Below are 57,671 nucleotides of genomic sequence, written 5' to 3'. Positions count from 1 at the left end.
TTCGATTCGCAGTTGTTCCCAAACTCGATCGCCCATCGGTACGGCCCCAGCTTTGACTAATTCATGCCACAACTTGGCTGCATCGCTTGCTGGCGCAATTAACGTGTATCCGGGAGTTGCTAAACCGCTACCAACCGCCACTCGGACTTCCATACCTGCAAAATTTATCAATTTGTGAGTAGCGTAAGGTCGATTTTCTAGTTCGGTAACTCCGATTTTTTCTAGTAGTTGAGTGCTTTCGGGCCCGATGAAACTGAAAGCAATAGTTGTATCAGTTAAATCTGTTAACTCAACGCGATCCATTGGGAAAATATAGCGATCGAGCAATTCCAACAGTTGGTGGCGGCGGTTGGCTGATACTAGCAGCAGTACGGCATCTTCTGTAGCGTAAGCGGTGGCGAGGTCGATCGTCCGGGCGGTGGATGTGACGAAAACGGTATCGCAACCTTGACCGGGTTTGAGTATATTGAAGTTATTGGTACTTTGATTGTGCAAGAACCGCAGTCGATCGCTATCTGCGATTTGAATGCGTCCCCAGTGAGTGCGATCGTACAAAGCCACACCTTTTTTAGTTGCTGCGATCGCTTCTGCGTCGTTACCAAAACTCACTGGCACAATTTCTTTGGTTGCTAACTCTGCAAAAGTAGCACCGGCCGCTGCTTGAATGTCGTGCAATTCTTGAATCAGCATAAAATTTTGTTGACTGTTGAGTGTTGACTGTTGACTGATGACTGTTGACTGTTAACTACTGCTTTCCTGTCAACTGACAACTGACTATTTGCCCAAATTGGCGAATATTTCTTGTATTAATTGACTGGCTTTGGCATCAAGACGATTCCAATCTACATCGCCAGTGTCATCGTCAATCAAGCTAGTGTCAATTACGACTTCCTGGCTTTGCAGTTGAGAGTGAGCGGGCTGGTAGTTGACAAAGCAGACTCGATAGCAAAGTTCCCAAATATCGACGCATCTTTGCTCGCCTTGAAGCTCTAAAATTAGTTGATAGCCAGGAATGGGAATCTGCACTTCTTGATAAGTACCCGTCCAAACTGACTCCTCTAATTGTTTGCGGATGTTGTCGATCACTCGGATCATCGCTGGCTGCATGAGCAGTTCAGCTTGCTGCCACGCGATCGGGCTAGTTATCTTAGGCTTCATATACACGGTTCTAAAAAAGAAAATCAATAAATTAATTTTCTAGCATTGGGTGGCAACTTTTGAGACATCCGCCACAGAATGTTAAATTTAGTCGTCACCCAATTCAACAGTCAACCCTCAACAGCCACAGTTAAAGCACAGTTAAAGCCGTTCTCGGCTTGACGGCTAAAAACGGCTGAAACTGTTGATATTGAGTTATGGGATGGGTAATGTAGGATTTGAACCTACGGCATCCTGCGTGTAAAGCAGGCGCTCTACCACTGAGCTAATCACCCAATTGCACTCACACCGATTTATCATATCACAGTAACTCAGAAAGATCAAGTAAAAAAAATCATAAACTTTAAATGCCCTCTGGCCGCACCCACGATCAAATAACCATGTGGAGTTTGCCCTTCGTGGCAGCCCTCACCTTTGGCCAGACTCAGAGCAGCAACCTGACTTTGCTCGTTTCCGGCAGCTTCTTATTCGGCGGGCTGATGTTTGGCCCCGACTTGGATATCTACTCCTGCCAGTATCAGCGCTGGGGATGGTTCAAACCGATTTGGCTCCCGTACCAAAAAAGCCTGCGCCACCGCTCTTTTTTGTCCCACGGCCCTCTCATCGGCACTGCTTTGCGAATCTTGTACCTCGCTATCTGGATCGCGGTTCTCGGAATGTTGGGATTGGCAATTGCCGAAAAAGTCGGGAACTTAGGCGGGAATTGGCAGGATGTGGTTTTGAGTTACGGGCGATCGATCTGGGAACACCACATCGAAATTTTAGCCGTTTACATCGGTCTAGAATTGGGCGCTATGAGCCACTATCTGAGCGATTGGGGCGGCTCGGCTTACAAAAGATTGAAAAAAAAAGGATTGAGCGGGTTGCGTCCTCCTGGCACAATTAAGAGGCGCAAACGCCAACCAACCCGTCGCACTTCCAGCAAATCTAAAAGGTAAATTCCGATGTCTAATTCTGAAAGTCGATCGCTCACAGCACTCGAAGAACTTATAGAAGTTGTGGCTAAATTGCGATCGCCAGACGGCGGATGTCCCTGGGATTTAGCCCAAACTCCCCAAACTCTAGTTCCTCACATCATCGAAGAAGCTTATGAAACCGCCGACGCGATTCGCAAAGGAGATAAAGATGCGATCGTCGAAGAATTGGGCGACTTACTGTTACAGGTAATTCTGCAAGCTCAAATTGCCAGCGAATCCCATCAATTTACCTTCGCCGAAATCGCTGCGGGCATTACAGAAAAACTAATTCGGCGACATCCCCACGTTTTCGGCGATGTCGAACTCAACAGCGTGGATGAAGTCAACGAAAACTGGGAAAAAATCAAAGCAGCAGAAAAAGGCACAACTTCGGAAAAGCCGGCAACTTTAGCCTCGAAAATGAGCCGTTATGCCAGCACTTTGCCACCGATCACCGCCGGGATGAAAATCTCCCAAAAAGCTGCGGAAGTGAGTTTTGATTGGGACAGTGTAGACGGCGTTTGGGATAAATTCCACGAAGAAATGGCCGAATTTGAACACGCTCTCAAACACGAGGATAAGGCAGCGCAGCAGTCTGAATTGGGAGATATTATGTTTGTGTTGATTCAATTAGCTCGCTGGTACGATTTAGATCCGTCGGCTGCTTTGCAAGGAACAAACGATCGTTTCGTGCAGCGGTTTGCGAAGGTGGAGGCTGCGTGCGATCGACCTTTGTCAGATTATGCCCCAGAAGAGTTAGAATCTCTGTGGCAGCAAGCTAAAGCTTTAATTGCTAAACAAAAGGGCGCTCGGTAATAACTCACTCCCGATCACTATTGTTAAGAACAGGCAAGATGCCTGTTCCATAACAACTCAATATTTTGCTTGTGGGGTGGGCTTTTAGCGCGCACTTATTGTTAAGAACAGGCAAGATGCCTGTTCCACAACAACTCAATGTTTTGCTTGTGGGGTGGGCTTCTAGCCCGCCCTGAAAAGCTGATTAACCATACTGCCAGATGTCAGCAATCAACTATTCGTAAAGCTTCGCGTCATTGTACGGCGGATGTTCGCACGCGATATATAAAGCATTTGTCGGTTCCAGGGCTTCCCCAGTCACCGGATCGATCGGCTTGAGGACAAAGCATAACAGAGAGAGCGATCGCCAATCCAAATTATCCAGCTTCCCGCGTTCGTAACGGTTGACTGTTGCGGCACTGATACCCACATCTTTGGGTACGGGTTGATTTGTAGCTGTGAACAGCGCCTCTTCATATCCCTTTGTTTTGAACTCTGTTTCGCTGACAGACCAACCTGTTGTCTGTCTTGCTGCTTTTAAAATCTTCCCCAAACGCATCCGCCCCGTTTCCGTGAAGCGAACGGGACGCAATTCCTGCTCTTTGTCTACCACAGCCTTGTTAGAGAGTCCTGACATTTTTCCCACCTACGTTAACTCTCAAACTAGCACAGCATCAATGATTGAGGGTTCACTAGCAACATCTGAGCTTAAGAAGTTTAAATTAAGTTTTCTTGCACTTGTGCAATAAGAGTCTGATATAGTAATATGTAATTGACTCTAAACAGAACTTGCCTCTCAAGCCCTGAGTATACAGCCATGACAGCACTGTTTCGCCGCATCCAACCCTCGAAAAAGCTCCGCATCACCGTCAGGTCGATCCCCCAACTGCTCAAAATCAGCCAAAATCAAATTAAGCGAATCGAATCCTGGGCTTTCGTGGTTTTCGTGCATCGGCGGGACAGAGGCGGACAATTTCTCAGCTACCGGAAGCTGGAAGAATGGCAAAATGCGATCGCCCATCCTATCCAAACCTGCCCCAGCCTTTCCGAACTCTCGCAGCTCAAAACATCCATTCACTACGACAGCCGGAAATTCAAAAAACAATCCCTCCCAAAAACACTTGACTTTTTAAATCAAATGTGTATAGAAAGACAAGACGAACTCAACATCTGGGAAAGCTTAAACTGCATTGCTTCCTAGCAGAAATGAGGCAGATTTCCTTGCCAAAAAACAGAAGCGAAACATTTGCGAGCAATTGCGAGATAAAATCACCCCAAAAATCACCCGCGAATGCTCCGCCACATTGATGAAAGCAATCACCAAAGCAATTAAGACATTGCCTGAGCGATATAATCAAAATAAGGAGCTGCTTCCTTAGCATCCTCCTGATTGAGCAAAGCCAAAGAAGCTTCCTTCAAACAGCGGATAGCTTCGACCATGCCAGGAACAGGAACGCCGAGAGAATTATACATTTCCCGAACGCCAATCAAACCGATGCTTTCGATCGGCTCCTTGTCACCCGCCAAGATACCGTAGGTAATCAGGCGCAAGTACCAGCCGTAGTCGCGCAGACACAAAGCCCGTTCGCGCTGGCCGTAAGCATTACCTCCGGGGGAGATAAAGTCAGGTCGTTTTTTCCAGAGTTTTTTGCTAGCTTCTTCAACAATTTTTTTCTCACTGTCAGACAGCGCAGTAGCAATACGCACCCGCTGTTCTCCGGTTTTAAAAAAATCTTTGATGCTTTGAAGTTCGCCGGTACTGGGATAGCGAAGTTCGTCGTCGGCTTGGAGAATTAGTTGGCTAACTACGCTCATTGTTATTCAAAAGAATTGAGGATATTTGAGAGTAAGATTAATTGACATTCTCATCCGTTAAAGATGAGATTCTTGGTTGGGCGATTTACTTTGCTTCTAACATTTATCAACATTAGAAGTAGCGGGTAAATCTCCGCAAACGTTATGCTTGATATTCAAGCCAGTTTCCCTGTGTTCCAGGGTACTGCGGGAAAAACTCAAAAACTGCGAGTGAGAGTTTTGATGTCGGCAGACACTTTGACTGTTTAACGAGTTTTTTCTACCTCGCCCCAACAGCATATCGCACAGGATCGATCGAGACAACTCACGGCAGGCTTGACTTGCAGGTTGAAGCTTGGCTTTAGCAGCAAGACGTTCAGCAGCAGGAATACAGCCTGCTATTGAGCTTGAGTGCGATGGATGGAGCCGAGCTTCGCTACGACTTATCTCAGGAAAGAGAGAGCGATATTGCATTACCATATTAAATCCTACCACGACTACTTGTGACCAAATCTAAATTCCCGACCCCAAACTCGACGAAATTGGCAAACCCTTGCCAGCAAGGTCAACTGATTGAGATAGAGATTACCGACTTGACAGACACCGGCGACGGAGTTGGTCGTTTTGGTGAGTTAGTAGTGTTTGTGCCCGATACCGTGACGGGCGATCGAGTCCTTGTCCGCCTGGTGCAAGTCAAATCCACCTATGCTACAGGCAAGCTGGACACACTTCTCGAAGCATCCGAACACCGCATTCGAGCTAACTGCATTGTCGCCGACAAGTGCGGCGGCTGTCAGTGGCAGCACGTAGATTATCAATATCAGCTTGCCGCCAAGCAAAATCAAATCATTCAAGCCTTAGAACGGATTGGCGGATTTAGCAATCCCCAAGTTGATGAAATTTTAACGGGAAAAATCGAGGGATTTTCCCAATTTTTGGGATACCGCAACAAAGCGACTTATCCCGTGGCAATATCTGCAACAGGTCAAGTCCAAGCAGGTTACTATCAAAAAAGCACCCACAAATTAGTCAATCTCAATCAGTGTCCGGTGCAAGACCCGCGCCTCAATCCTTTGTTAAAAGAAGTCAAAGAAGACATCCACTGGCGGGATTGGCAAGTCTACGATGAAAAGAAACATACAGGAGAATTGCGTCATTTGTCCTTGCGGATCGGACGGCGCACCGGGGAGATGCTGCTAACTTTAATAGTTCGCACTGGAGAGTTGCCGGGACTCGAAGAGCAAGCATCAGAGTGGCTGAAACAATATCCTCAACTGGCCGGGGTTTGTTTGAATATAAATCCAGCTCAAACTAATGTGATTTTTGGTGCCGAAACTCGCTGCATTGCTGGTCGTTCTTATCTGCGAGAAAGCTTTGCGGGTTTGAAATTTCAGTTAAGAGCAGATACTTTTTTTCAGGTAAATACAGAGGCGGCTGAAGCGCTGTTAGAGGTGATGGTAGGGGAATTGAATTTGCAGGGGAACGAGATTTTGGTTGACGCTTTCTGCGGAATTGGTACTTTTACTTTACCCCTGGCAAAACAAGTAAAAATAGCGATAGGTTTAGAAGTGCAACCGGCGGCGATCGAACAAGCCCAATTAAATGCTGAGTTAAATGACGTGAGAAATGTCGAGTTTCAGGCGGGAACTGTAGAGAGTTTGCTGCCTTCCTTGGGTTTGACACCGGATATTCTGCTGCTAGACCCGCCGAGGAAAGGGTGCGATCGCGCGGTTTTGGAAGCTATCAAGGAAATCAAACCAAATCGCATTGTTTATGTTAGCTGCAAGCCTGCTACTTTGGCTCGCGACCTGAAGATTTTGTGCGAAAATGGGGATTATAAGTTAGCGCGAGTGCAGCCGGCGGATTTCTTTCCTCAGACTTCTCATGTTGAGTGTGCGGCTTTTTTGGTGCGGTGAATCAAAAGGGCGATCGAGCTTATTTGATTAAGTGTGAGATAGCATTTATTGCAGGTTAAATCTTTTGATGAGGTTCCTGATGCTTTTTGCCTGATTAACTCGACAGAGAATGAAGATTAGGTATTTGTGGTTTGGGTTAGCGGCTATCGCGTGCTTCAGGAGATTTTGATCGGTTCACAGCTTTTACTCAAAGAGTGTTCCTTGAATACCCACGGGTAACTGTACAACAGATGTTTTCTCTTTCTTGCGGTGTTCTTGTGTGATTAGGTCAACCCCTTGTAATGTTGGGGGTCGCCAAAGTATTGAATCATCTGCGTCGTGGTCGCGCATCCGTTTCAATGCGGTGTCGCGACTATTCGTGGCATAGCAATAGCTACATCCAAAAACGCAGGTTTCATAAGCACCGATATCCACTGACTCAACACAACCACAATCCTGTCGAGTAGGAGCAGCCTTGAGACGACTTTCTCTATCAGGTCGCAGCATCCTAACTATATCAATATCAATGCAGTGGGCTTTTTCAATACTTTCTCCTGCCAGATTATCCTCACAGCACGAATACAACTTAATTCCCCGTGCAGCGGCAATATCATGTAATTGCTGAAGCAGTTGGCCTTTCTCCTCTAGACAGGGGCGATCGAACTTTACGTTGTACTTTTGTGCCACTTTCCCTAAGTTGCGCTCTGTTTTGCCGTAGAAATCGACAAAAGAAAAGTAACAGCGCCGAGTGTAGCCTTCGAGGTGGCGACTGAGGAAGTCAAACTGCTCTAGATGGAAAGAAGGTGGAGTCAAATCGCTAAGTACGATGGGGTCATATCGCCACTGGACTCGATCGGCAGAAAGACGCTGTGAAAGTTGCTTAAAAGTATCGATCGATACCGAAAGAGGCGGATTGCTGCTCTCTATTGCTTTTGGATAACCAATCATGGTGAAATGAAAATAGAAGCAGTAACCGCGATCGGTCAGAAAATCTAGGTGTGGCAGCAAAGGCTGGGGATTGCGAGTCCAAAACACAATAGCTAAGCAGTCTTCCGGTTGAAGTGAGACGCGGTATACTTGCTTGCTAAATGGGTTTACCCAATGGCAAAAACCTGCTCGAATGCGGTTGAGAAACCACTTCGAGTAGAAGGCTGGAATATCAGTTCGACGACTGGCACTGATAATTTTCATTGGACTTATGCGCTTGACACCTACAAGTATTATATCGCAGATTTGACAAAAAAATCAACAAATGCAAAACCATCGTTCTTTTCATCCTTATATTGCAGATGCCTATACCGCTGTACATAAATGGCTTGCAACTAACCCAGAAGTCAATGGATATCAAAATATAAGCTCTTACAAGCAGTGTGATGATAATAAAGAACCTTTGAAAAGTGCGGCAGCTCAATATAGCCTTTATTTTCCCACACACTATTTTAAAGTCATCCATACTCTAGAAAATATTATTACTCCCGAAAACTTGCTGACTTGGCTTGACCAGAATCGAAATATTTGTTTTGTGGATGTTGGATGTGGTGCGGGAGCGGCTTCTATTGCTTTTGTAGAGATAATTTTACGTTTAAAAGAACAAGGAAAAATCCCACATCCACTCAACATTTATTGTCTGGGTATAGACGTTAACAAATGGACGTTGGCAATCTACAACCAATTGATTAAACAAGTAAAAAATCAAGTTATTAGCTCAAATATTAACTTGGAATTTAGTATATCACCCACAAGTATTAGAGAGGCATTTATTTCAGTAATACGTGATTTATCACAAAAGCGGCAACAATGGCAGCAACCGTTTTTGTGTCACGTTTTAATGATTCATTCTACAGTTGTCGATTTGCTTAGCACTCAGCACAAACGTCAACAACAACAATATGAGGAATTAAAAAAATTAGGCATAGACTCAGATTTAATTGTTAGTAATTATGCTCAGTACAGCAAAGAATATGCACTCGCCTATAAACAGTTATTTGAAGAAGTTCCAATAGATCGTTTATCGGTAGTTACGATTGGCACCGATCGAGACAGATCGACTGTTCAAAAAATGTCAGATGCACTTGCTCAAGGATTTAAGAGCAGTCATCATAATGTTGAGTCCAATTCACTTAGTAAAGAGATTCATCGAGTTTACTATGAAAACCCTATTGGCAGTTATTGGAGAAATATGAAAAATATTATAAAAGTGTCTAAGCCTTCAGAGTTTTATGTCGATATCAGTACGATCGTCAGTGCCAAGTTGCAGAAAGATAACGACTGGCATCAAGTTATAAGTACAGAAAATATTGAACGGGCTTGGGTTCGCACCCGCAAATATCTTTTTGAAGAATCACTTTTTGATGAAGTGGAGATCCGCCTATTTGAAATAAATCTTGAAGGCAACATCAATCGACTACAAAAACAACTAATTGCTTACGTACAAGAAGAAGCACATAAAGAGGACTATATTTCCTATAATTTTGTAAAAAATTCCTCAGATACCCGTCCTAAAGGTTTATCAAGAATGGAAGCTGAAATTCTGTCAACAGCCATTATTCAAAAATTAGGAAAAGAAGCATCGCGATTACAAGGAAATAGCTATGCTTATCGTTTAGCAGCCCAAGGAAAACGTGAAACTGAATATCTATATGCAAATTGGTTTACTGCATATAGCCGTTTTCTTTCAAACCTGCGAAGGAACGCACAAAAATACGAAAATGGTGTAGTAATGCGTGTTGACATTGAATCTTACTATACAAGAATTGTACAAGACAGTTTACTTGAGTTAACAAAAGATTTAACTGAAAGCGAGCGTATCCGTTGGTTACTTAAAATATTACTTTCAAAGCAATTGGAGGAGCATCAATTGGGTTACGGTATTACTCAGGGAAGTATTGGTTCTGCATTTTACGCTAACCTCTATTTAAAACCACTCGATCTAAGATTTGGTACTCAACCTAATGATAATGAGTGGAAGGTGATGTTTTCTAGATACCTTGATGACATGACCCTATTTGTACCAGATCCAGATGATGTCACCGCTGTTTTAGAAACACTTAATGAAGAATTAGAAAAGCTAGGTTTGAATCTCAATAAGGAGAAGACAGAAATATACGATCGAGTTTCAGATTTTGTGGAAAGCATTAAAGAAGATGATTTGTTTGTAGAAGTGAACCTAGAATTTGATAAAGTAATGAACGGGTTATGGATTGGAAATTATCAGTACCGCAATGAGTTCGCAGGAGCTTATAGAAATAATGACTATCTCTGGCGACACCTAATCGAGCAATATCAAAACTGCCTGTATTCTCTCAGAATTTATATCAAAGTCCCCGATTTGAGCAGAAGAATATATAAGTATTTATTTGATAGTAAAAAACGCTATAAAAATTTAAAAATAAAACTAGAATTAAATTTACCACATCTACCATCGGACGATCGTGAAATGTCGATTGAAGAGTGGGGTGATGACTTTCAGAAGTTAAACTCTGAGTGGATGGGAAAAAAAGATAGGTTAAGGACCAAATTAATCAATATATTTCGTGAAAGTTTGAAAGAAATAGAAGAAATACAAAAAATCCCTAGCGATCGTGAAAAAATCCGGAGGGAAAGAACCTTAAAAACATACATTCGCTTTGCAGTTAATAAGTTGCTTATACTTGGCTTCACAGAGATCGTCAGAGATATTGTTGAGATTTTATGTGAAAAACCGTGGGTTTTTCGCGAACCCTTACAAATTGTGGAAAGTCTAGCAATACAAGGTTATCTAGTTGAGCTTATGGAGGTAATAGCATATTATCAAAACCGCAGTATTAAAATGAGTGAATATATACGGGCTATCAGTCTTCGGGCAATACGTTTTTTACCCACAATTAATGAGTATGCTTGGGAAAAAGTGGTTGAATATTCAATAAATGGGACTTTAGTAGAGCGACTTATGGCAACAGAAACATGGTTGTGTTTGGCTTACAATAATCTGTGCGATGGTCTTGTACAAGATAGTCACATAGAGGCTGTGTCGATAGCTTTACACAGGGAACCGCTACCAACAGCTAGATTAAAGAAAAACTATTTGCTGATTTTGGGGTTGTATAAGCGGGATGCCATTAGTGACGAGTCTGTTGATAATAATAATGATTATATGCTCTGCGAAGCTTATAAAATGGCATTAGAAGGAAGTATAGAAGATTTATTTGAAGATTACGAACCCAAAATAATCCGAGATAAGTATTATAGTGGTAAAGATCAGTCGAGTGGAGATGGTGAGGCTGAGGTATCTCCATTTAGTTAAAGAGTCTTGATAAGTAGAATAAATATTGTTTTTCAAATGTAACTAGAAGCGAGTCCCCCTCTACTCCAATTCCTGGTATTCTATACATTTTATCTCTCAAACTGAATCGCAATATTGAACTTTCTGTGAGTGAAAATATTGCTTGGCGGCGGGTGATGGCAAAAGTGGGAAGGCAGTACAAAAAGAAGGTGGATTGCTGGGGTGCAAACTCGATCCAGTCCGCGCTGAATCGCGGGGTGTCCAGAAGTATAGAATAGAGGTTGCAGAACCGGCACACCGCCCGATCGCTCGCCCCCAGCAATTTGTTACTCTAAAAATAGAATCTTCCCTCCCTCAACTCTCTCCCATGAACAACGCTTCTCCCCTGATTCAAACGATAACTCCAGAACGCTGGGCCGGGTTTAGTATGGACTTTATAGGGGCGGGTTACACGGGTCTGTTGGTCAAAAACGGCCGCGCCGTGCGTACCCTAAAATCTGGGCGACATTTCAGCTTTGCCCTTCCCCTGCTGGAACAGTCTCAAATTGTCCTCGTAGACACCAAACTCCGCAATTTGGAGGTGCAGTCGCACGGAGATTTTTTGTCTAAGGATCGATTTTTAATTGATGCCACTCTGACCGTTATTTATCAAGTTATAGATCCGAAACGGGTAGCTTTGGAATTGTCCGATCCTATAGGTGCTTTAGCAAGTGCAGTTAAGGATTGTATGGGATTAGCGATAGGGCAAATACCCCTACAACAGCTTATCAGTCAAGGACGGCTGTTGCTGCGGCAAAATTTGCTCGATCGCGTCCAAGATTTTTATACCCTAGGTTTTAACTTAGAAGACGTGCGAATTGGCGATGTCAGCTTTCCCGAAACCAACGGAGTTATTCGCCAAGTTGAGGGAATGAGTGCCCGACAGGAAGCAGAAAATGCCGCCGCCCTGCAAATGAGAATTGCCGAAGCAGGCCGTCCGATTGTTTCTCAATCTCCCGTACAGCAGTTAAACTTAATTTCAGGTAATTCTCCTGCGAGTCTTCCAGCTTCAGACACAACAGCAGGGTTCGATCGAGATTTACAACAACTGACACAACAACTTGCTCAAAACAGCCTCCCTCCTGGGAGAAATCCTCCCCAACTTGCACCAACGGTACTCGCAAGCAGCGATCGCAAAACAACCGCATATTTAATCTACAAACTTTCTGGAGAAGCGATCGCCCTAACAGCCAATCCCTTTACAATTGGACGCGAACCAACCAACACTTTAGTATTACAAGATCCGCAAAGTTCGCGCTACCACGCTCAAATCCGCCGGACCACCGACGAAATTGGCAAACAGCGGTATCAGCTTGTCGATAGCGGCAGTTCCAACGGCACTTTTGTGGGCGGGCAGAGGCTGGCTGCTAACGAGCCTTTTTGGCTACCAAATGGCTGCGAAATTGCGATCGGCGACCAAAAATGGATCTTTCAAAATTCGTGAGTGAGAGAGATGAAGATTTGTTTAAACAGCAAATAAATGCAGATGAATCCCATCAGCATTCATATGTGTTTATCTACTGACATCTGCGGTTGAAAAATCCCAATCTAAGTAACTTGCTTTAATCACGATATAAAAGAAGTAATAGATGCCGAATCTACCGTCAACAATATGAATGTTTTTTTAAACTGCAGATAAACGCAGATAAACACAGATTAATTCTATCGGCTTTCATCTGTCAGGTTTCTGTAGGGGCGTTGTCAAGAGTCCCCGCCCTTTCAACACAGCTTGACAACTTCTCCCTCCCCAATTCCCTATACTCCCAGGTAGAAGTCTCTTGCCAACCCTAGGGGGGATATCTCCACAAGCATTTCGAGCGACAATTTGTCAAGATTGAAAATATAAGTAGAGGACAACCACATGAACTTTTCTATACAATCTGTTTACAACTGGTACCGCGACACCCTCCGCAACCCCAAATACCGCTGGTGGATTATTCTGGGAACGCTGGCATATTTGGTAAGCCCGATCGACATTGCCCCAGACTTTCTCCCCGTCATCGGACAAATTGACGATGTGGCGATCGCAGTCTTGCTGATTTCCGAAGTTTCGCAAATGGCGATCGACTACTTTAAATCTCGCCAAACAGAGACAGCTTCAGCATCCGAAGCCACCGGTGCCAATTATTCTGAAGCCAACGGCAGCACCGTTGACGTAGATGCAGTTTCTGTAAAATAATTGCCAAAAATAATCGAGCGCTACAACCCCGACTTCTTCAAGAAACCGGGGTTTTTGTTTTTTAAATGGCAACTGCTGAGATCGTGCTCCAAACCTGGTATTTTTAACTATGATCGATCTGTGCTAACAACAAATTTTTATAGATGAAGTTTAGCGAAATAGTACAAAAACTTAACTTAGCCACCAGTCGCACCCTCACAGCGTCGGTTGCTACCGATCCAGAAATTACAGGCGCGGCCCCAGTCGATGAAGCTGCACCCGGTACTATCAGTTACATAGAAGGTGCTAAATTTGCCGTTCATACAGCCACTACAAATGCTTCGGCTTTAATTTTACCCTTAGATGAAAGCCTGCAAGCTCAATGTACCGATCGCAATATTGCTTGGATTGCCGCAGCAGATCCGCGATTGCTGTTTGCTGAAACGATCGCCATTTTCTATCAACCGTTTCGCCCAGCATCCGAAATTCATCCTTCAGCCGTCGTTCACCCCTCAGCAGAAATTAGTGAAAATGTCTATATCGGCCCCCACGTCGTTATTCAAGCAAAAGTCAAAATTGGCAGCAACGTTTGCATTCATCCAAATGTCGTAATTTACCCAGATTCGGTAATTGGCGAAGGCACTGTTTTACACGCTAATTGTGTCATTCACGAACGCACTCGCATCGGGGCAAATTGCGTGATTCACAGCGGTGCGGCGATCGGCAGCGAAGGTTTTGGGTTCGTGCCTACAGCCACAGGATGGGTAAAAATGGAGCAGTCTGGCTGCACGGTATTAGAAGAGGGCGTTGAGGTTGGCTGCAACAGCACGATCGACAGGCCCGCTGTCGGAGAAACCCGCATCGGCCAGAATACAAAAATCGACAATTTAGTACAGGTAGGTCACGGCTGTCAAGTAGGAAAAAATTGCGCCTTTGCTGCTCACGTTGGCATGGCCGGCGGGGTGAAAATTGGCAACAATGTAATTTTGGCAGGTCAAGTGGGAATTGCTAATCAAGCCAAAATTGGAGATGGGGCGATCGCCACTGCTAAAGCCGGAATTCACAGCGACGTGCCCGCAGGTGCGATCGTGACGGGCGTTCCAGCAATTCCCCACAAACTATTTCTCAAAGCCGCAGCCGTCTACAACCGCTTGCCCGAAATGTACCAATCTTTGAGGCAAATTCAGCGCAAGCTCGATCGGTAGTCATTAGTTATTAGTCATTAGTCATTAGTTAAGAATTAACAGTCAACAGCCAACAGCCAACAGTCAACAGTATTATAGTTGCAGCCCCTTAAATGTGGAATAGCATAACCAATCTGCGACTGCTGTCGCCGTCAATACCAGCAATTGTCAAAATAATCTTGTTTTTCTCGATTTGGATTGTTGTGTGGCTTCCTGCAGCGATGGTGCTGGCGATCGCCCTCAAATGGCATCCGCCCCAACCCCTGGGAAACAAAAAACTACCTTTACTAGCTTCCCTCTACGTGATTGTCCCCTTCATTTTATGGGCGGCAAGTTGGATCGAAAACACGTCTTTTACTAACTGGGGTTGGGATTGGCAACCCGCAGTTTTGATGTCATTACTGCGGGGATTGGGATTAGGAATAATCAGCTTAGTAATTTTATTCGGTCTCCAATTAACCGCAGGCTGGATCGAGCTAAAAAAAAGCGAAAATTCTACCGAAACAGTCGAAAAACCAATTAATTTTGGGACTTTAATTTTTAACCCTGCTAGTCTGCTGACTCTGTTATTAGGACTGTGGATTAGCGCCACAGAAGAGTTAATCTTTCGCGGCTGCTTGCAAACAATCCTCCAGCAAGATTACTCAGTGCTAATCGCAGCAGCGATCGCCAGTTTCATTTTTGCGATCGCCCACCTAATTTGGGCAGCCAAAGAAACTCTACCGCAACTGCCCGGATTGTGGCTGATGGGGATGGTTTTAACATTAGCCCGCATCGCCGACAATGGTAGTTTGGGATTGGCGATCGGCATTCACGCAGCTTGGATTTGGGGTATAACTACCGTAGATACAGAAGGCGCAATTAATCCGACAGGTCGCGCACCGGAATGGATTACAGGAATAGCAGCGAAACCGCTAGCAGGTGCAGCCGGCATTTTATTGCTACTAGCAACCGCAACCTTACTCTTCCTGACTCAAATCAGCGTTAATCAGCGCTAATCAGCTTAAATCAGCGGTTAAAATTCAGACATTAATTCAAGTGTCGATCAATCGTCACAATCGAAACAGGCCGCAACGCATCAAAACGAGTGGAATTTCCCCCAGCCAGAGAACGCGATAACTGCACTTGCACGATTCGGTAACTCCAGTGCGGTTCCCGGCGCACCCGATCGCCGATCCAGCTCAAAACAGTAGCAATATCCTCAAAAGCATCCAACGCCAGCACGATCGAGCCTCCAGGAAGCAGCCGCAGGGCGCAAACGCCCAAAATTTTAGTCAACCCTCCGCCACTACCGCCAATAAAAATCCGGTGCGGAGGACGCAAGCGGTGCAAAATTTCCGGGGCGGTTCCGTAAATCGAGAACACATTTTGCAGCCCAAAACGGCCATAGTTGAACTCGATCGCAGAGGTGCCAAAAACCGTTTTTTCGATCGCATACACCTCAGATTGCGGGAATAAACGAGCAATTTCGATCGACACAGAACCGTTACCAGCACCCACATCCCAGACAACTTGTCCCGGTTGCAAAGCCAATTGTCCCAGCACCAACACCCGCACTTCCCGTTCAACCGTCAAACCCGGCTTGTCGCCACAACCGATAAAAGCTGCATCCGGTATTCCCAACAAAGGCAACTTTTCCAAATCAAATGGTTCTGCCCTCGGCGGGGACTCCCGCAGCATCACAACCACGCTCAGCGGTGCAAAAGACTCTCCCAGCAAAGCTGATAGAGAACGCAGGCCCACGCGCTCGTCAGCAGCACCCAAATTCTCGCAAACCCAAAACTCGTAGCGTGTAGGCAAATCTAGAGCTTTGACCAAATTTGCCAGGGCCGCCGGAGTATGAGTTTCGTCGGCGAGTACCGCAATTTTCTCGACACCGAGTTTGAGTTTTGCCGTCAGTTCCTCAAAATAACGTCCTTGAGAGCCAACAAAATGAGCGTCTTGCCAAGGGATTTGCAAGCGGTTAAAAGCCAACTGCACAGAACTGACATGGGGGTGAAAAGTCAATTTTTCTGCCGGCAATTGGGCAATTAACAACTTTCCCCAGCCGTAGAACAGCGGGTCGCCGGCCACTAAAATTACGATCGGTCGATCGCGGGGTTCCACCGTCCCCGCAGAGGGTTCTAATTCGGGTTCAGTCGCCCACCAGCGCCGAATTTCCAGAATTGCTTCGGTCAAATCTTCCAACGCCCAGCGCTCTCCGTCGTGCTGGGGAAAATAGCTCAAATGGCGCTCGCTCCCTATTAGCAGAGCGGCCATTTCTACAACCTGCCGCGCCGATTCGCTCAGCCCAGCAGCTCCATCTAAACCGATACCAACAACGTGTACTGTCACTTTTTAAGCAAAAAGTAAAAAACCAGAATTACTGATTTTTCCTGGTTTTTCATAAATTTTTTCCTTGACTTTACTGTCAAACAAAAATAATTAAAGCATTTAATAGCCAATATCCTGACAATTGTCACAAGCGAGAGGGGGAGAGGGGGAGAGGGGGCGAGAGAGTGGGAGAGTGGGAGATGGGGAGAGTGGGAGATGGGAAAAAATCTTCCTTCTTCCCTCTTCCCTCTTCCCTCTTCCTTCTTCCTTCTTCCTTCTTCCCTCTTCCTTCTTCCTTCGTTAAAACTCAAAAACCGGCCATTCCGGTTGCCGGAGGTAGGTGGCCATGTCCTCAAACTTCCGCAGTTCCACTCGGTTTACGGACAGTTCTTGTGGCGTGTCCAGCCATTGCTCGTTTAACTCTGACAGCAAAGCGCACAAGCGATCGCGGTCAAGGTTCGGCCCGACATCCCCAAAATAAGCCAGAGTAATGTGGGCCGTAAAATGATATTGCTGTTCGATTCCCAAAGCCATTAAATCGGGATTTTGATAGATCGATCGGCGAAACTCCAGAATTTGCTTGTAAGAGTTTTCGTCCGTCGGTGCCAAACAAACACCCACAGCTCTAGTCATCACCATCAACCCCAGCACTATCCAGCGAATGGGAGCGCCGCCCGCCAAGGGTTTGCAGGCGGCAAAACGATCGGCCATGCGCGAGCGCAGTTGCTCCTCAAATTCTGGATTTTTATCAGAGGCATCTCGAAAAGCGCTGTTCCAAATCAAATCGGCTACGGTTAAATGGAAGCTATCAGGAGGCAGTGCCACGAGCGCACCCTCCGCTATTTCCTGCAATAGCCGTTGTTGGCTCGAGTGCAAATTACTATAAAATGCAGCATTTTCTGCATCTTCCCCCGCAGGGGGCGTAATCACGGAATAACCTGGAAAAGGTACAGGATCTCTCCTGCCTGCTTCGTCGGGCTTAAATTTTGGAGATTCCTGAATGTGTTCCACCTGGGACTTGTAGGAGTCCAGCAGCGTCATTCGCGCCACCCGATTTACGTAAGCTTGATAAGTATCATCCAATCTTGATTTCCTCGCGGTGACAAACTCCCACACCAAATTTTATATTATGGTGCGGGCATCCAACAGTCCAATTCAGGATATGTTGGACTTGCAGAACCTGCAACTCTGATTTTTTGGGCTACTGAGCGTTTTTCATGCAAATTTACCTGTTTTGGGGGGAAGACGACTTTGCGATCGCGCAGGCTGTGACAAGTTTGCGGCAAACAGTCCTCGACCCCAACTGGGCTAGTTTTAACTATGACAAGATTATTGCCGATCGAGCCGACGCTGTGGTCGAAGGGCTCGATCGAGCCTTAACGCCGCCCTTCGGTACCGGCAGCCGTTTTGTCTGGCTGGCAAATACGACTGTAACGCAGCAGTGTTCTCCAGAACTGTTGGCCCAATTTGAACGGACGCTGCCAGTGATTCCCCCTACCACCGTGCTGCTGCTGACATCCGTCAAAAAACCCGACAGTCGGCTCAAGTCTACCAAGTTAATTTCCCAGTCCGCCCAAGTGCGGGAATTTTCACCGATTCCGCCTTGGAATGACAAAGAATTAGCCCAGCGGGTGCGTCAAGTCGCGGGCGAAATGAATGTAAAATTGACAGCCACAGCGATCGAACTTTTGGCCCAATCCATTGGCAGCGATACCCGCCAGCTATACAGCGAACTCGAAAAATTGCTGCTGTTTGCGGGCAACCGCAGCCAACCTCTGAACCCGGAGGAAGTTGCAGCACTGGTGCACTGTCACGCCCAGAATACCTTCCAGCTAGCCGATGCGATTCGCGAGGGCAATACCTCCGCGGCTTTAGATTTATTGGCCGGCTTAACTGGCCGCAGCGAGCCTGGTTTGAGGATTGTGGCTGGCTTGACTGGTAAATTTCGGATTTGGCTGTGGGTAAAGGCGATGATCCAAGCGGGCGATCGCGATGATAAAATTGCTCAAGCTCTAGATCTCGGCAATCCGAAACGAGTATACTATTTTCGTCAAGAAGTCAAGAACGCCAGCCTAGAAAAACTGCAAAAAAGTTTGCCTTTGCTGCTAGAGTTAGAAGCTTCTTTAAAGCGGGGGCGAGAAGAAATCTCAACCCTGCAAACCAAAGTTATAGAACTTTCTAGCTTGTTCCGCTGATGCGCGACAGGGCACAGGATCGGCCCCTTACTGTAAATTTTTACAACAAATTTCTTTCTTCGGCTATGTGCTTGATACCGGCTCACGGGCCAAAAGGTCAATAGATACTAGAAATACTCTCAGAATGGCAAAGTAGAAGTTAATGTGGTAAATAAATATTGTCCGCCGAATGCCGATCGGTTAATATTATTTGCCGGCTCTCCACCCCCCCCAAAAAAAGAGCGCTACCCATGACACAACAGAACCCGCGGGAACTGCTCAAGCAAGGCGATCCAAAAGCGATCGCATCTAGCATCAACCGTACACTCAAACCCAAAGGCATCAACGCCGATGTGACGCGGGACAACGGCTGCCTCCACATAATTCTGGAGGCAGACAAAGTACCGGATCAAATGGTATTGGTCGATTTCATCCGCACCGGCATGACGAAGCTGGGACTCGAATCAATTCACACTGTAAAGGTTTACGGGCGTCGAACAGGTGAGGGATCGCCTACGTGGGAAGATGAAATTGATCTGATGCCTGCGGATTCAATGCCTTACCCCTTGGATAGTGGAATGCCTGACGACTCTGTAGGTTTAGATGATGTCGAGCCCGAAGGCGAAGACTATTATCAAGAAGGAGAATTCGATCGAGATGACGACGAGGAAGACGAAGACGAAGACGAAGATCAAGCCCCGCCTCCGAAAAAACAATTTCCCAAATGGGTAATACCTGTGGGTATCTTAGTACCTCTGGCGGCGATCGCAGGGCTTTTCTTTACTAAAACTTTCCCCTTCGGCGACTCGAACCCAGAACCCATCGCCCCCGAAGCTGCTTCCCCTTCCCCGAAACCCGCATCTCCCGCGTCTAAAGCCGCTGCATCCTCTCCAGCCGCATCTCCGGGCACCCCACAGGCAGCCTCCCCTGCACCAAAACCCGCTCCCACTGCTGCTGCGCCAGCAAGCCCAGCTCCAGCCTCTCCTGCACTAAAAGCCGCCGCGCCTAAGCCTGACTCTTGGAGAGAAGCCGTTAACACAGCTCAGAAAGCAGCAATTTCGGCCCAGAAGGCTCAGTCTCAAAATGAGTGGATCGCAGTAGCAAGCGAGTGGCAGCAAGCGGTTAAGCTCATGAGAGCCGTACCGTCAACCAGCCCGAACTATCAAAAGGCTCAGCAAAAAGCGGCAGAGTATCAGGCTAATCTGATTGTTGCCAACCGCAGGGCGGCAGCAGCGCCTTAAGAGTTTTGAGTTTTGAGTTTTGAGTTGAATACTCGATGTGCTAAAAGTCAAAAGTAAGAAAGCCAAAAGTAAAAACAATTGTTTTTACTTTTGGCTTTCTTACTTTTGACTTTTTTCAATTTTATTTAAATTTCATTTAACTTTACCTATTGCTTTAACTCCAAAAGCTGTAATTCTTTTTCATTCAATCCTTTTTAAACCAATTCTAGTTTCATGTTTATCTCAAATCCCGTAGCATCGTCGGCCGTAAAATCCAGTCAACAATCACGCAGCAGCCGGAATTGATATAACTCCTCTGCGTTAATCTGTGTTGATCTGCCGGTATCTGCGGTTAAAAAAAGATAATTTCAGCAAGCGCAGATAACAATGAATTGACGCTGATTCACGCAGAGGTCGAGAATAGAGAGCTGAATGATACCGAGGCTAACAGATTTGATATGACACCAGTATTTAAGCCGATCTTTTGCTAGCTTTGGGGTAGTCTACTCTTCTAACAAGCCAGCTACTTTTCGGTTACTAAAACGTCTTGGTACTTTTAATGTAGCTTTCAGCCGAGAGCCTAATGCTGGTGTAATATTTGATAGTGGAGGGATATTTGATAGTTCTCTTAAGTCAATAGTCCGGACAGTTTTTATATAGCCCAATGGCTTATTCTCGCTTGACTTTGAGTCACTGTGGATAATTAAATCAATGTCAGCTCCACCCCTGATGCGGCATTTAATTCAACTTTATTTATGATCCTTGCGCCGCGTAAGCTTGTAGTCTCGTTCCCCAAACTGTCGTGAGTATTGAAATTCAAGAAAGTGAAATTATTCCGAGTAATTGTTTCCACCAACAAGACGGGATATGTCGCGACTAAGGACTTAACTCAGTCAGACACAAATGACGTACAAAAAGTGTGTGCTCTTCGTTGGAAAATTGTAGAAGGCAACCGAGAAATCAAGCAATTAACAGGAATATAGTCTTGTCAGTGTCGGAAAGCTCGGATTCAAAGAAATCATATTGCTTGCGCTTTACTTGTATGGGTAAGGCTTAAAAGTTTAGCTGCTCGGACAGGTCGAACCATATATACAATCAAAAATGGGCTGTTATCCAATTATTTAAGTGAACAACTGAAACGCCCCAGATTCCGATGTTTATTGTCTAAAAAATATGACAATAAACTGAGAGAAGTTTTGATTCAAAAAGCTGACACGCGAGCTCGGACGGTTGGTTGATGAGTGCCGTACCGAGGGACGGCACTCATCAACTAACCAAGGGCCAAGTTTGGAACTTTTGGAGAGGCTATCGAAGCATTTGTGACAGTTGCGTAAATCCTGCCCAGAAGAAAATTTAGTCTTTGTGGAACGGGCATCTTGCCCGTTCTTAAAAATAATTCAAGCAGAACTGCCACTAACTCCATTAATTACCGCCGCACCAATCAAATGAGCCAAACGCAAAGCTTCAGGAACTTTACCAGTGTCTGTCAAACGCTGGAGCACCAGCGCTATTAATTCGGGTTGTTCGCCGCAAACTTGAAAAAAGAAAGGTTCAAAAGTGTGAATTTTCCCGGCACGGCGCAACAATTCTAAACGGTATTCCGAGTCGGGTAAATGGCGGAGGGCTTTTTCAACAGCATCTAAATCTGGTTGGCGGCGCATGACAGCAACGCAAGGAATTTGCAGCCGCGATGCTAACTCGGGAAGGTCAATAATATTGAAGCCACCGAAAGCAATTCCGTCTAGCAAAACGAGATGCAATTGCGGCAGAAATTTGCCTCCGAGAAGTAGACCAGAAATAGCATCCGTGGCATCTAATCCGTCTGGGAGGACTTGTCCCCACACCATTCCTTCAAATCGAGTTCCGCCGCAGACTATGCCCGCGATCGACACCAGACTGCCGCTTGTACGAGAAAACGGAGCGTCGTCAAAGCCAATAACCTTAATTGTGCGATCGAGCCTGAGCAAATCTGCCAGTTTCAACTTGTGGAGTTCCCTAAACTAAAGTTTTTGAGATTAGCTTGTGTTTTACATAGTATCATATACGTTAAATAGCTCATTACTAAAAAGGTTTTAGACAATTGGCAAAAAAATACGTAGCAGCGATCGACCAAGGAACCACCAGCACCAGATTTATCATATTCGATCGCCGGGGACAGATAATTTGCAGCAACCAACAAGAACACCAGCAAATCTATCCCCAACCAGGATGGGTGGAACACAATCCCGCTGAAATTTGGCAGCGAACCCAAAGCGTGATTAAAAATGCCCTCGAAATCGGCAATATCGACCCTAAAGATATTGCAGCCCTCGGTATTACTAACCAGCGCGAAACTACAATTGTTTGGAACAGAAAAACTGGCAAACCTTACGGCAATGCAATTGTTTGGCAAGATACTCGCACTCACCAAATTTGCGAAAAATTAGCTGAAGTTGAGGGCAAAAATCGATTTCAAAAACGATGCGGTTTGCCGCTGGCAACTTATTTCAGCGGGCCGAAAATTAAGTGGATGCTGGACAATATTCCAGGATTGCGGGAAGCTGCAAATCGAGGGGATGCGGTTTTTGGCAATGTCGATACTTTCCTAATTTGGCACCTGACTGGCGGCGCGCACATTACCGATGTTACCAACGCCAGCCGCACGATGCTGATGGATTTGCAAACTCTCGATTGGGATGCCGAAACTTTGGAAATAATGGCAATTCCCCGCCAGATGCTGCCAGAAATTCGCCCTTCGAGTCAAGTTTTTGGAACTGCAAAAGGATTGCTTGCAGGTGTTCCGATTGCTGCTGCTTTGGGCGATCAGCAGGCCGCGCTCGTCGGGCAAACTTGTTTCAGTCTGGGGGAGGCGAAAAATACTTACGGTACGGGCTGTTTTATGCTGCTGAATACTGGTGAGGCGATCGTCCCTTCAAAAAACGGGTTGCTGACAACAGTCGCCTACAAGATGGGGGAATCGCCCGCTGTGTATGCTTTGGAAGGCAGTATTGCGATCGCCGGAGCTTTAGTGCAGTGGCTGCGGGACAATTTGGGCATCATCAACACATCTGCAGAAGTAGAAACATTAGCAAATACAGTCGAAGATAGCGGCGGAGTTTACGTTGTCCCGGCATTTTCTGGACTCTATGCACCCTATTGGAAAGACAGCGCGCGCGGAGTAATTGCAGGTTTAACTCGCTACGTGACTAAGGCACACATTGCCCGCGCCGTATTGGAAGCGACAGCGTGGCAAACGCGGGAAATATTGGACGCTATGAATCAGGATTCAGCAGTGCAGCTTTTGTCTTTAAAAGTAGACGGAGGTATGGTGGGAAATCACACGCTGATGCAGTTTCAGAGCGATGTTTTGGGAGTGCCTGTGGTGCGGCCTGTGGTAGCAGAAACTACTGCACTCGGTGCGGCTTATGCGGCCGGTTTGGCGGTGGGTTTTTGGAGTCAGCTAGCCGAATTGCGGGACAATTGGGCGGTGGATTGTACTTGGGAACCAAAAATGGCGATCGCACTTCGCGAACAAAAATATCGCTTTTGGAAAAAAGCAGTTTCCCGCACATTCGATTGGGAAGAATAAATCGCTGAGTTAACCCCAAAATCCGTATTTAGTGATATCCTTAAATCCAGCACATTTTTTCAAATTGCAAATAAATGATTTCGCTAAAGAACTTAAAAAAAAATCTCACCGCCTTTCTATTGATACTGACACTGGCATTTGTAGAAATCGCTGCTAATTCCCAAATGGCGATCGCAGATACAGGTACAAATCCCGCAACCGCAGCCGAAGTCTTCAGCGCCAACTGTGCAGGCTGTCACATCAACGGCAGCAACATTATCAGGCGCGGCAAAAACTTGAAACAAAAAGCCTTAAAAAAATACGGCATGGATTCCATCGCCAACATTTCCAACTTAGTAACCAACGGCAAAGGTATTATGCCCGCTTACAAAGATCGTTTGTCGGAACAACAAATTCTCGATGTTTCAGCTTACGTGCTATCCCAAGCTGAAACCGATTGGAAATAAACCAGACTATGTACATTGTAAGACCAGGTTGAGCGCCTAACTTCAGGAAACCAAGCCGAGGTATAATGTAGGGGCAGGTTTAGCGCCTAACTTGGTCACAGATGAATAATCTTTATACAAAACCTGCCTGCTTCTTGTCTTCTATTATTCATCCCTTAATAATCTCACTACAAACCTGTGCTTTTTTCTGTTTTCTGCTAAAAAAATGTAAATTATTGGAGGTATTGGAAGTTGAAAAAATCTTATTGTTGGCGTCGCATTTTAACTATTATTAGCTTGTGCTTGTATATAATCTTAGCTGTCAACCCGCCTGCTTTGGCTTCGATTCACAAATATCCAGAAACTGCTGAGACAGTAATGTTTCGCTCCGTACAAAGCCTGCGTGATACAGACGATCAAGCATGGCAAGTTGTTTTGTACAAGCGAGTTAAGTCGGGAGTAGTAAAGTCTTTAAATCTGAGATTAGTAGGATTTCCCGGAACAGAATTGCAGCACCAGGTTCCGCTGAAAGTTGCGGCGGGCAAGCGCGAAATTAGCACGGCTAATGATATTTGGAACGAGTCTGGTTTGCCAATTAATGTCGGAGAATACGATTTCAAATCAATAATTACACAATTGGAAAGTAATCGACCTTTGCTGTTGAGTTTGCCCGTGAAAAATCAAAAAGACACAGAATTGGTGGTTCCTCCTTTTGCTGTCAGAGAATGGCGGCTGTTGTTAGATAGAAACTAAATATACCAAGTTAAGCGCACTCTACATTTAAAATAGATACAATTTCCAATGTCACAAATGGCTATATTTAAATTATGCCTTAAGGTAGATTTAACGTCTTTGGAGGATAATTTAGTGTGACAAAAACTAAATATACAAATTTAATTTAATCGCACTCTACAGTTAAAATTGATACAACTTCCCCTGTCACCAATCGCTATGTTTAAATATGCCTTAAGGCAGATTTAACGTATTTGGAGGGTAATCAGGAAACAAACAAAAAGCTGAGTTAGTCGAGTGACACAAATCCAGTGTTTTAACGTGCGCGTCTTCAGGGTGAATCTAATATGACTTTAATCAGTAAAATTGTCCGAAAAGCTTTGGCAACAGGTTACTTAACGGTTGAGGCCGAAGAACTGTTGCGACAGCAGTTGCAGATGACTAAGTACGGTTTAGAAGATTTTGAGGCTTTTATTACTTTGCAAAAAGAGGTGATGGAAGGGAGGGTGAAACAGCAAGCTTTGGAATTGTTACGATCGCGCAAATGTTCTGCGACGGCTTAAATCCAGTTCGATCGACCTTTTGCATAAAATAAGGTCGATCGACCTTCGTATGTCGATCGGCCTTTCGGGCGCGGACTCTCGGGCCCACCCCACAAGAAAATTCACTTTTTGTGGAACAGGCCGGAAAGCCTGTTCATAAAAATGATACGCCAAGCCTGGAAAAAGGTTTCTACTGCATTCCTAGCTGTCGCCTTAACGCTTCTGGAACATTAACGGCTGTATCCAAACCTCCAACATTTTCCCACTTTGTATTTTCATCCCATTTGACATCGCCAAAAGTGCGATCGGTGAGGTTCGCGCCGCTGAGTTTTGCCCCGCTGAGGTCTGCCGCGCTGAGGTCTGCGCCGCTGAGGTCTGCCTCAGTGAGGTTTGTCCCCCTGAGGTTTGCCCCGCTGAGGTCTGCCCCGCTGAGGTCTGCGCCGCTGAGGTTTGCGCCACTAAGGTTTGCGCCACTAAGGTTTGCGCCACTAAGGTTTGCGCCACTAAGGTTTGCGCCGATGAGGTCTGCCCCGCTGAGGTCTGCACCGCTGAGGTCTGCCCCCCTGAGGTCTGCCTCAGTGAGATATGTACCACTGAGGTGTGCGCCACTGAGATCTGCGTCAGTGAGGTATGCGTCGCTGAGTTCTGCGCCGTTGAGGTTTGCGCCACTAAGGTTTGCGCCGTCGAGGTCTGCGCCACAGAGCTCTGTGCCACCTAGGTTTGCGCCACTGAGGTTTGCGTCGCTGAGAAATAGCCCAACAATTTGGAGAAACCCAGAATCCCCAACACAATAGCTATAGCTGATGAGACGCAATAACCGATTGCTATCGTCAAGCTTGCCTTCATCATTAGGCTTCCCGCAAGGATAAAACACCATTTTGTCTTTCAATTCATCTATTTGCTGCCCGTAACGGTGCAACTCCAATAGCAAAATTATCACATTCAAACCAGCGTAAATATCTATTTGTCGCTGTCCCAAATATTGGGTTTTCAATTGATATCGCAGTAGGCGCATCTTCTTTTGAGGCAAATTTTCCGGCGGCGCATCAATAAATTCCCCCTCGCACCACCGCAGATAAAAATCTTCCAGACGCTGGAATAACTCCACAGGGCGAAACTGATTTTCCTCCCCTGCAACAGCCGGAGTTGTTAACAACCCCATCAAATATTCCACAATTTCTTCCGTCAGCGGCCCATAACCCAACAAATCATAAATTTCCCAGTGCATCTGAGAGTCTTGAGTATTAAATGTAATACGTTTCTTTCCTGGTTCCGTCCACTCTTCCAGACTTTCTTTCAACCGCTCCGCACACAGAAATTCACCAAAACTCTTGTGTACAAACTCCACAGAACCTTCTTTGCTGCCTTGCTGAAGATAAAAAACCGCCAAAGCATTTCTTAGAGGATTATCAATCCGTTTTTGTGCGTCCTCAAAAAAATCTTTAGCTGAGCCATGTGCTTTCAATCGTTCCTCAATCATCGCTACAGGAGCGCATTCCCCTCCCGACTGCACCACGCACAACCCTGCTTCTGTCAGGATGCGCCGCAACTCCTCTGTTTCCAATTCTGTCAAATCGCGATTGAGCTTTTCAGACCGCTGTTTTGTGAGTACCCAATTCACAGTTTTGTTGTAAATCAAAATTTTTGCTTGAGTGCTGTTAGTTCCTTGAAAATCCTCAACTTTCAAGATTTTGTCCCGGTGCATCGCCGCTAACAGATAAAGCAAGAGTGGCTCTCGCGCTAGTTCTGATTTTACATTCTCTGGACAGCATTCATCTTGCAAAAAATGCTGAAAAGCTGAGGTTTTTGCCGCCCCAAATAGGGCTTCCCACTTGCTCAACCACTGCTGCTGAAGTCCGTCATCCATTATCTGAATTTCGACTCGCTCCAAGTTATCTGGCAGTTGCCTTTCAATTCCTTGCAAAGCTAAAGTTCTGCCAGTAATCAAAATCCGGTGTCTACTTTCTGAATTCTTATCGCAATCCTGCTGAAATTGCCCTACTTGCTTGAGAAAGTCCTCTAAACCGCCGCTTTTTCTCCCTTCCATCAGCAACTCGTCAAAGCCATCCAAGAAAAACAAATATCGTGTGTTTCTATCTGTCAACCAGCCGTCATCGCTAGCAAAGCCCGCATTAACTGCCTCTTTTAGCGTTTCTCGAAAACTCTTTTGCAATGTAAGAATATCTCGCAGTCGAATTAACACGGGCGTCCAAACTGGATGTAAATATTGCCGCACCCAGTCAGCAAACATCCGACAAGAAACGCTCTTACCGCGTCCGGGTCCAGCTTCGACAAACATTACTTGATTTTGTTTCTTTTCATCTGCAAGTAATTCTTTTGCCCAACTTTCCAAATCGAAAGCTTCTGCATCATTTATGAGCTTGCCATTTTTATCTAGTCGCTTTGCCTTCAGTGGCACGTAGATATCTTTAAACTTAAAGTCTTCATCAAATACTTTTTCTTCTGGTTTTGAGGCAATTGTCTCTTCTAAGTAAGCATCGATTTTGTCGTATTTATCTAGATCTTTTTGCCAGCGTTCGCGATAACGTTCTGTCAGCACTTTTAAGTCATATTTTGCTTCAGCTAATGCCTGACTGATGTAGCGAGGTGTGCTCCAAGCTACTCGCTCTATCAAAGTCTGAGCTTCGCCTTCAGTTAATCCTACTTGCTGTAAGTAAGTTAATAATAAATGATTGAAATTTTCAGCCAATTTAGAGCGGGGAAAACCGCTCATCGTTTTCCTGGCTTCCTCTTCATCTAAGGAAGATTCGGCAAGTTCTTCGATTTGTTGTTTAAACTCTTCTGATACAATCGAGTTGAGATTAATTCGAGTTAAGACATCGCTGGCGTTTAGACATTTATCGAAAGATGTACAATAAGCTAGAACCGCAGCTAACTGCACGTAATCAGAGAAGGATCTTTCTGGCTGAGGCTTGTTTTCAAAGCGCTTGAGCCACCGCACAGCAATTTGCACGAACCCAATCCCAGCGGCAACAACTGGAATAGCAGGATTGATAGCCGCACCCGTCACTCCTACTACAGCAACACCAGCAGAAATCGTCGCATTTATAGTATCAACACTATCTACCACAACATCGTGTTGTCCCCGCAACAATTGTCGGTGGTCGGTAGTCAAAGTTTTCCATAATTTGTTCAGCCAAGTTTCGGAATTTTCCTGAGTCATAATTTTACCTGCCCTATTGCAGAAGAGAGAATCCGAGAAAATCTACATTTAACTCTCTAAGCATTCCGTAGTTCGTCGCCACAAATCAGTTCTCAAACTAACAATTAAAAAAGATTAAGTTTCTTTTACCTTGACAAAACTCCAACAATCCGCAATAATAGTAGATTGTCTGTCTAAATCCGGCTCGGATCAGGTTAAGACATTCCAAAAGCTGGAGAGCAGTCAGCAGTCAAAAGTCCACAACGACCAATGACCAATGACTCATCAGCTACCTGTACGGCAATCTCAACAACCATCCCATGACTTACGCAATCATTGAAACCGGCGGCAAACAATTTCGGGTAGAACCAGGCCGCTTCTACGACATCGAACTGCTTCACGTTGAAGCTGAATCCAAAGTCACCATAGACAAAGTATTTCTGATCCAGCACGAAGGCGAGGTTCATATCGGCCAGCCTCTACTAGAAAATGCCACTGTAGAAGGAACGGTTCTCCGGCATTTCCGGGGCCGCAAAGTCCTCGTCTACAAGATGAAGCCGAAAAAGAAAACTCGGAAGAAAAAAGGGCACCGTCAAGAAACAACTCGCTTTATGATTGACTCGATTAGCGTCAACGGTACAGTCTTAGCCGCCAGAGACTTAACTGCAGCAGTTGTTGAAACCCCCCAAACCGCCGAAACTGATTCAGAATAAAAAATAGTAAATACAGTTGAGGATATTATGGCCCACAAGAAAGGTACAGGCAGTACACGTAACGGACGCGACTCTAATTCTCAGCGTCTGGGTGTCAAAAAGTACGGCGGTCAAGTTGTCAAAGCTGGCAACATTTTGATCCGCCAACGCGGCACTAAAGTTCACCCCGGTAATAATGTTGGTATCGGCAGAGATGATACTCTGTTTGCCATGATTGACGGTGTAGTGACTTTTGAAAGAAAGGGCAAAACTCGCAAGAAAGTCAGCATTTATCCTGTTGTAGCAGCACCTGTGGCTGAACCGGTGGCTGAAGCTGTCGCAGTTTAGTTTTATGGTTCCTAGGCTATGCCTGGGAACGCATATAAGCAAGGCTCTGCCTCCTGATTTTCTATGTTATTAGAAAGTTACAGGAGGCAGAGCTTTTTGCAATTTGTTTCGCCGGAGAAAGGACTGTGGCTGCTTACCAAGAACCAGAGAAGCAGGAAAAACTCTCGTTTTTACTCCTAAAAATTGCCTAGCCTCCTCCGACAATTGTGACAACTTCTAAGATGTCGCCCTCTTGCATCTGTGTAGTTTCCCAAAATTGTTTGTGCAGAATTTCCCCGTTGTACTCCACAGCCACCAAGCGCGGGTTTAATCCCAATTGTTCTAGTAATTTTGGTAACGGTGTGTCGATCGCACAATTGCGGGTTTCTCCGTTAACTTGCAGCGCAATTTGATTTATCATCAGTAAAATATCTGTTTTCAGGGCGGGTTTTGTAACAAAATTATATTTTATGCACACATTTCCTGTGCTAAACCCGCCCTACAAATCCCCAATCAACCTAGCTTTTCCCGTGCAAAGCTTTCTGAGCTTTCAGATTCTCCATCCGAATCAACTGTGAGATGAAAAACTGCGTGACTAAAGTAGGCTGTTCCGCTTCCATAATCGCGCGTACTGCGGCAACCCTTTGAGCTCCGGCATTCAATACTTCATCGAGGTTGTTGATATCAATTCCGCCGATCGCAAACCACGGAATCGGCGACTTATCAGCAGCATACCGCACATAGTCTAAACCGGCCGCCTGTTTATCAGGTTTAGTAGGAGTGTGGTAAACCGGCCCAACTCCAATGTAGTCGGCTCCCTCTTCAATCGCTCGCTGCATTTCCTCGCCATTCGTAGTAGAACGACCAATGATGCGTCCGGGGCCGAGCAACTTGCGCGCTTCCGCCACAGGCAAATCTTGCTGTCCTAAGTGTACGCCGTCGGCATCTGCTGCGATCGCAAAATCCACGCGATCGTTCACAATCAGCAAAGCATCGTAGCGGTGACAAAGTTCGCAAAGCTTGCGCGCGTTAGCCAACTTTGCGCCGTCGTCTGAGCTTTTGTCGCGGTACTGCACCAAAGTCAGTCCGCCTTGCAAAGCAGCTTCCACGACTCCCAACAAGTTGTCTCTCGGCGAAGTTACAAGGTATAACTGCGATCGAAGTAACTGCTGGTAGCGCCGGTAAGCCAGCAAATTGCTTTCGAGAGTATAAACCCGATAGCGCATCTGCTTAAAAGCCGCGCCCATATTCCGATCGTAAATTTTGCCATACTCTTCGAGTACCCGCAGAGCTTCTTCCACCCTACAGAAATTCGCTTCCAGTAGCTGCTGAATGCTCGAACGCTGCTCTTCCTGCGGGTGAGTCAACTCCGTACCCGGATCAGCCGGCGTATCCCTAGCACTGCGAAGTTCTGCGACGTGCCAAGCAGCCAATTCTTGACGCAGTTGCTTGCACTCCCCTGCTAAATCGGCGTTGTTGAGACCAAACCTGCACCATTCTTCAATAATTCTCAACCCTTCGCGCGATCGATCTAAATTTGCATCTAAAATCCGGCAGAGGGCTGGCTGTGCCGGTAAAGTTCTGTTTTGTTTGTCGGTCATTCAGAACCACCCTAATTATAATTAATCTTACCAATCAACCCGCTATGTTCTCCCACGCCGTCAAGATTGTGGCAAAGCAGGCGGCTTAATTTTGGCATAAACCGATGTAAATTCGACAATAATTTTTTAAGTTTTATTGAATTTGATGAAAACAAAGCATAATAGATCAAACTTGATGAGAGTGGAATCGTTAAACTGCATACCACACTTCGGAGGAGAGCCGTGAGGTTAGCAGAACAACACAAAAGATTAACAGAAGAAAACCCCAGCAGGCGGGTGAAATCAAAGTGCGATCCCAAAAACCCGACACCGAACTCGGGCAGCGGAACTCGGACCGCAAATCAGTGGGGTTTATTTATGCTCCTAAATTCTCAATATAGCGAGTGCAAAGAAAAGCGATCGCAAAAATCTTGTTTGAGTTCTTGCCTTCTGCTCGTTTTTGCCACCACCGCCCTTTGCAACCATCAACCGTCAGTTATCGCTGCCGGGATACCGGGAGTGCAGCTACTTTCTCAGACGCTGCAGAGCGAGATTAACATACTGTACGTCAGCTCGACCGGCGGCAGCGACACAGGAGGCAACGGCAGCGATCAAGCTCCGTTTAAAACCCTTACCTACGCCTTAAGCGTGGCCCCGCCCAAAACAGCGATTTTGCTAGCGCCCGGTACTTACAGCGAGCAAACCGGCGAAAAATTTCCATTAATGCTCAGGTCCAGCGTGACAGTTCAGGGAAATCCCAACACTCGGGGTCAGAATATTGTCATCAAAGGCGGAGGATACTTTATCAGTCCGACTTCGGCGGGTCAAAATATCGCGATTTTAGGCGCAGATGGGGCGGGACTCAGCGGAGTGACGGTGACAAATACCAACGATCGCGGTTACGCTTTGTGGATCGAATCGAGTTCTCCAACGGTTGTCAACAATACTTTTTCTGGCAGCACTCACGACGGCATTTCGGTAGTGGGTACTTCCAGGCCGACGATTGGCGGGAATGTTTTCTCGAAAAATGGAGCTAACGGCATTACGATTTTTGGCAGTTCCCAGCCGGAAGTTCGAGATAATGTGTTTGAAAACACGGGATTTGGGGTGAATGTAGCGCAGAACGCTTCGCCTCTGCTAATCGGTAACAAAATTACTCGCAATAAGGACGGCGTGGTTGTGCAAGCTAATGCTAGACCTGTGCTGCGTAACAATTATATCGAGAGTAACCGGCGGGACGGAATTGTGGCGATCGCGAGCTCTCTGCCGGATTTGGGAACTGCCGCCGAACCGGGGGGCAATGTCATTCGCAACAACGGTCAGTACGATGTCAACAATGCGGCCAAAGGTCAAGTAATCCCAGCTTACGGGAATCAATTATTGAGCAGCCGGACGACGGGCTCGGTTGATGTGGCGGGAACTTTTACCCCTCCGCCAATGGGGGGAAGTGCTTTGCAGCTAACGACCGATCGACCTCCCAGCATCGGTGGCCCAGACACTTCTCTCCCGGCTTACACTCCCGGGCGGCTAAGTCCCAGAACTGAAAGAGCGCCACTTCCCCCGCCTGCGCCCGTTTCGAGGCGACCGGTGCAAAATCGATCGACACCGCCAAGCGCTGAGTTGCGACAAGAGCTTTCTCCGAGGAATGCCGCTGGTTCATCGGTAGTCCAAGGGGCGATCGCAATTCCCGTGCCCGATCCGAATTATCGATCGGTTTCGGAAATTTCGGTACAGCAACCAATGATTCCTCCCAATTTTGATAGTTCGAGTTCGGTTTCTTCCGAGGGTAGATTGCCGGTTCCGGGCCGCAACATTCCTATCGGAAGGGGCGGCTATGTACCGGCACCTTTAGGGGGGAATTCTTTGCCCGAGGCTGAGGATAATTCGCCGTCATTCGATCTACCGTCTGCTTTGGGTTTGCGCTATCGAGTTGTGGTGGATACCGACAGGCCGGGCGATCGACAAAAAATGCAATCCCTCGTTCCCGGTGCTTTTCGCTCTTTTTCCAGCGGGCGACCGGTGATGCAAGCCGGTGCTTTTCGGGAACGCGAAAAAGCTGAGGAATTGGTACAAACGCTCAGCGCTAACGGTTTGAATGCTCGAATTGAGGAGATTAAATAGTTATTGGAAATTGGGCATTGGGCATTGGGCATTGGGCATTGGGCATTGGGCATTGGGCATATCCTTTTCCGCTAAGCTGTTCGGCATTTAAAGGAGCTTCACCAATAACCAATAACCAATAACCAATAACCAATAACCAACAACAAAATTTTAGGGCCTAGCATATCGGATGCCAGACCCTAAAAAGTTTGTAAATTAAGTTGATTCAAGTGGGTTTTTAGCTCTGCTGAGTTTCAGCAAACTACAACTAAGGTGGACGTTTTTGCAACTACTCTGCGGACGAGCTAGCTATTAGCGGAGTCTATTCAGACTTCTGTGTTTGACTGTTGTGCGATCGCCACTTTTGATTAATCCAATAGCCTCAAGCTATCTAACCAATACGAATCGCAATATCAACCTTTCTTTGCTAATAAGCTACACGGTTCAGGCGTTGCCTGCGGACTAGAGCCGAGCGGGACAAATACTCTAATTCCAAATTTTTTATCCAAGTTTTTTGTGCTTCTTGGTTTTGCCCCTCATGTTTTTAAGTTAACACCAACTGCGCGCATAAAAACACTTTGTTTACCAAACTTGACACTTTTTGATGTGATGAAATACTTCCAAAAGCGATTATTAACAATTTGTACGATCGCCCGATACCTCAACGTGCATAGTCGGCACTATTCGTTGGCTGTCAACGCAGCAGAGCTTCCCAAGTTGCGCGGCCGACAATGCCGTCTGCTGGCAGTTGATATTGTCGCTGAGCCGCCTTGACAGCAGCTTGAGTTTCCGGGCCAAACACGCCGTCAGCACTCACCCGCAAAAATCCCTTGGCCCGCAGCCGTTCTTGCAAATCTCTGACTGCGGCCCCCCGCATTCGTCTTCTCAAAACCGGAAAATTTGTTGGCTGCGCTTGGGGGTTAACCTCTGAGTTGTCGGGATTTACAGGATCGTTAGCGATGGGGTTTTCGATCGCGCTCGGAGTCGCAGGAAACAGCCGATTCCAAGTATCTTGACCGACTATGGCGTCGGGAGGCAGACCTGCTGCTTCCTGGAACTGAGACACTGATCTAGCGGTGCTTTGTGAGAAAATCCCGTCTACAGTGTCAGCGTAAAAGCCCAATAATTTAAGAGCAGCTTGGAGTTCGATCACTTCCGACCCTCGGCTGCCCAATTTGAGCGTGGGGCGGACGATCGCACCTGTTTGAGCGATCGGGCTGTTGCTGTTACTCTGTTCGGAGGTAGGTAGCTGTGCGACAGCAGGAGTAGGGGCGATCGATCCCATTACCAATAAACCGCACAAACTCCAGCCGAAGAGCAAACTCGGAACCTGGCGGGCTTCATTCCAGCTTGCTGTCAAGTTTTGGGACATTGGGAATTCGACCTCTGCAAAACTGGTAGCGATCGTACATCAAATCTGGAAAAAATTGGGAATTTCGGCATAGGGAATTGGGCATAAGGCATTAACTGATTCCCTGGCTATGCCTGCGAACGAGTTAAGTCAAAACTCAGAACTTTTCTCCCCTTCCCTTTCCTAAAAATAATTTATCCCCTGAAATAGCTGCAATTGGCAAAAAAACTGCTAGATTGCCCTACAGAAAACATTGAACCGCGTTCATTGGGCCCCAGCAACACCATGTCCGAATTCAGAACCGCCAGCCAAATAGACATCGGCAACGTCAACATCGGGAACTTTCAAGTCGGCAGCATCAGCGGCACCAAATACAACGATTTTAACGCCAACGGCCTCCCAGATCCCGGAGAAGTCCCCATTCCCAACTGGCAAATCTACCTCGACCTCAACAACAACGGCCAGCCAGAATTTAACGAACCTTCCACCCTCACAAACCCGCAAGGCAACTACATCTTCGCCAACCTGCCGCCGGGCACTTACCAAGTTAGGGAAGTCCAGCAGCCGAACTTTCGCCAAACTACCCCTAATCCTGCACCTATCACGATTACCAGCGGCACGAACGCTGGCAATATCAATTTTGGCAACAACTTTAACGCAGGGACGATCGCAGGTACAAAATTCAACGACATCAACAACAACAGCAGCCGAGATCCTGGGGAACAAGGGCTAGCTAACTGGCAAATTTACCTCGACCTCAACCGCAACAACAGGCTCGACGGCGGCGAACCTTTTACTTTGTCAAACCTTGAAGGAAATTACGCTTTTGTCAATATTCCCGCAGATACATATTTGGTGAGAGAAGTCCAGCAACCGGGTTTTCTCCAAACCACACCTGACCCCGGCCCGGTTAACGTTACTTCCAACGCCACTGTCAACAACATCAATTTTGGGAATGTCTTTTTTGTTGGCAGCATCAGCGGTCTCAAGTTCAACGACCTCAATGCCAACAGTGTCCGAGATGCGACAGATCCGCCTCTGGAAAATTGGCCCATTTACCTCGACCTCAACGGCAACAACAGCTTTGATCCGGGCGAACCCAATACCATCACCAACCCACAAGGCAACTACACTTTTGCCAATGTTTCTCCCGGCCGGTATTTGGTGAGGGAAGTCCAGCAACCTGGATGGGTACAGACTACGCCAAATCCAGGCCCGATCGACATCACCGGCAATACCAACGCTGTTGGCGTCAATTTCGGCAACAATTTTCCTACGGGCAGCATCAGCGGCTTCAAGTTCAACGACCTCAACGCTAACGGTATCAACGAACCGACGGAACCGAGAGTTGCCAACTGGCCGATTTACCTTGATTTCAACAACAACGGTAGTTTAGATCCGGGCGAACCTGCGACTTTAACAAACCCCGAAGGTAATTTCTCTTTTATCAATTTGCCCCAAGGCACTTATGTGGTGAGGGAAGTCCCGCAGCCCGGTTTTCGACAAACTACGCCCAATCCGACTCCGATCACCGTGGGTAACGGCACAAATGCCACTAATCTCAGCTTTGGTAACGTGTTGGTGACTGGCACCATTAGCGGTGTGAAATTTAACGATTTTAACGCCAACGGCCGCCTAGATCCCGGGGAACCGCCGATCGCCAACACTCAAATTTACATCGACCTCAACAACAACAGCAGTTTAGACCCGGGCGAAGCGAGTACCTTAAGCGACCTTCAGGGCAATTACAGCTTCCGCAATGTTCCGGTAGGTAGTTATGTTGTCAGGGAAGTTCCGCCGCCGGGTTTCATTCTAACGACTCCGCCTGCGGTGGTTGTTGTCTCGGCAGAGATTCGGGCTAGCAAAATCGATGTGGTGACGGGAGATGTGGTGACAGCAGAGGCTGAGGGTACCTCGGCTAAATCCTTGAAAGGCGACCCGCTGACGAATGCCAGCAGCTATGCGGGCGAACCAGCAGCAGCCAATAATATTGGGGCAGATAGCTTGCCTTTGAGTTCGCGTGGTGATACTGATCGAATTAGTGATTTTTTGGGCGATCGACGTTTTGCGAATTTAGGCAATATTCCTAACTTTGGGCAACAGAATTTCGGTCTGAATCTGAATTCAGAAATCAGCCAAATTGTCAAGGCAAAGGAATTAATTAATTCGGCGATCGGGAACTCGGTCAGCACTGTGGGCGGGAGAGATTTCTCGGTTATGTAGGGTGACACAAAACTGCATCGCCCCGAATCCCAAACCGTAGATAAAAATCAGGAAGAGGTTAAAGGGCGATCGCGTGATACCCTATTGTTGGCAACCTCCAACGCATAGCCAGAGTTCCGGGAAGCCCAAAGCTGGCTTGTATATGAGGAGCAAGATTCAGAGACAGTATCATACCTGTTTTTAGGAATTATCAGACAATTCCCCAAGTGCGATCGCCCTCGTGGCGAGGTCGCTCAAGTCACCGAGGTGCAGTGAGTTTTAACCTTGTTCCAGCTCAAAACAGCAAGTGTCCACGGGCAGAAGAACTCAGGGCGCAAATCTTGAAGATATTGCGCTCAAATTGCCACAGCTATTCAAAACCTGATATAATCTCGTGCGACCAAGCTGGAGTAAGCCTGATGTTAGATGAGGAACCTTCGAGCAACGTAGACGTATGTATGATTGAGTAGCGATCGTCAGTCGCTAGCAGCAGCTAACTGCTGATTGACAAAGTGATACAGTAGCCTGTAGCTTACGTAGATTTAGGTGTGAAGGAACAGAAAATCATGGCAGAAAGAAATGCTAGTCAGGTAACCCCTGTATTACCCCCAATAGTGCTACCGCCAACCATCAATTTTGGCAACGCTCCTGCGGGTATCCAGGGTACCAAGTTCAATGACCTCGACCGCGACGGCATTCGAGATGCAGGCGAGCCGCCAATCTCCAACGTCCAAATCTTTATTGACACCAATAACAACGGCAATGTCGAGCCAGGTGAACCCTCGACGTTGACAAACGCCAGCGGAAACTTCGTATTTCCAGGCTTGCTTCCAGGCACCTATACAGTCAGGGAAATCCCGCCAGCCAATTTCAGCCCGACAACTCCCAACCCAGTCGTCGTCACCCTCGCGGGCACTAATGCCACAGTGTTGTTCGGCAATAGTTCAATCCCGATCGGTGGTCAGATAATTGGCTGCAAATACCTCGACGTAGACAACGACGGGTTTCGAGACGGGAGTGAACCCCCGATGGAAAACGTCAGGATCTATATCGATGCCAACAACAACGGTCAGCTAGATCAAGGGGACACCAGTACCTTAACTGATAGAAACGGCGAGTATCGATTCACCAATTTGCAGCCAGGGCTTTACCGGATTCGGGAAGAGCGCGCCAACGGGCCGGGCACTGAACCGTTAGAAAAAGATTTTCCCCAAAGCACCCCCCCCGGCAGCATCTCCCTGCTTGACGTTAACCTCGGCCCTGGCGAAATCTGGGCTTGCGCTCAAGTGGGCAACACTCCCCTGTACGAAATCCCGCTCTTTAAATTCCGCGACGACAACGCCAACGGCATACAAGACGCAGGGGAAATTCCTCTCCAGGGCATCCCGTTCATCATAGATGTGAACCGCAACGGCAGAACAGACGCGGGCGAACCGCGACTGTTAACTGACGCTAACGGAAGGGCTACCTTCAGAAATTTGAAAGCTGGCAGCTACTCAGTATTGGAAACCTTTGAAACATTCATAGCCAACCAGCCGCCAATTAACACTACCCAGAACCCGGTAGAAGTCACAGCCCCCGGGCCCGAATCGCGACAGCAGGGAACACTGCCTTTCATAGTGGCAGATCCAACAGTTCCAGGCGGCCAGCGGGTCATTGCGGCGAACTTTCCGCCCCCGTTCCCGCCGGTCAACCCGGAACCCGCAGTATTCTTCACCCCGATTCCGGTAAATCCAGGCAGCGGTGGTGTCGGGAATACGCTCCCCAACATCACGATCTTCAAATACAACGATAAAAACGCTAACGGTCGTTACGAACCGGGCAACACTCCAAAGGAAGGGGGCATTGCCGGCGTCACGGCCTACATTGATGCCAACGACAACGGCGTCCTCGACACAGGGGAACAGTCGAGAGTAACTGACGCCAACGGACGCGCCGCTTTCACCAACGTGCAACCGGGCAATTATGTGGTTCGGGAAGTGCCGCAAGCTGGTTTTAGTGCTACTACTCCGGCTCGGGTGCAGTTCAACCTCAGCAATCAAGATGCCAACGTCGTCTTTGGCAACACCCCCAACAGCCGGATCACTGGGTGCAAATTCCAAGACTTGAACGGCAACGGCTACCGAGACGGCTTTGAAACGCCGATCTCAGGGGTCGCAATCTACCTCGACAGCAACGGTAACAACGCCCTCGATGCGGGAGAAACCACTAGCGTCAGCGATCAGTTCGGCCGCTGGGAGTTTGGCAATTTGACCCCCGGTATTTACCGAGTCCGGGAAGTCACGCCTTCAAATTCTTTCCAAACTACTCAACAACTGGACATCGTTCTGGGCGCAAACCAAACGTTTACTTGTGCTTTGGTGGGCAACGGCCAGTTCTTTAACGCGATCGGAAGAAAATTCCGGGACGACAACCGCAACGGCCTTCAAGATGAGGGCGAGCCTCCTTTGCAGGATATCCCTTTCACCTTGGATTTGAACAACAATGGCCGCTACGATGCTGGTACCGAGCCTCTGGTCAGGAGTGATGCTAAGGGCGAGGTGCTGTTCACCAATTTAGCTCCGGGCAACTATTCGCTATTGGAAGTTTTCAACGCTCCGGGCGTTCCGAACCCGTTCCCGATTCCGACCGGGCCCAACCCTGTTCCTTTAACGGTGCCAGGGCCGAATGCGTTTGTGACGCCGATCGTGCCGGCGCCAGTACCGACACCAGCCCTCAGTGCTTCTAGCATCAATGATGATGATGATGATGTCCTAACTGGAGGTCAGGCTACTGCCGATCCGGCTATGGTAACTGCTTCTAGCCTCGGCAAAGATCCTCTGACTAACAGAGGCTCAGACTCTCAACCAAGCCGCAGTGATTACAGTGGGATCGTCGTAAAAGAGGGGAGTGGTGCTCCGGCTAATGGTTTTGGCCTCAACCAGTTGACACCGCCGCCAGAGGCTTCGGTTCTACTGTTTCCACCACAGGAGGCACTCGGGAAAGAATTATCACAGTGGTTTGTTCCTTCTGAGACTAATGGGTTGTTGTAATCTTAAGTTCAGTCTCTAGTTTGAGACTCAGCAATTAGCAACTAGCTTGTTTAAACGGCACGTCAAATGATCTTTTGGCGTGCTTTTTGCGGTTGTGAGAATAATAACAAGGGGTTTTGATCGCCCAAACTGTCTTTAGTAGTAGAGGACGATCGGCAAAAAGAGCGATTCCCCGCCTCAAGAAAACCTTTATTTATAGAGGTAGAACCTAGAGGAATATGTTATGCCAACTCAACAACAAACCAATCCGGCTCAACATCAAGACCAGCAACCCGGTATTGAATCCCAAATGACCCCGCAACCCCAATCCTTCGCGGAGGGATATCGCGGTAGCGACAAATTGCGGGACAAAGTAGCCTTAATTACCGGCGGAGACAGCGGTATCGGGCGTGCGGTGGCGATCGCCTTTGCCAAAGAAGGCGCTAACGTGGTCATCAGCTATCTTAACGAAGATGATGATGCCAAAAAAACCAAAGAGGCGATCGAACAACAAGGCCGACGCTGTATTGCGATCGCCGGCGACATCGGCGACGAAAGCGTGTGTCAAAACCTTGTAGAACAAACAGTTAAAGAATTTGGGCATCTCGACATCCTCGTCAACAACGCCGCCGAACAGCATCCCCAAGAAAGCATCGAAAACATTACCGCCGAACAATTAGAGCGCACCTTCCGCACCAACATTTTCTCGATGTTTTATCTCACAAAAGCCGCTCTCAAACACCTCAAAGAGGGAAGTGCAATTATCAACACTACCTCTGTCACCGCCTATAAAGGCAATCAACAATTACTAGATTACTCCTCCACCAAAGGAGCAATTGTTGCCTTTACCCGTTCTTTGTCTCAAAGTTTAGCTGAGAAAGGAATTCGGGTTAATGGAGTCGCCCCCGGCCCGATTTGGACCCCTCTAATTCCTGCAACTTTCCCTGAAGAAAAAGTGGAGAAATTTGGTGCAGACACAGCCTTGGGACGCGCCGGTCAACCCGATGAAGTTGCCCCCAGTTACGTGTTTTTAGCTTCAAAAGATTCGTCTTACATGACTGGTCAAATTTTGCATCCCAACGGCGGATCTGTGATTAACGGGTAGATTTGGCGCGAGTTAATATATAAATAACCGCATTTTGTCGGGGAACTTTCACCCACAACCTCTGACTATAACTCACCATCTAAATAAACCCGCCCCCACAACCACGTTACCTACGGCGGGTTTATTCATTTTTTTAGTTATATTCAATCTGTTAGCATCATCGGGTGTAAAATACAGTCAACAGTGATGCCCACTCTGCTTCGCCGAAGAGTCAACAATCACGGACGATGCAAACGAAATTGATACAATTAATCTGTGTTAATCTCCCCTCATCTGCGGTTAAAAAAAGAGAATTTCTTCACCGCAGATGACAAGGGATTGATGCTGATTCACGCAGATGAAAAGAATAGATAAATGAATAATTCCGATGCTAACAGATTTGATATTAGTTTTTGAACATTGGTGAGTTTACACAAAACAGTAATCCCGCTACGTGGGTAGCGGGATTGATAGGTTGCAGTTTAGCTAGTTTTGAGCTCACCTAGAGCTACAATTAGCTCCCTGCTAAATTAGCTCAGGTTAGCCATTTCTTGCTGGATGGTGCTTTTGGCTGCTTTGAATTGAGTAGCCATTTGTTCCATTTGTGCTTCGCTCAAGTTGCGGCGAATTTGAGGGAACATATCGTTTTCTTCTTCTTTTACGTGATCCTGAACTGCTGTTTGGAGCTGTTTGATTTGGGCTTTGAACTCAGGAGAGCTGGGGCTCATTGACTTAATCTTGGCGAGCATTTGCTTCATTTCTGCTTGCTCGTCGTAAAGTTCTTGAGTGTTGCTGTAGTAGCTGCGAATTGCTGGGTAAACAACTTGTTCTTCTGCTTCGGCGTGAACGCTGAGGTCTTTGTAAAGTTGACCGAAGAATTCTTGCAGTTTTTGAGGATCGTCGGTGCTTGCGATTTCCATAAATAGGGTATCGGCTTTGCGGTGATCCATGGAGATGATTTCGGTGATGTTCATCTCATCTTTGCTGCGGGTAACTGCACCGCCGATGATGCCACTCATGGCTGCCATGGCATCTTGCACGCGGGCCCAAACGCCTTGGTCGGGGTCTTTGCCGGTCAGTTCGCGCACGCCCAAGATTTCCATAACTCCCTTGAGTTGCTCTTGGTGAGCGCGGTTTTCAAAGTTAACTGTGTTGAGGGGAGTAATGGCGGCTTCGATGTCTGCGCCGACTATTTGAGCGGCTTTGTGTACTAACAGACCAGCCATTGTTTGTTTGTGTTTGAGCAGTTCGTGCTGAGCGACTTTTTCAAACAATGTTAGTTCAGAACCTTTCATGAGTTTCTGAACTTCTTCGATCATTTTTGTGAATGTTTCTTTGGGTTCGGTTTGAATTCCGTATTGAACGATTACGGTTTCTAATACGCCCAAGTTTTTGCGATCGTCCTCAAGCATATCCCGGAAACGATCGCACAGTTCGGAGTCGTTGCAGGAATTGATGAACAATTGCTCGTTGGCGATCAACAGGTTTTGCAGCGCTTTCATGTCTGCTAATTTAGTTGCGATCGCTTGGCGCTTGGTATCTTCTAGGGTAGCTACCATCTGTCGTTTCTCCTCTCAATGTCTTTAGTGTTCTTACATCTCTTAATTTATTGATATATTCTGATAACATCCTCTTTCTCCCGACTGATTCATTAATATCCCGCGCAACCTATTGACTTTTGAGCAAAAAAAGGGTAAGTATTTGAGACTGCTTGAAAAAAGCAAAAAGCAAAAAACAACAGATGAGTAAGGATGAATCGCAGATGAGTGATTATTTCTGTATCAATTAATCCCGATCGCAGAGCTGTAAAGCGCTACCATAGTTGCAGCCGAAGTTAACTAAAGTTTAAGAATAACTAGCTTGTCTCAACTGCTCACTGCTTTAGAGTTCCCAGCCAATGTCTGGAAGCTGAATAATGGGTTAACGGTCATTCACCAGCGGATTTCGGCCACACCGGTGGTCGCGCTAGACGTGTGGGTGAGGGCTGGCGCTACGCTGGAGCCGGATTCTTGGTCGGGAATGGCTCATTTTTTAGAACACATGATATTTAAAGGGACGGATTCGATCGCCCCGGGAGAATTTGACCAGGTAATCGAAAATCGCGGCGGTGTCGCCAATGCAGCTACAAGTCACGACTACGCCCATTTTTTCGTCAACGCTGCGGCCGATTATTTAGCAGAAACAGCGCAGCCACTGGCAGAATTGCTGCTGCGCGCTTCGATTCCGGATCAGGAATTCGATCGCGAGCGAGATGTGGTGCTCGAAGAAATCCGTCAAGCTCAAGACAATCCCGATTGGCTGGGTTTCCAAGCCATGATGGAAACAGTTTACCAGCGGCATCCCTACAGGCGATCGGTATTGGGCACGGCAGAACTGCTGATGTCGCGAACTCCCTACGAAATGCGCTGTTTCCACCGATCGCACTATCAGCCGGAAAATATGACTGTGGTGATAGTCGGGGGAATTGATGAACAACAGGCCAGAGATATTACGGGGAAAGCATTCGAGCAGTTTTCAGACAGGTGGGATTGTCCCAAATTAACGGCAGAGGCGGAACCGCCACTGATAGAAATTCGCCGTCAGGAACTCTGTCTCCCCCGATTGGAACAAGCGCGGCTGATGATGGCCTGGACGGGCCCGGGAGTTGAACACTTGCAAAGTGCTTGCGGCTTAGATTTGCTGTCGGTGTTGCTTGCAGACGGGCGGACTTCGCGTTTAGTCAGGGAACTGCGGGAAGAATTACAATTGGTAGAGGCGATAGACAGCACTTTCTCGCTGCAACGGGAATCGAGTTTATTTACTATCAGTGCAGTCTTGGAGGCGAAGGATGTCGAAGAGGTGGAATCTCGGATTTGCGATCGACTTTGGGAATTGCAGTCTGAGCCAGTTTCCGAGGTAGAATTGCTCCGCTGTAAGCGTTTGCTGTGCAACGATTTTGCTTTCTCGCTCGAAACGCCGGGACAGCTAGCCGGTCTTTACGGATATTACAATACGATCGCCACTGCGGAATTAGCGCTTAGCTATCCCACCAGGATTAAAGCATTTGGGCCATTAGACATCCAGCGCCTAGCTCAACAATATCTCTCTCCTCGACGCTATACGGCCGTGGTACTCAAACCAATCTAATAACGGTTGACGGTTGACGGTTGACGGTTAATTGAAAAAAGGTAAGAGAAGACTTGCAGCTAAAATAGCAAGAGCGATGGTTACATTAAGTCATCATTGTTTTAAGCATATTAAGCATATGTCATACAAAGTAGATTTAGGTGGATTCCTAGATTTACCGGGTTAAATGTATCTGTTACTGTGGTCAACAATCAACAGCGAACAGTCAACAGCCAATAGCGAACAGCCAACAGTCAACAGTTAACAAAGAATTCAATGAAAAATGAAATCCAGCGCACGGTTTTAGACAACGGTATTGTTGTCTTAGCAGCAGAAAATCCAGCAGCAGATATTATTGCAGCTAGGATATTCCTGCGGGCCGGCAGTCGCTACGTGCAGCCGGAACAAGCAGGATTGTGTCACTTGCTGTCGGCGGTAATGACTAAGGGAACCGATCGGCTGTCTTCGCTGGAAATTGCCGAGCGTGTAGAATCGGTGGGAGCGAGGTTGAGTGCCGACTCTACTACAGACTATTTTTTAGTGAGTTTGAAGACGGTTTCTGCGGATTTTGAGGAGATTTTGGAGTTGGCGGCGCAATTGACGCGATCGCCCAATTTCCCGGAAGCTGAAGTCGAACTTGAACGCCGAATTGCCATATCGGCAATTCGATCGCAACAAGAACAGCCATTTGCGATCGCCTTCGAGCAATTGCGGCACTCGATGTACCAGGAACACCCCTATGCTTTCTCTCCCTTGGGCACGGAAGCTACTATGTCCAAGCTCACCAGAAACGAGCTCGAAGAGTTCCACAAAACCTATTTCCGTCCCGATAATGTAGTTATTTCTGTCGCCGGCAGAATATCCACCGAAGATGCGATCGCGCTGATCGAGCGAACTTTTGGGGACTGGAAAGCGCCTTTAACACCCCTGCCAACTTTAAACGTCCCCCCTCTCTACCCCTCCCCTCAATCGGTCGTTACGGCGCAAGATACGCAGCAATCAGTGATTATGCTGGGCTACCTCGCACCCTCTGTCAAAAATCCCGACTATGCAGCGATTAAGTTGCTGAATACTTATTTGGGTAACGGTTTGTCGAGCCGATTGTTTGTGGAATTGCGGGAAAAGCGCGGCTTGGCTTACGACGTTTCTGCGGTCTACGCGACGCGCTTGGACACGGCTCAGTTTGTCGTGTACATGGGTACGGCGCCGGAAAATACGGCGACTGCTTTTGAAGGATTGCGTGCAGAAGTCGATCGACTCGCCAACACCGAACTAAGCGAGGAAGAATTGCAAGCTTGCAAGAATAAAATGCTCGGTCAATATGCTTTAGGAAAACAAACTAATTCGCAAATTGCCCAAGTTTTAGGCTGGTACGAAATTTTGGGATTGGGAATTAAATTTGACCAGCAATTTCAAGAAGAAATTGCACAGGTGACAGCTTCACAAGCGCGGGATGCTGCTAAGAAATATTTTGTAGAACCGTATGTTTCTTTGGTGGGCCCGGAGGCGGCGATTACAGAATTGGGTGTAGCGGCTGTTTGTTGAGTAGGCAATGGGCGATCGAACTTTTGAAAAGTTCGATCGGTTTGATCTTATTATACGCGAGCGCCCGGATCTGATATAAGCTCCAGCAGAATATGTCAATATCCCACCGATGGTTGAATATTCACTAACATCATTAGGTAAAATTTTCTTTGAGCCGATCGCAACGCTTTACGAGTGGGGTGAGATACATCTTGCTGACTTAGCAGCGATTCGTACTAATTGAGAAAATGCACTATGAGCGATCGAACGGCTCAAATCAGCGACCGTAGATGTCTTTAACTCAGCACCCCGGGTTTCGTATGTCTGCTGGATTTAATTTGTTCTGCCGCGCCCGTTCATTCACTTGGCACCACTTCGCGTGACGCTAAGAAACCAAGGACAATTGCCACCAAAATCAATGCTGGAACATCGCCGAGGAGGTGTCCCCGTTCCGCAGAATCAATTACTGCGTGTACCGCCATGATCAGCCCGTGGACAACACTCGACCAGACGGTGAACCAGATTAAGCTCAGATGCCTTTCTGGTTTTCGAGAAGCCCACAGCAAAAAGACACCAAGCGTCGCATAAATGCCGAGGATCATCTGTTCGTATTCGTATTGGCCTGGTTGCCATAACCAGCCCGATGGCCAAATCTTCATCAGTGGATAGATAAGCAGAAAGGCAATTCCGACAACAACAAGGGCGATTCGCAAGTATCGATGATCCTTATCCATTGCTCTAACCTCCTATTATTTTCCAGTAGAGTCTCTACCAACTAGATTCGTATTTGCTCCGTAAATATCTTGATCTGGCTCAAAATCATACCTCCGACGATTGTGGTGCAGTCCTAAACGCTTCTGAATCAACCAGAAAGAAGGTGCTTATAAAGATAAGCTTCCCGCCACACCCCAGAGAGGACTTGTGGCATAACGGTTGATTTGAGAGGCAAATGATCGCCCCTAACTAAAAATATTATAATTGAACGTTTTCTCTTCCCGCTCGGTCTAAATTCAACAGACGCCCGATATGTCTAATTTATATGTACTTAGTAAAGCACTTTCAGATAAAAAAAGAGCTGACTCCGTGGGTTAGCGGACTCCTCGCCGCTTCCCTGCTTGCAGGAGTAGGCTACACAGCTTACAGCCAACTCACAGTCAAATCCAACCGCGAAACCAGACGCAAGGAAAAAACCGTTGCTGTCGAAAGGGTGAACCTGCCGATTACAATTTCGGCAAACGGCACAATTGTGCCCGAACGTTCCGTTAACGTCAGCCCCAAAACTTCAGGAATGCTCAAAAGTTTGCTTGTCAAGGAAGGAGATAAGGTTGAACAAGGGCAGATTCTCGCCTACATGGACGACTCCAACCTCCAAGGGCAACTTACCCAAACTCGCGGACAACTCGCAGCCGCAGAAGCAAACCTGGAAAAATTGGTCAACGGCAATCGAACCCAGGATATTGCTGTAGCTGAGGCAGCGTTAGCAGAACAACAGGCAACCTTGCAAAAATTGCTCAACGGCAATCGAAGCCAGGATATTGCTGTAGCTGAGGCAGCGTTAGCAGAACAACAGGCAACCTTGCAAAAATTGCTCAACGGCAATCGAAGCCAGGATATTGCCGTAGCCGAGGCACAACTAGCTGAACAACAGGCAAATTTACAAAAATTGCTCAAGGGCAATCGGCCTGAAGACATCGCCCAAGCAATCGCCAAACTCAGAGATGCCGAATACGCCAAAAACCAAGCTGAGGAAGACTTTCAGAGAAATCAGGAACTCTATAATGCCGGAGCCATTGCTTTGCAAATTGTCAACAACTCCCGCACCGAGCGCGATCGATCTCAAACGCAAGTCAGACAAGCCGAACAAGCTGTAGCTTTGCTGCGATCGGGTACTCGCCCTGAAGAAATCGCTGCGGCGCGGGCTGCTGTCGAGCAAAAACGGCAAGCTTTGACCCTGGCGCGATCGGGCGCACGCCCGGAAGACATCGCTGCAGGGCGGGCTGCAGTGGAGCAAAAACGTCAAGCTTTAGCCCTGGCGCGATCGGGCGCACGCTCGGAAGACATCGCTGCGGGGCAGGCCGCAGTGGAGCAAAAACAGCAAGCTTTGGCGCTGCTAGAAGCTGGTTCTCGCCCCGAAGACATCGCCCAAGCCCGCGCCCAAGTTCTCGCCGCTAGAGGCAGCCTGCAAAGCGTTCAAGCGCAGATCGACGACACTGTGCTGCGGGCTCCTTTCACCGGCACTGTTACCCGCAAGTACGCCGATCCGGGCGCTTTTGTGACTCCCACGACGGCAGGTAGTGCGGTTTCTTCGGCGACTTCTTCTTCGATTTTGTCCTTAGCTTCAAAAAATCAATTAGTAGCAAACGTAGCAGAAACTAATATTTCTCAGATTAAGATTGGCCAGGCTGCATCTATTCAAGCCGATGCTTTTGCGGGAAAGACTTTTGCAGGTAAAATCACTCAAATTTCGCCTCAGTCGATCGTCCAGCAAAATGTGACAAGTTTTGAGGTAAAAGCAGCAATTATTAATGACGATAAACAAATGCTGCGATCGGGCATGAATGTGAATGTTGAGTTTAAGGCCGGTGAACTCAAAAATGTTTTGGTAGTTCCGACTGCGGCAATTGTCCGCCAACAAAGGGAATCGGGGGTTTATGTTCCCGGTGGAGAAGATGGTAAACCTGCTTTTATGCCGATTAAGACTGGTGTGACGGTGGATGACAAGACGGAAGTGCGATCGGGTTTGAAAGGAAATGAAAAAGTGCTGATGAGTTTCCCCCCGGGATTGCGGCCTAGATCCCAAAATCCCTCGTCGGGTGGAATTCCGGGTTTGCAACCTGGTGGGGGAACGCGCTTGCGTTAGTGGTCAGTAGTCATTAGTTAGTCCGCGAGAGAGTCCGACAGTCCGACAGGGATTGAAATCCCTGTCTCATAGCGAAAGTCCTCTGAAAGAGGACTGAAGAGTTAGTTGATATACATCAGTTTCAGACGAATTTTCAGTCGGTTTCAAGCGACTTTAGCTATGAGACGGGGGTTTCAACCCCCGGCGGATCGTGCCACAAATCATATCGTTTCCGGTTGCATCGTCAGGTGATAAATTAGGGACTAATTTAGGCATACTTCTTAGAAGTTGCCACCAAATAATAAATAATAAATAACAAACAACATGAAATTACAGACTCGCCCCCGCACCAACAAAATCTCTAATGTTCAAATCGCGTTCATGGCGACAGAGGCGCTGTGGAATAATAAGTTGCGTACCAGTTTAACTATGCTAGGCGTAATTATTGGGATATCTTCGGTAATTGCTATTACTTCGGTGGGACAGGGTGTACAAAAATCAACTGAAGAACAGTTAAAGGCTTTGGGTACAAATGTGCTGTTGGTTTTATCCGGCGCTTCGCGATCGGGCGGTGTCAGTCAGGGAAGCGGTTCTGCTACTACCCTTACTTGGGATGACGCTAAGGCGATCGGCAAACAAGCTCCTGCAGTTAAGGCTATTTCGGCTTATTTGCAGCGCCAAGTGCAAGTCGTTTACGGCGGACAAAACTCATTTACTGCTATTTTGGGAACGGATTTAAACTATCCAGATGTGAAGAACATTCAACCCCAAGAAGGACGGTTTTTTAACGAGGATGAATTGAATGCTGCTGAGCCAGTAGTTGTCCTCGGTTCTAAGGTGCGGGACGAACTTTTTGGAGCCAGAGCTAATGCGCTCTCCTCCGATATTCGCATTCAGGGAAACCGCTACAAGGTCATTGGAGTGATGGAAAGCAAGGGGTCTGTAGGGGGAACCGATCAAGACGATCGAGTGTATATTCCCCTGAAAAATATGTCTTCGCGGATTGTGGGGAGAAATTCTTTAGCGGGGATTGCGATCTCGGGTTTTTGGTTGGAAACTGCGGGCGAAGCTGATTTAGCCGATGCTCAATTTCAAGTAGAAAATATCATGCGCTTGCGCCACAATATTTATCCGCCACAACCGGATGATTTTCGAGTTGTCAATCAAGCTGAGATAGTTAATACTTTCAGCAATGTGATAGGTTTATTTACGGTTATGGTGGGAGCGATCGCCGGAATTTCTTTGGTGGTTGGCGGCATCGGTATTGCTAATATTATGTTGGTTTCTGTTGTGGAACGCACTAAGGAAATCGGGATTCGCAAAGCGGTAGGCGCTACTAATGCAGCAATTCTAATTCAATTTATGGCGGAATCTATTTTAGTTTCCACGGTGGGGGGAACGGCTGGTATTGGGTTGGGAATTGCGATCGCCTTTGGGGCCTCGACAGCGTTCAAATTTCCGTTTGTGGTTTCTGTATGGTCTATCGCAGCGGGTTTTGGGCTGTCTTTTACCGTCGGGTTGTTAGCTGGAGTATTGCCGGCTCGGAATGCCGCTCGCTTAGATCCGATCGCAGCCTTGCGGAATGATTGAACTTAGTGACGTTCGCCCCAGTTAAATTGAACAGTCCTGGACGCCAGTGTGACAAATATAGTCGTGGACGCACGAGTGGTCGGAGGCGTTGCTGAATACAGGTATGAATTCAAGATTTCCCAATTGCTCTAAGCCAAGTTGGGTGAGTTTTGTAACTTCAATCGAAAAGGTGATTCATACCCTGATTAAGCAACGCCTTGTTTTCCACGTTATCGCTCCTACCTCCTAACATCAGAAAGTGCTGTAATTAAATGGGGTCGCAAAATCAAAAACAAGGGTAATGCTTGTATCACAGTTTAAATGTGCAACAGCTTACTCTCTTACTTACACAATTTCGCCCTCTAATTCACCGAATTCGATTTGAGTTCCCAACGCCAAAGTCAGGGTACTTTCAGGTTCTACCATTTTTATATCGCCTTGAATGTCTGTAGCCCACCAAGCGCGATCGCACAAATTCGTCAATCCTAACGAAAGCTCGTTTCTCGATCTAGAAGTGACTATAGCTACAAGACCGTTAGATGCTGCGGCTGTTAAACTCGGTATGTCAGAGGTGAATAGTTGAGTTCTCGCACTCAGAGGAATAACTCGACTTCCTAATTTCAGGGAAAATTGACCGCTGGTAAAAGAATTTACTGCGGGCTGATCTGATATAAAGGTAGGCGGAATATTTGCCGATGTTGGGGCTGGCAAGTCCGAGTTTCCTACTGTAATTGTACATTTGCCGATTCTCTTTTGGTCGCCCGATCGCAAATAACTAACCGCTCCGCTATCCACATTCTCGCAAACAATTTGACCTGCTTCCAACTGAAACCGCATTGCCAAAGGCGAAACATTAGGAATGCAGATAATAGACAAATTTTCATCACTGCCAAAAGTCACCGGTTCCGAACCCAGAGTGAGAGTGCGATTTGCTCCGGTGTCATAACTAATTACCAGCCAAGCTTTGTTGAACAAAGTTTCAGCTACAACCAACATAATTCCTATCCAAAAACCGATCGCAGCACACCCAGCTAAACGGCCTGCTGTACCGGATAGATTGTAAGCAAACAGAATAAACAAACAGCCGCCCAAAACTCCTCCAACACCGCCGCCTCCCATGCCGCGAAGCGCTCCCAAATTAGGAATCCGCTGTGCCAGCCCAAGTCCTAACAAACTGCCAGCTATTCCCCAGCAAATTACTCGCAATAATTCGTTGTTTCCGTCGCCAATTCCGCTGTAAATACCTTCGGCGATCGCCCCAGAAATTGCTCCTGCTATTAAACCAAACAATCCGCCATTTTTTAAAGCTTGTTTAATTTGAGGCTTGCCTTTGATATAGTAATAATAGCCGAACATGATAGCCGTAGCAATGCCACCGCCTACCAATCCAAACCACCGAGCTGTGGACAATACACTGTCAAAAACAGATTCCGAACCAGTGAGTCCCTGCATGAAAGGTTCGGTGATTAGATTGCCGACGAAACCGCCGACAGCACCGCTAATGCCAAACTGTAAAGCTTTTTTAAGGGCTGATAGATTTCTTTTCACGGCGCACCAGATTAAAAGTGAGAGTCAAATCTAGCTACAAGCTCGAAAGTTACGATTTCCGATGATATTAATATCTGGCATCGCGAGCGAGAACAGCGCCGACGGCCTATTGCACAAACACAAAGAGTGAGTTTTATTGTGGGTAGTAGGGGTTGGGCAGGAGATCCCGCCCGTCGAAGACTTATTCAGAATGGTGCAAGATGTGAGACGATCGCACATCTCCCCCCTCATTGGTGTCAGCTTAAGGTAAAACCGATAGCCCGTCAGGGGGGAAACAAGAGCCTCAAAGCGAAAGTCCTCGCTTCCGAGGACTAAGGAGTTCTTCAGTCCTCGGAAGCGAGGACTTTCGCTATAAGACAGGGAATTCATTCCCTGGCGGACTGCCTGGTGAGTGGGAGGAATGGTGGACTAAAAGCTTAAGTTGACACCAATGATCCCCCCTGCCTCCGGCCTGTCTCCCTTCCCTCTGAGGGAAAAGTCTTTGATGGTTGCGCCGTCGCCCGTCACAATTCCAGATCAATGCTCGATCGCCTGTAAGCATTGCTGCGAGATAATTTTAGCAATTTTTTAACTGTGAAATTTTAACCGAGAAGACCCAAGCGAGGGCCCAAATATGAAAAAGAATGTTACAAACTATTACAGTAACACTCAGAATGTGAACATAATGCCTCAAAATACTTGCGAGAGGTAGTTGTGTCAGAGAAGCAATATCCTTACTAACTGCCCGACAGTCACTCGATCGCCACTAAGTGGCCTGCTGCAATCTTGATCATAAATTAAAGATCGCATCAGTCATTTATGGTATTGTAAGCGACAGGCTTAGTGCGAGCACTCACAAGCGCACCGGCGTGAAGAACCAGCGCCGTTAAGCACCGAAGGCAGTCACCCCCCAACAACTTCAACAGTTGCTGATTGTGGAAAGTCCAGCCTTCCCCGTCAAAGCTCCTGCCTGAGCAGGAAAGATACGGGACGCAAGCGCCCGCCTTCGCTAGCTCAGCGCAGAGCAGTTCATATAGCAAAATATCCAGCGGGTACACACAAGATGAGTATCGTCACCAAATCAATCGTCAACGCAGACGCCGAAGCTCGCTACTTGAGCCCAGGTGAATTAGATCGGATCAAGAGCTTTGTCACCTCTGGTGAACGCCGCGTCCGCATCGCCCAAATTTTGAGCGAATCCCGCGAACGCATCGTCAAGCAAGCAGGCGACCAACTTTTCCAAAAGCGCCCTGATATTGTTTCTCCCGGCGGCAACGCTTACGGCGAAGAAATGACCGCAACTTGCTTGCGCGACATGGACTACTACCTGCGTTTGATTACCTACGGAATCGTAGCTGGCGACATTACTCCGATCGAAGAAATCGGTATTGTCGGCGTCCGCGAAATGTACAAATCTCTCGGCACCCCGATTGAAGCCGTCGCCGAAGGCGTTCGTGCTATGAAAAATGCAGCAAGCTCGCTGCTGTCTGGAGAAGATGCTTCCGAAGCTTCCTCTTACTTCGACTACGTTATCGGTGCGATGCAGTAAGGAATTTCGATTTTAGGTTTTCGATTTTAGATTGAAAAATTGGGGGTTGCCGGCAACAAGTTAAAAGCTTTTGCAAATAACCAGCCACTTAAAAATCTCAAATCCCAAATCCCAAATTCCAAATTCTAGCTCCAAAATTGGACTGACTCAGCCACTTTCTAGGAAACAAGACAACCATGCAAGACGCAATTACCGCCGTTATCAATTCCTCTGACGTTCAAGGTAAGTACCTGGACATCAGCGCTCTAGACAAGCTCAAGAACTACTTTGCTTCTGGCGAACTGCGCGTCCGCGCCGCTACAGCCATCAGCGCCAATGCAGCCACAATCGTCAAAGAAGCAGTTGCTAAGTCTCTGTTGTACTCTGACGTAACTCGTCCCGGCGGCAATATGTACACCACTCGTCGTTATGCAGCTTGCATCCGCGACTTGGACTACTACCTCCGCTACGCCACCTACGCTATGTTGGCTGGCGACCCTTCCATCCTCGATGAGCGCGTGCTCAACGGTTTGAAAGAAACCTACAACTCCTTGGGCGTGCCCATCGGTTCTACCGTACAAGCAATCCAAGCAATGAAAGAAGTCACCGCCGGTTTGGTCGGTTCTGACGCTGGTAAAGAAATGGGCGTCTATTTCGACTACATCTGCTCTGGCTTGAGCTAAGACTCAGGAAGAAGGAAGAAGGAAGAAGGAAGAAGAAGGAAGAAAGAAAAATATTTGTTTCTTGCCTCTTTTAACTTTTAACTTTGGACTTGTTACCTTTGGCTTTGAAAAGAGGTCAGGGAAGTTGAGAGTGATTGCTAGACCGTCAAAGGCTTGTCGAGAAAGCCCGACCAGTTTTAACGAGCTAGTTTTGACTCCTAACTCCCTGCCTTCAATCTTTAAAAAATCCATCTAATAATCTGTAAACCTACTCAGGAGTTAGTTTCCCATGAGAATGTTTAAGGTGACTGCTTGCGTCCCCAGTCAAACTCGCATCCGCACTCAGCGCGAATTGCAAAATACCTATTTTACTAAGCTGGTTCCTTACGACAACTGGTTCCGGGAACAGCAAAGAATTATGAAAATGGGCGGCAGAATTATTAAAGTGCAACTGGCTACCGGTAAGCCCGGAGCTAATACAGGCCTGCTTTAAGAGCCGAAGCTGGATTAGTAGAGGGGTAAGAGGTCGCATCGACCTCTTTTTTGTTTGTTATGGCAGAAGGAAGAATGTCCAGCGTTGTTAATCTAATCATGGACAAATATTTCAATAAGCAGAAAGTATAACTGCGATTATCGCTAACAAAACAGCAAGCATTTGCGGTAATGTAATAGCCTCTTTCAAGAATAAAGACGATAATAATATAGTAATCAGCGGGTAGATAGAAGTAACACTCACTACATTGGCAACTTCACCTTTACCAAGGGCTATAAAAAATACTAATGATGCCACAGTGCCAGAAACGCCAACTACCATCGCAAACAAAATTCCCCTAACATCTCCCTCAAAACTAAAATTATTAGTGTGGAAAATAATAAATAAAGTAGTTAAAATAGCGCCAATTGCTTCATAAACAAAAGCAGTTTTGTAGTCAATATATTTAGTCGCTAAATTGCCAAAAAATCCCCACAAACCATATAATAGCGAGCAGATTAATGCGTAAAATAACCAATCTGGTACTTTAGCCATCTTTGTTAGAGTTTATTGAGAGCATTCTAAAATCCTATGGCTAATGACATTCGACGCTTGATTCCCTTTTTTGACCCCAGCGCGTCTCAATGGGCCGCTGAGGCTCGGTGGCTGAGGTGGCTGACTTTTCTGTGGCTGTTTGTAGGGCTGACAGCATTGTTTTCGGCTTCCTATCCCATTGCAAATTATGAATTTGGAGACGGGCTTTATTATTTTAAACGACAGCTAGTCGCAGTGGCGATCGGGCTGGCCGGCTTTAACTTGATGGTGTACTCCCCACTGCGCTACATCATGAAAACAGCTCAGTTCGGCGTTTTATTGCTGCTGGGATTGCTCTGGTTGACCTTAGTTCCGGGAGTGGGAACCACAATCAACGGGGCGACTCGCTGGATATCTCTGGGCCCGGTTCCGATTATTCAACCTTCTGAGTTGATCAAGCCGTTTTTTGTTCTCCAAAGCGCCCGCATTTTCGGCAACTGGTACCGGTTGACGAATAAAGTTCGCTTAACTTGGCTGGTAATTTTCGGTGCAATGCTGTTGGGAATTTTGTTGCAGCCGAATTTAAGTACCACGGCTTTGTGCGGGATGACTTTGTGGTTGGTGGCTTTGGCGGCGGGCTTGCCTTACTTGCAGTTGGGCGCAACGGCTATGGGAGGAATGCTTTTAGCCGTTTTAAGTATTAGTTTTAGGGAATATCAGCGCCGCCGGATTATGTCTTTTCTCAATCCTTGGGCTGACCCGATGCAAGACGGCTATCAGTTGATTCAAAGTCTCCTGGCTGTGGGTTCTGGGGGCGTTTGGGGTGTGGGTTTGGGGATGTCCCAGCAAAAGTTATTTTATTTGCCTATTCAGTACAGCGATTTTATTTTTGCTGTGTTTGCTGAGGAGTTTGGTTTGGTGGGAGGTTTCTCCCTGTTGCTGATGTTGGCGGCTTACTCTACTGTGGCGTTGAGGGTAGCGATGAAGGCTCGAAATAGTGAGAGTCAGTTGGTGGCGATTGGGGTGATGGTGGTGATGGTGGGACAGTCGCTGCTGAATATTGGGGTGGCGACGGGGGTTTTGCCGACTACGGGTTTGCCACTGCCGTTTTTTAGTTATGGGGGTTCTTCGATGTTGGCAAGTTTGTTGTTGTCGGGGTTGCTGATTCGGGTGGCGAGAGAGAGTTCTGAGGCTGATGTGGTTTCTTTAAACGGCCTCCGTGGAAAGCCGGGAAAGCCGAACTTGCGATCGAACAACCCAACTACACAAACCGAATAATTTGTCAAGTTATTTCTTTGACGCGCGGGTAGCTAGAAACCGGGTTGTTTAACCAAAATATTTGCTTAAAACCTTCAATAAGAGTCAAAAAACCCGGTTTCTTTAGCTTCTGCTGCGGTATCATTCTGGGCGATCGACTATTTCCGCCCGTCACCTTTATTTGGCAGTTCTTCTTGTTGTTCTTGAGGTTTAGCTGTGATGTTAGCTAATTCTTTTTTGTCTGGTTGCGGTGTTTCTGGAGTTGAGTTAGCCATTGAGTTTTGTCCTAAATAGATGCACCGCTTAATGATATCTTTTCTGGCTATAAATGTATTGCTGTAGATAGGGGCAGGAAAATCAAGACAGACAATTCTGATGCTATTCGATTTGGGCTTTAATATTAGACAGCATTATGTAGATGCAAATGGCTGTCGCTTGCTATACTGCTGGAGGGTTGCAGCCAAACAAATCGGAGGCGGACGCAAAAACACCTTTGTTAAGAATTAAATGCCGAAATGGCGATCTCGAACGATTAACCCTGGCTGCTGCAATTTTCCCAGCATTCGCGTTACTGTTACCAGAAAGAATTGGTTTAAAGCCCCAAGCCCGATCGGGAGAAATTAAAACAAGACTATTCATTACTCCAATCCTCTTCCTTCCAGGTAGATGTCGCTATCCCAGGTTAACAGTTAACAGTCAACAGTTAACAGTTAACAGTTAACAGTCAACAGTCAACAGTCAACAGTCAACTGAACCGCGTCGTGCAAATCGCATTAGCAATATCTTGATGTGTCAAGCGGATATTCAAACCAGAGGCGAGTCAAAAGTTATGAAACTGCAAAAAATTGGATTGTCGGCACTGATCTCAATCTTAGCAGCGCTGACTGTAGGTGAGTTTCGGTTTATCCCTAACTCTCAATTTAAAATCATCAATTCTCAGGCATGGGCTCAAACCCAAGCTCAGCGGAAAGCCGAAGCAGACCGACTTTTAGACCAAGGGCTTCAGCAGTATCAGATTAGTCAATTTCAAGCTGCATTGCAGTCTGGGCAACAGGCACTAATAATTTATCGAGAAATTAAAGACCGCCAAGGTGAAGGGAAAGCTCTGGGAAATCTGGGAGTTGCTTACGATTCCCTCGGCGACTACGCCAAAGCGATCGAGTACACTCAGCAGTGGTTGGCGATCGCGCGCGAAATTAAAGACCGCCAAAGCGAGGGGAAAGCTCTGGGAAATCTGGGAATTGCTTACTTTTCCCTCGGCGACTACGCCAAAGCCATCGAGTACAGTCAGCAGTTGTTGGCGATCGCGCGAGAAATTAAAGACCGCCAAACCGAGGGGGCGGCTCTGGGAACTCTGGGAAGTGCTTACCGTAACCTCGGCGACTACGCCAAAGCGATCGAGTACGCTCAGCAGAAGTTAGCGATTGCCCGAGAATTTAAAGACCGCGAAAGCGAGGGGAAAGCTCTGGGAAATCTGGGAAATGCTTACTTTTCCCTCAGCGACTACGCCAAAGCGATCGAGTACCAACAGCAGTGGTTGGCGATCGCGCGAGAAATTAAAGACCGCCGAAGCGAGGGGAAAGCTCTGGGAAATCTGGGAAATGCTTACTTTTCCCTCGGCGACTACGCCAAAGCGATCGAGTACAGTCAGCAGTTGTTGGCGATCGCGCGCGAAATAAAAGACCGCCAAAGCGAGGGGGGGCTCTGGGAAATCTGGGAATTGCTTACCTTTCCCTCGGCGACTACGCCAAAGCGATCGAGTACCAACAGCAGCATTTGGCGATTGCGCGCGAAATAAAAGACCGCCAAAGCGAGGGAAAAGCTCTGGGAAATCTGGGACTTGCTTACCATAACCTCGGCGACTACGCCAAAGCGATCGAGTACACTCAGCAGTGGTTGGCGATCGCGCGCGAAATTAAAGACCGCCAAA

51 protein-coding genes, 1 tRNA gene and 3 pseudogenes (1 of these 55 running past the window's edge) are annotated in these 57,671 nt (G+C 47.0%); 34 read left to right on the top strand and 21 right to left on the bottom strand.

What is annotated here, in order from left to right; genetic code table 11:
• The 3 genes from ygfZ to QUB25_RS21260 all read right to left on the bottom strand — a co-directional run.
• Window positions 1–687 carry the 5' portion of a CAF17-like 4Fe-4S cluster assembly/insertion protein YgfZ gene (gene ygfZ, locus QUB25_RS21270; RefSeq protein WP_333185803.1) on the bottom strand. 363 nt of this gene lie to the left of the window's left edge, so 687 of the gene's 1,050 nt are visible here — the first part of the coding sequence; its start codon is at window positions 685–687; its stop codon lies off the left edge, out of view.
• An 87-nt stretch (window positions 688–774) separates the two neighbouring features.
• The gene (locus QUB25_RS21265) at window positions 775–1,158 is read right to left on the bottom strand and encodes a hypothetical protein (protein ID WP_333185767.1); all 384 of its coding nucleotides are present in this window, start codon (window positions 1,156–1,158) and stop codon (window positions 775–777) included.
• 203 nt (window positions 1,159–1,361) lie between these two features.
• Window positions 1,362–1,433 (bottom strand) — tRNA-Val (locus tag QUB25_RS21260).
• 72 nt (window positions 1,434–1,505) lie between these two features.
• Here QUB25_RS21260 and QUB25_RS21255 point away from each other — a divergent pair.
• Together QUB25_RS21255 and mazG are read left to right on the top strand one after the other, a co-directional pair.
• Entirely contained in the window at window positions 1,506–2,096 is a 591-nt protein-coding gene (locus tag QUB25_RS21255; RefSeq protein WP_333185764.1) for a metal-binding protein, read from the top strand.
• A 6-nt stretch (window positions 2,097–2,102) separates the two neighbouring features.
• On the top strand, window positions 2,103–2,930 hold the full coding sequence (gene mazG / locus QUB25_RS21250; protein WP_333185761.1) for a nucleoside triphosphate pyrophosphohydrolase: 828 nt from the start codon (window positions 2,103–2,105) through the stop codon (window positions 2,928–2,930).
• A 214-nt stretch (window positions 2,931–3,144) separates the two neighbouring features.
• Here mazG and QUB25_RS21245 read toward each other — a convergent pair whose 3' ends face one another.
• On the bottom strand, window positions 3,145–3,546 hold the full coding sequence (locus QUB25_RS21245) for a helix-turn-helix domain-containing protein (RefSeq protein ID WP_172192721.1): 402 nt from the start codon (window positions 3,544–3,546) through the stop codon (window positions 3,145–3,147).
• 180 nt (window positions 3,547–3,726) lie between these two features.
• Between QUB25_RS21245 and QUB25_RS21240 the strand changes: the two genes are divergently transcribed.
• Window positions 3,727–4,110, top strand: a complete 384-nt coding sequence (locus QUB25_RS21240) for a hypothetical protein (RefSeq protein ID WP_333185759.1) — start codon at window positions 3,727–3,729, stop codon at window positions 4,108–4,110.
• A gap of 128 nt (window positions 4,111–4,238) precedes the next feature.
• On the opposite strand, the gene QUB25_RS21235 is transcribed toward QUB25_RS21240, so the two are convergent.
• Window positions 4,239–4,724 carry an allophycocyanin subunit alpha-B gene (locus QUB25_RS21235; protein ID WP_333063958.1) on the bottom strand — a complete coding sequence of 162 codons (486 nt, stop codon included), beginning with the start codon at window positions 4,722–4,724 and terminating at the stop codon, window positions 4,239–4,241.
• A gap of 96 nt (window positions 4,725–4,820) precedes the next feature.
• Window positions 4,821–5,183 (bottom strand): hypothetical protein, encoded by a 363-nt coding sequence (locus QUB25_RS21230; protein WP_333185757.1) that lies wholly within the window; start codon window positions 5,181–5,183, stop codon window positions 4,821–4,823.
• Window positions 5,184–5,206: 23 nt separating this feature from the next.
• On the opposite strand from QUB25_RS21230, the gene rlmD reads away from it, so the two are divergent.
• Window positions 5,207–6,619 (top strand): 23S rRNA (uracil(1939)-C(5))-methyltransferase RlmD, encoded by a 1,413-nt coding sequence (rlmD, locus tag QUB25_RS21225; protein WP_333185755.1) that lies wholly within the window; start codon window positions 5,207–5,209, stop codon window positions 6,617–6,619.
• A gap of 183 nt (window positions 6,620–6,802) precedes the next feature.
• Here the strand turns inward: rlmD and QUB25_RS21220 are convergent, their stop codons facing one another.
• Complete coding sequence (locus QUB25_RS21220; protein ID WP_333185752.1) at window positions 6,803–7,789, bottom strand: DUF1848 domain-containing protein; 987 nt, start codon at window positions 7,787–7,789, stop codon at window positions 6,803–6,805.
• 61 nt (window positions 7,790–7,850) lie between these two features.
• Between QUB25_RS21220 and QUB25_RS21215 the strand changes: the two genes are divergently transcribed.
• The 5 genes from QUB25_RS21215 (at window position 7,851) to QUB25_RS21195 (ending at window position 15,238) form a co-directional block, all read left to right on the top strand.
• Window positions 7,851–10,880 carry a reverse transcriptase domain-containing protein gene (locus QUB25_RS21215; RefSeq protein ID WP_333185750.1) on the top strand — a complete coding sequence of 1,010 codons (3,030 nt, stop codon included), beginning with the start codon at window positions 7,851–7,853 and terminating at the stop codon, window positions 10,878–10,880.
• A 142-nt stretch (window positions 10,881–11,022) separates the two neighbouring features.
• Window positions 11,023–12,342, top strand: coding sequence for an SPFH domain-containing protein (locus tag QUB25_RS21210; protein ID WP_333185748.1), 1,320 nt, complete (start codon window positions 11,023–11,025; stop codon window positions 12,340–12,342).
• Between the two features lie 417 nt (window positions 12,343–12,759).
• Window positions 12,760–13,077, top strand: coding sequence for a YkvA family protein (locus QUB25_RS21205; protein WP_333036095.1), 318 nt, complete (start codon window positions 12,760–12,762; stop codon window positions 13,075–13,077).
• A 143-nt stretch (window positions 13,078–13,220) separates the two neighbouring features.
• Window positions 13,221–14,261: a UDP-3-O-(3-hydroxymyristoyl)glucosamine N-acyltransferase gene (gene lpxD, locus QUB25_RS21200; RefSeq protein WP_333185745.1), complete on the top strand. Its 1,041-nt coding sequence runs from the start codon at window positions 13,221–13,223 to the stop codon at window positions 14,259–14,261.
• A 92-nt stretch (window positions 14,262–14,353) separates the two neighbouring features.
• Window positions 14,354–15,238 (top strand): CPBP family glutamic-type intramembrane protease, encoded by an 885-nt coding sequence (locus QUB25_RS21195; protein WP_333185742.1) that lies wholly within the window; start codon window positions 14,354–14,356, stop codon window positions 15,236–15,238.
• A 31-nt stretch (window positions 15,239–15,269) separates the two neighbouring features.
• Here the strand turns inward: QUB25_RS21195 and cbiE are convergent, their stop codons facing one another.
• The 3 genes from cbiE to QUB25_RS21180 are packed head-to-tail and all read right to left on the bottom strand — an operon-like array spanning window position 15,270 to window position 17,594.
• Window positions 15,270–16,574: a precorrin-6y C5,15-methyltransferase (decarboxylating) subunit CbiE gene (gene cbiE, locus QUB25_RS21190; protein ID WP_333185739.1), complete on the bottom strand. Its 1,305-nt coding sequence runs from the start codon at window positions 16,572–16,574 to the stop codon at window positions 15,270–15,272.
• Window positions 16,571–16,864: a hypothetical protein gene (locus tag QUB25_RS21185; RefSeq protein WP_333185736.1), complete on the bottom strand. Its 294-nt coding sequence runs from the start codon at window positions 16,862–16,864 to the stop codon at window positions 16,571–16,573. Before QUB25_RS21185 ends, cbiE begins: the two co-directional genes overlap by 4 nt.
• Window positions 16,854–17,594, bottom strand: a complete 741-nt coding sequence (locus QUB25_RS21180; RefSeq protein ID WP_333063966.1) for a DUF1868 domain-containing protein — start codon at window positions 17,592–17,594, stop codon at window positions 16,854–16,856. Before QUB25_RS21180 ends, QUB25_RS21185 begins: the two co-directional genes overlap by 11 nt.
• A 176-nt stretch (window positions 17,595–17,770) precedes the next feature.
• Between QUB25_RS21180 and holA the strand changes: the two genes are divergently transcribed.
• The 3 genes and pseudogenes from holA to QUB25_RS21165 form a co-directional block, all read left to right on the top strand.
• On the top strand, window positions 17,771–18,748 hold the full coding sequence (gene holA / locus QUB25_RS21175; RefSeq protein ID WP_333036104.1) for a DNA polymerase III subunit delta: 978 nt from the start codon (window positions 17,771–17,773) through the stop codon (window positions 18,746–18,748).
• A gap of 230 nt (window positions 18,749–18,978) precedes the next feature.
• Complete coding sequence (locus QUB25_RS21170) at window positions 18,979–19,968, top strand: hypothetical protein (protein ID WP_333036105.1); 990 nt, start codon at window positions 18,979–18,981, stop codon at window positions 19,966–19,968.
• Window positions 19,969–20,759: 791 nt separating this feature from the next.
• Window positions 20,760–21,101, top strand: a pseudogene (locus QUB25_RS21165) (IS701-like element ISPlag1 family transposase); the annotation flags it as partial.
• Window positions 21,102–21,344: 243 nt separating this feature from the next.
• On the opposite strand, the gene QUB25_RS21160 reads toward QUB25_RS21165, so the two are convergent.
• Window positions 21,345–21,929, bottom strand: a complete 585-nt coding sequence (locus QUB25_RS21160) for an endonuclease dU (protein ID WP_333185731.1) — start codon at window positions 21,927–21,929, stop codon at window positions 21,345–21,347.
• Between the two features lie 98 nt (window positions 21,930–22,027).
• On the opposite strand from QUB25_RS21160, the gene glpK reads away from it, so the two are divergent.
• The 4 genes from glpK to QUB25_RS21140 all read left to right on the top strand — a co-directional run bounded on the left by glpK (window position 22,028) and on the right by QUB25_RS21140 (window position 25,235).
• On the top strand, window positions 22,028–23,515 hold the full coding sequence (gene glpK / locus QUB25_RS21155; RefSeq protein ID WP_333185728.1) for a glycerol kinase GlpK: 1,488 nt from the start codon (window positions 22,028–22,030) through the stop codon (window positions 23,513–23,515).
• Between the two features lie 74 nt (window positions 23,516–23,589).
• Window positions 23,590–23,961, top strand: a complete 372-nt coding sequence (locus QUB25_RS21150) for a c-type cytochrome (RefSeq protein WP_333185725.1) — start codon at window positions 23,590–23,592, stop codon at window positions 23,959–23,961.
• 231 nt (window positions 23,962–24,192) lie between these two features.
• The gene (locus QUB25_RS21145) at window positions 24,193–24,693 is read left to right on the top strand and encodes a DUF3122 domain-containing protein (protein ID WP_333185722.1); all 501 of its coding nucleotides are present in this window, start codon (window positions 24,193–24,195) and stop codon (window positions 24,691–24,693) included.
• A gap of 326 nt (window positions 24,694–25,019) precedes the next feature.
• Window positions 25,020–25,235 carry a hypothetical protein gene (locus tag QUB25_RS21140; protein ID WP_006634939.1) on the top strand — a complete coding sequence of 72 codons (216 nt, stop codon included), beginning with the start codon at window positions 25,020–25,022 and terminating at the stop codon, window positions 25,233–25,235.
• Between the two features lie 169 nt (window positions 25,236–25,404).
• Here QUB25_RS21140 and QUB25_RS21135 read toward each other — a convergent pair whose 3' ends face one another.
• Window positions 25,405–28,398, bottom strand: coding sequence for a pentapeptide repeat-containing protein (locus QUB25_RS21135; protein ID WP_333185718.1), 2,994 nt, complete (start codon window positions 28,396–28,398; stop codon window positions 25,405–25,407).
• A 299-nt stretch (window positions 28,399–28,697) separates the two neighbouring features.
• On the opposite strand from QUB25_RS21135, the gene rplU reads away from it, so the two are divergent.
• Window positions 28,698–29,090, top strand: a complete 393-nt coding sequence (gene rplU, locus QUB25_RS21130) for a 50S ribosomal protein L21 (protein ID WP_172190164.1) — start codon at window positions 28,698–28,700, stop codon at window positions 29,088–29,090.
• 27 nt (window positions 29,091–29,117) lie between these two features.
• On the top strand, window positions 29,118–29,417 hold the full coding sequence (gene rpmA / locus QUB25_RS21125; RefSeq protein WP_190738131.1) for a 50S ribosomal protein L27: 300 nt from the start codon (window positions 29,118–29,120) through the stop codon (window positions 29,415–29,417).
• Window positions 29,418–29,604: 187 nt separating this feature from the next.
• Here the strand turns inward: rpmA and thiS are convergent, their stop codons facing one another.
• Both thiS and QUB25_RS21115 read right to left on the bottom strand, forming a co-directional pair.
• The gene (gene thiS / locus QUB25_RS21120) at window positions 29,605–29,817 is read right to left on the bottom strand and encodes a sulfur carrier protein ThiS (protein ID WP_015176890.1); all 213 of its coding nucleotides are present in this window, start codon (window positions 29,815–29,817) and stop codon (window positions 29,605–29,607) included.
• Window positions 29,818–29,914: 97 nt separating this feature from the next.
• The gene (locus QUB25_RS21115; RefSeq protein WP_333185715.1) at window positions 29,915–30,997 is read right to left on the bottom strand and encodes a thiamine phosphate synthase; all 1,083 of its coding nucleotides are present in this window, start codon (window positions 30,995–30,997) and stop codon (window positions 29,915–29,917) included.
• A 357-nt stretch (window positions 30,998–31,354) separates the two neighbouring features.
• Between QUB25_RS21115 and QUB25_RS21110 the strand changes: the two genes are divergently transcribed.
• On the top strand, window positions 31,355–33,097 hold the full coding sequence (locus QUB25_RS21110; protein WP_333185712.1) for a DUF1565 domain-containing protein: 1,743 nt from the start codon (window positions 31,355–31,357) through the stop codon (window positions 33,095–33,097).
• A gap of 673 nt (window positions 33,098–33,770) precedes the next feature.
• Here the strand turns inward: QUB25_RS21110 and QUB25_RS21105 are convergent.
• Window positions 33,771–34,448, bottom strand: coding sequence for a peptidoglycan-binding protein (locus tag QUB25_RS21105; protein ID WP_333064101.1), 678 nt, complete (start codon window positions 34,446–34,448; stop codon window positions 33,771–33,773).
• A 264-nt stretch (window positions 34,449–34,712) separates the two neighbouring features.
• Between QUB25_RS21105 and QUB25_RS21100 the strand changes: the two genes are divergently transcribed.
• The 3 genes from QUB25_RS21100 (at window position 34,713) to QUB25_RS21090 (ending at window position 40,745) form a co-directional block, all read left to right on the top strand.
• Window positions 34,713–36,650 carry an SdrD B-like domain-containing protein gene (locus tag QUB25_RS21100; protein WP_333185709.1) on the top strand — a complete coding sequence of 646 codons (1,938 nt, stop codon included), beginning with the start codon at window positions 34,713–34,715 and terminating at the stop codon, window positions 36,648–36,650.
• Window positions 36,651–37,177: 527 nt separating this feature from the next.
• A complete protein-coding gene (locus QUB25_RS21095; protein WP_333185706.1) occupies window positions 37,178–39,661 on the top strand; it encodes an SdrD B-like domain-containing protein in 2,484 nt (827 codons plus the stop codon).
• Window positions 39,662–39,884: 223 nt separating this feature from the next.
• Window positions 39,885–40,745 (top strand): SDR family oxidoreductase, encoded by an 861-nt coding sequence (locus QUB25_RS21090; RefSeq protein ID WP_333185704.1) that lies wholly within the window; start codon window positions 39,885–39,887, stop codon window positions 40,743–40,745.
• Between the two features lie 509 nt (window positions 40,746–41,254).
• On the opposite strand, the gene QUB25_RS21085 is transcribed toward QUB25_RS21090, so the two are convergent.
• On the bottom strand, window positions 41,255–42,283 hold the full coding sequence (locus QUB25_RS21085; RefSeq protein ID WP_333185701.1) for a hemerythrin domain-containing protein: 1,029 nt from the start codon (window positions 42,281–42,283) through the stop codon (window positions 41,255–41,257).
• 301 nt (window positions 42,284–42,584) lie between these two features.
• Between QUB25_RS21085 and QUB25_RS21080 the strand changes: the two genes are divergently transcribed.
• The 3 genes from QUB25_RS21080 to QUB25_RS29885 all read left to right on the top strand — a co-directional run bounded on the left by QUB25_RS21080 (window position 42,585) and on the right by QUB25_RS29885 (window position 45,597).
• A complete protein-coding gene (locus QUB25_RS21080) occupies window positions 42,585–43,850 on the top strand; it encodes a pitrilysin family protein (protein ID WP_333185698.1) in 1,266 nt (421 codons plus the stop codon).
• A gap of 255 nt (window positions 43,851–44,105) precedes the next feature.
• A complete protein-coding gene (locus QUB25_RS21075; protein WP_333185695.1) occupies window positions 44,106–45,374 on the top strand; it encodes a pitrilysin family protein in 1,269 nt (422 codons plus the stop codon).
• Between the two features lie 100 nt (window positions 45,375–45,474).
• On the top strand, window positions 45,475–45,597 hold the full coding sequence (locus tag QUB25_RS29885) for a winged helix-turn-helix transcriptional regulator (protein WP_445251974.1): 123 nt from the start codon (window positions 45,475–45,477) through the stop codon (window positions 45,595–45,597).
• Window positions 45,598–45,709: 112 nt separating this feature from the next.
• Here QUB25_RS29885 and QUB25_RS21070 read toward each other — a convergent pair whose 3' ends face one another.
• The gene (locus tag QUB25_RS21070) at window positions 45,710–46,087 is read right to left on the bottom strand and encodes a DUF6632 domain-containing protein (RefSeq protein ID WP_333185691.1); all 378 of its coding nucleotides are present in this window, start codon (window positions 46,085–46,087) and stop codon (window positions 45,710–45,712) included.
• 305 nt (window positions 46,088–46,392) lie between these two features.
• Between QUB25_RS21070 and QUB25_RS21065 the strand changes: the two genes are divergently transcribed.
• The gene (locus QUB25_RS21065; RefSeq protein ID WP_333185690.1) at window positions 46,393–48,213 is read left to right on the top strand and encodes an efflux RND transporter periplasmic adaptor subunit; all 1,821 of its coding nucleotides are present in this window, start codon (window positions 46,393–46,395) and stop codon (window positions 48,211–48,213) included.
• Between the two features lie 303 nt (window positions 48,214–48,516).
• Window positions 48,517–49,782 (top strand): ABC transporter permease, encoded by a 1,266-nt coding sequence (locus QUB25_RS21060; RefSeq protein ID WP_333185687.1) that lies wholly within the window; start codon window positions 48,517–48,519, stop codon window positions 49,780–49,782.
• 324 nt (window positions 49,783–50,106) lie between these two features.
• Here the strand turns inward: QUB25_RS21060 and QUB25_RS21055 are convergent, their stop codons facing one another.
• Window positions 50,107–51,309: a hypothetical protein gene (locus QUB25_RS21055; RefSeq protein WP_333185684.1), complete on the bottom strand. Its 1,203-nt coding sequence runs from the start codon at window positions 51,307–51,309 to the stop codon at window positions 50,107–50,109.
• A gap of 1,042 nt (window positions 51,310–52,351) precedes the next feature.
• On the opposite strand from QUB25_RS21055, the gene apcA reads away from it, so the two are divergent.
• Window positions 52,352–52,837 (top strand): allophycocyanin subunit alpha, encoded by a 486-nt coding sequence (apcA, locus tag QUB25_RS21050; protein ID WP_333036136.1) that lies wholly within the window; start codon window positions 52,352–52,354, stop codon window positions 52,835–52,837.
• A gap of 176 nt (window positions 52,838–53,013) precedes the next feature.
• Window positions 53,014–53,499 carry an allophycocyanin subunit beta gene (gene apcB, locus QUB25_RS21045; protein WP_006634930.1) on the top strand — a complete coding sequence of 162 codons (486 nt, stop codon included), beginning with the start codon at window positions 53,014–53,016 and terminating at the stop codon, window positions 53,497–53,499.
• Between the two features lie 3 nt (window positions 53,500–53,502).
• Here apcB and QUB25_RS21040 read toward each other — a convergent pair whose 3' ends face one another.
• Entirely contained in the window at window positions 53,503–53,730 is a 228-nt protein-coding gene (locus tag QUB25_RS21040; RefSeq protein WP_333185681.1) for a hypothetical protein, read from the bottom strand.
• Window positions 53,731–53,767: 37 nt separating this feature from the next.
• Here QUB25_RS21040 and QUB25_RS21035 point away from each other — a divergent pair, with 37 nt between their 5' ends.
• Entirely contained in the window at window positions 53,768–53,971 is a 204-nt protein-coding gene (locus tag QUB25_RS21035) for a phycobilisome linker polypeptide (protein ID WP_006634929.1), read from the top strand.
• A gap of 111 nt (window positions 53,972–54,082) precedes the next feature.
• Here QUB25_RS21035 and QUB25_RS21030 read toward each other — a convergent pair whose 3' ends face one another.
• Window positions 54,083–54,505, bottom strand: a complete 423-nt coding sequence (locus QUB25_RS21030; RefSeq protein WP_333185679.1) for an EamA family transporter — start codon at window positions 54,503–54,505, stop codon at window positions 54,083–54,085.
• Between the two features lie 36 nt (window positions 54,506–54,541).
• On the opposite strand from QUB25_RS21030, the gene QUB25_RS21025 reads away from it, so the two are divergent.
• The gene (locus tag QUB25_RS21025; RefSeq protein WP_333185677.1) at window positions 54,542–55,762 is read left to right on the top strand and encodes an FtsW/RodA/SpoVE family cell cycle protein; all 1,221 of its coding nucleotides are present in this window, start codon (window positions 54,542–54,544) and stop codon (window positions 55,760–55,762) included.
• Window positions 55,763–56,179: 417 nt separating this feature from the next.
• On the opposite strand, the gene QUB25_RS29880 is transcribed toward QUB25_RS21025, so the two are convergent.
• On the bottom strand, window positions 56,180–56,380 hold the full coding sequence (locus QUB25_RS29880) for a hypothetical protein (RefSeq protein ID WP_445251972.1): 201 nt from the start codon (window positions 56,378–56,380) through the stop codon (window positions 56,180–56,182).
• A 148-nt stretch (window positions 56,381–56,528) separates the two neighbouring features.
• Between QUB25_RS29880 and QUB25_RS21015 the strand changes: the two are divergent.
• The 3 genes and pseudogenes from QUB25_RS21015 to QUB25_RS21010 form a co-directional block, all read left to right on the top strand.
• A pseudogene (locus tag QUB25_RS21015) lies at window positions 56,529–57,380 on the top strand (tetratricopeptide repeat protein); the annotation flags it as partial.
• Window positions 57,381–57,445: 65 nt separating this feature from the next.
• Window positions 57,446–57,499 (top strand): annotated as a pseudogene (locus QUB25_RS29875) (hypothetical protein); the annotation flags it as partial.
• Window positions 57,497–57,671, top strand: a 175-nt coding sequence (locus tag QUB25_RS21010; protein WP_445251973.1) for a tetratricopeptide repeat protein, incomplete at its 3' end; no start/stop codon positions are given. The pseudogene QUB25_RS29875 and the gene QUB25_RS21010, both read left to right, overlap by 3 nt.

Source organism: Microcoleus sp. B3-D7, assembly GCF_036705305.1.
In the GTDB taxonomy this organism is placed as follows: Bacteria; Cyanobacteriota; Cyanobacteriia; order Cyanobacteriales; family Microcoleaceae; genus Microcoleus.
This window is presented reverse-complemented; position numbering and strand designations above follow the sequence as displayed.

Bases quoted from the DNA above. Each gene is read 5' to 3' on its own strand.
- QUB25_RS21265 (WP_333185767.1), bottom strand. From the start codon at position 1,158: ATGAAGCCTAAGATAACTAGCCCGATCGCGTGGCAGCAAGCTGAACTG.
- QUB25_RS21255 (WP_333185764.1), top strand. From the start codon at position 1,506: ATGCCCTCTGGCCGCACCCACGATCAAATAACCATGTGGAGTTTGCCC.
- mazG (WP_333185761.1), top strand. From the start codon at position 2,103: ATGTCTAATTCTGAAAGTCGATCGCTCACAGCACTCGAAGAACTTATA.
- QUB25_RS21245 (WP_172192721.1), bottom strand. From the start codon at position 3,546: ATGTCAGGACTCTCTAACAAGGCTGTGGTAGACAAAGAGCAGGAATTG.
- QUB25_RS21240 (WP_333185759.1), top strand. From the start codon at position 3,727: ATGACAGCACTGTTTCGCCGCATCCAACCCTCGAAAAAGCTCCGCATC.
- QUB25_RS21235 (WP_333063958.1), bottom strand. From the start codon at position 4,724: ATGAGCGTAGTTAGCCAACTAATTCTCCAAGCCGACGACGAACTTCGC.
- QUB25_RS21230 (WP_333185757.1), bottom strand. From the start codon at position 5,183: ATGGTAATGCAATATCGCTCTCTCTTTCCTGAGATAAGTCGTAGCGAA.
- QUB25_RS21220 (WP_333185752.1), bottom strand. From the start codon at position 7,789: ATGAAAATTATCAGTGCCAGTCGTCGAACTGATATTCCAGCCTTCTAC.
- QUB25_RS21215 (WP_333185750.1), top strand. From the start codon at position 7,851: ATGCAAAACCATCGTTCTTTTCATCCTTATATTGCAGATGCCTATACC.
- QUB25_RS21205 (WP_333036095.1), top strand. From the start codon at position 12,760: ATGAACTTTTCTATACAATCTGTTTACAACTGGTACCGCGACACCCTC.
- lpxD (WP_333185745.1), top strand. From the start codon at position 13,221: ATGAAGTTTAGCGAAATAGTACAAAAACTTAACTTAGCCACCAGTCGC.
- QUB25_RS21195 (WP_333185742.1), top strand. From the start codon at position 14,354: ATGTGGAATAGCATAACCAATCTGCGACTGCTGTCGCCGTCAATACCA.
- QUB25_RS21180 (WP_333063966.1), bottom strand. From the start codon at position 17,594: ATGACGCTGCTGGACTCCTACAAGTCCCAGGTGGAACACATTCAGGAA.
- holA (WP_333036104.1), top strand. From the start codon at position 17,771: ATGCAAATTTACCTGTTTTGGGGGGAAGACGACTTTGCGATCGCGCAG.
- QUB25_RS21170 (WP_333036105.1), top strand. From the start codon at position 18,979: ATGACACAACAGAACCCGCGGGAACTGCTCAAGCAAGGCGATCCAAAA.
- QUB25_RS21150 (WP_333185725.1), top strand. From the start codon at position 23,590: ATGATTTCGCTAAAGAACTTAAAAAAAAATCTCACCGCCTTTCTATTG.
- QUB25_RS21140 (WP_006634939.1), top strand. From the start codon at position 25,020: ATGACTTTAATCAGTAAAATTGTCCGAAAAGCTTTGGCAACAGGTTAC.
- QUB25_RS21135 (WP_333185718.1), bottom strand. From the start codon at position 28,398: ATGACTCAGGAAAATTCCGAAACTTGGCTGAACAAATTATGGAAAACT.
- rplU (WP_172190164.1), top strand. From the start codon at position 28,698: ATGACTTACGCAATCATTGAAACCGGCGGCAAACAATTTCGGGTAGAA.
- rpmA (WP_190738131.1), top strand. From the start codon at position 29,118: ATGGCCCACAAGAAAGGTACAGGCAGTACACGTAACGGACGCGACTCT.
- thiS (WP_015176890.1), bottom strand. From the start codon at position 29,817: ATGATAAATCAAATTGCGCTGCAAGTTAACGGAGAAACCCGCAATTGT.
- QUB25_RS21115 (WP_333185715.1), bottom strand. From the start codon at position 30,997: ATGACCGACAAACAAAACAGAACTTTACCGGCACAGCCAGCCCTCTGC.
- QUB25_RS21110 (WP_333185712.1), top strand. From the start codon at position 31,355: ATGCTCCTAAATTCTCAATATAGCGAGTGCAAAGAAAAGCGATCGCAA.
- QUB25_RS21105 (WP_333064101.1), bottom strand. From the start codon at position 34,448: ATGTCCCAAAACTTGACAGCAAGCTGGAATGAAGCCCGCCAGGTTCCG.
- QUB25_RS21100 (WP_333185709.1), top strand. From the start codon at position 34,713: ATGTCCGAATTCAGAACCGCCAGCCAAATAGACATCGGCAACGTCAAC.
- QUB25_RS21090 (WP_333185704.1), top strand. From the start codon at position 39,885: ATGCCAACTCAACAACAAACCAATCCGGCTCAACATCAAGACCAGCAA.
- QUB25_RS21085 (WP_333185701.1), bottom strand. From the start codon at position 42,283: ATGGTAGCTACCCTAGAAGATACCAAGCGCCAAGCGATCGCAACTAAA.
- QUB25_RS21075 (WP_333185695.1), top strand. From the start codon at position 44,106: ATGAAAAATGAAATCCAGCGCACGGTTTTAGACAACGGTATTGTTGTC.
- QUB25_RS21070 (WP_333185691.1), bottom strand. From the start codon at position 46,087: ATGGATAAGGATCATCGATACTTGCGAATCGCCCTTGTTGTTGTCGGA.
- QUB25_RS21065 (WP_333185690.1), top strand. From the start codon at position 46,393: ATGTACTTAGTAAAGCACTTTCAGATAAAAAAAGAGCTGACTCCGTGG.
- QUB25_RS21060 (WP_333185687.1), top strand. From the start codon at position 48,517: ATGAAATTACAGACTCGCCCCCGCACCAACAAAATCTCTAATGTTCAA.
- apcA (WP_333036136.1), top strand. From the start codon at position 52,352: ATGAGTATCGTCACCAAATCAATCGTCAACGCAGACGCCGAAGCTCGC.
- apcB (WP_006634930.1), top strand. From the start codon at position 53,014: ATGCAAGACGCAATTACCGCCGTTATCAATTCCTCTGACGTTCAAGGT.
- QUB25_RS21040 (WP_333185681.1), bottom strand. From the start codon at position 53,730: ATGGATTTTTTAAAGATTGAAGGCAGGGAGTTAGGAGTCAAAACTAGC.
- QUB25_RS21035 (WP_006634929.1), top strand. From the start codon at position 53,768: ATGAGAATGTTTAAGGTGACTGCTTGCGTCCCCAGTCAAACTCGCATC.
- QUB25_RS21030 (WP_333185679.1), bottom strand. From the start codon at position 54,505: ATGGCTAAAGTACCAGATTGGTTATTTTACGCATTAATCTGCTCGCTA.
- QUB25_RS21025 (WP_333185677.1), top strand. From the start codon at position 54,542: ATGGCTAATGACATTCGACGCTTGATTCCCTTTTTTGACCCCAGCGCG.
- QUB25_RS29880 (WP_445251972.1), bottom strand. From the start codon at position 56,380: ATGAATAGTCTTGTTTTAATTTCTCCCGATCGGGCTTGGGGCTTTAAA.